This window comes from Streptomyces sp. NPDC104106, assembly GCF_055584345.1.
Genome location: NZ_JBVJMF010000027.1, coordinates 1 through 56,652, shown reverse-complemented (window position 1 = coordinate 56,652; position 56,652 = coordinate 1). Strand labels below are relative to the sequence as shown.

The window sequence follows — 56,652 nt, the reverse complement described above, 5'->3', positions numbered from 1 at the left end:
CTCCCCCGCTACGCCCGGGGCCCCCGCTGCCCCCGCTGCCCCCGCGGCCCTCGCCGTCCAAACCCCCGTGCCCGGCGGTCATGTCACACCACCTCGTCCTCGTGCAGCCGGTCGCGCAGGGCGCGGACCGCCGTGTGCAGCCTGCTCTTGACCGTGCCCTCCGGGATGCCCAGCTCCTCGGCGATGGCCCGCACGGGCAGGTCGGCGAAGAAGCGCAGCACGAGCACCTGGCGCTGGGCGGCGGGCAGGTCGTCCAGGCCCTGGGCCACGGCGAGGGAGAGCACGCTGGTCTCCTCGCCGGAGGGGTGCGCGGGTGCGCGCAGCGCGGCCAGGCGCTCGCCAAGCCGTTCCTGGCGCCGCCTGGCCCGGTGCCAGTCCATGGCGAGGCGGGAGGCGACGACCGCCGCCCACGCCGACACGTCCCGCGGCGCCTCCTGGCCGTTCGCGGTCCGCTCCAGCAGCCGCAGCCGGACCTGCTGTACCCCGTCCGGCAGGTCCGACTGCGGCACCCCGCCGAGCGCGAGCACCGCCCTCACCCGGCGTTCCTGGGCCGCGTCCAGCGGGTCGTCACCGGCACCGCCGTCCGTACCGGCCCCGTACGACACCTGGTCACGGCGCGCCCCTCCGCGCAGCACACGCCACCCCCTCACGCGTTTGCCCTATGACGCCGGAGCAGCGGAAAACGTTCGGCCCGCTCCGTACGTCCCGCGAGGCGTACGTCACACCGCCGTGTGGCGGGGGTCCGCACGGGCAGGGGCGGGACAGCACAGCTTGCGGCGCGGACCCCCTCGTGGGGGAATTCCTCCAGCTCAGCGCGGGGAACGACGCAGGTGTGGAACCGTCGTCCGAGGGAAGCGTGTCCCACTCCTCGGGCACGCCCGGCAAAGAATTGGACAGGCGGACCGGGGTGGGCCGCATGATGGAAATGCCCCGGTCACGCACCTGGTCATGGAAGAGACGGAAACAGAGGAGTCGCTGTGAGGATCGGAATCGTCGGAGCCACCGGTCAGGTCGGCACGGTCATGCGCAGGATCCTCACGGAGCGCGACTTCCCGGTGACGCAGCTGCGCCTGTTCGCCTCGGCCCGCTCGGCGGGCACCGTGCTGGACGGCGTGACCGTGGAGGACGCGGCGACCGCCGACTACACCGGCCTCGACATCGTGCTCTTCTCCGCGGGCGGCGCGACCTCCAGGGCGCTGGCGCCGAAGGTCGCCTCCCAGGGCGCCGTCGTGATCGACAACTCCTCGGCCTGGCGCATGGACCCCGAGGTCCCGCTGGTCGTCTCCGAGGTGAACCCGCACGCGATCGCCGACCGTCCCAAGGGCATCATCGCCAACCCGAACTGCACCACGATGGCCGCGATGCCGGCCCTGAAGGTGCTGCACGAGGAGGCGGACCTCCAGGCCCTCGTCGTCGCCACCTACCAGGCGGTGTCCGGCTCGGGCCTCGCGGGCGTGGCCGAGTTGCACGGCCAGGTGCAGAAGGTCGCCGCCGAGGCCGACAGGCTCACCCACGACGGCCAGGCGGTCGACTTCCCCGAGCCGCAGGTCTACAAGCGCACCATCGCCTTCAACGTGCTGCCCTTCGCGGGCAACCTCGTCGACGACGGTCTGAACGAGACCGACGAGGAGCAGAAGCTGCGCAACGAGTCCCGCAAGATCCTGGAGATCCCGGGGCTGAAGGTCTCCGGCACCTGTGTGCGCGTCCCGGTGTTCTCCGGCCACTCCCTGCAGGTCAACGCCCGCTTCGGCCGCCCGCTCTCCCCGGAGCGCGCGACCGAGCTGCTGGCGAAGGCACCGGGCGTCGCCCTCTCCGACATCCCGACCCCGCTGCAGGCCGCCGGTCAGGACCCGTCGTACGTCGGCCGCGTCCGCCGCGACGAGACGGTGGACAACGGCCTCGCGCTGTTCATCTCCAACGACAACCTCCGCAAGGGCGCCGCGCTGAACGCGGTCCAGATCGCGGAGCTGGTGGCGGCGGAGCTGTCCGCGAAGTAGTCCCGGCTGTACGGCGCAGGGCGGTCGCGTCTCACGCGGCCGCCCTTCCCGTCCCCGTGACCTCACGCCGCCGCCCCGCGCGTGTCCGCGGCCGGTACGGCGGTCGGCCCCGGCCCGTCCGCGAGCCGCCCGCCCGTGAAGGCGCCCAGCGCGATCGCCGTGTTGAGCACCGCGGCGAACAGCGCGGAGGCCGCCTCCGGGGCCCCCTGGCGCCGCGGCGGCCAGCCGGTTCTGCGCGCAGCCGGACACCCCGCCGTAGGCGCAGCCCCAGACCAGGAGCAGCGCCGCCGAGCCGGCCGCCGTGCCCCCGGCCGGCTCCAGAGCGTGACCGTCTCCCGCCGCCATCCGCCGGCGGCGCGGGACCGCGTCGGCCTGTCGGACCTCGCGTCGGTCCCGCTGATCGCCCTGGCCCCGCCGTACTGGCGCACCGCGCGGGCTCCCACTGCGCTGCCGGGCCCGGCGGCCACCACGCTCCAGGAAGCCCTCTGCGCGCAGACGGGGACGGTACGGGAGTTCGCGCGGGCGCTGGCGGGGCGGCGCGAGCGGGCGGGGGCGACTACGAACGCGCGTCCCGCCGCACCTCGTAGAGGAAGCACCCGTACTCCACCGCCCGCACGTGCACCAGCGCCACCTCCGGGTCGGCGAAGGCCTCGGCGAGGGCGGCCGGGAAGTCGTCGCGGACCAGGCGGCCGCCCAGGATGTGGCCCTCGGCGGAGTAGCGGCGCAGGACGCGGTGGGCGTCGGTGTAGGGCAGGGCGGCGGGGTCGGCGGGGCCCGCGCAGGGTTCGGCGTGGAGGAAGACCGGGCCCTGTTCGTCGTAGGCGCCGGGGCGGGCGCCCGTGCGCGCCGCCCAGCGGCGCAGCGGCGCGTACGACACCAGGGCGATGCGCTCCCCCGGCGCGCTGCGGCGCAGGCAGCAGCGCAGCGGGGCGCCGCCCTCCTCGTCGGTGAAGGGGGCCATCGGGCGGCCCGCGTCGTCCGTGACCCGCAGGGCGCGGGCGACCTCCGGCGGGATCGGACGGGCGGTGCGGGTCGTGGCGTGGGCCGTTGTCGTCGTCATGGGACCAGCGTCCGTTTCCGGCGCCGCCGTCACCGGCGGGATCCGGACATCGCGTTCCCCACGGGTCCCATGGAAGGATGGCGGAACCCAGACATAACGAGGAGATGACCGCGTGCCTGGCACAAACCTGACTCGCGAAGAGGCGCAGCAGCGGGCCGAGCTGCTCACCGTTGACTCGTACGAGATCGATCTCGACCTCTCCGGCGCGCAGGAGGGCGGTACCTACCGGTCCGCGACCACGGTGCGCTTCGACGTCGCCCGCGGCGGTGCCGAGTCCTTCATCGACCTGGTGGCGCCCACCGTCCACGAGGTGACCCTGAACGGCGACGCGCTCGACCCCGCCGAGGTCTTCGCGGACTCGCGGATCGCGCTGCCCGGGCTGCTGGAGGGGCGCAACGTCCTGCGGGTCGTCGCCGACTGCGCGTACACCAACACCGGCGAGGGGCTGCACCGGTTCGTCGACCCCGTCGACGAACAGGCCTACCTCTACACCCAGTTCGAGGTGCCGGACGCCCGCCGGGTGTTCGCCTCGTTCGAGCAGCCGGACCTGAAGGCCACCTTCCAGTTCACCGTCACGGCGCCCGAGGGCTGGACGGTGGTGTCGAACTCGCCGACGCCCGAGCCGAAGGACAACGTCTGGACCTTCGAGCCGACCCCGCGCATCTCGACGTACATCACCGCGCTGATCGCCGGCCCGTACCACTCGGTGCACAGCGTGTACGAGAAGGACGGCCAGTCCGTGCCGCTCGGCATCTACTGCCGTCCCTCGCTCGCCGAGTTCCTCGACTCGGACGCCATCTTCGAGGTGACCCGGCAGGGCTTCGACTGGTTCCAGGAGAAGTTCGACTACGCGTACCCCTTCGCGAAGTACGACCAGCTGTTCGTGCCGGAGTTCAACGCGGGCGCGATGGAGAACGCCGGTGCCGTCACCATCCGGGACCAGTACGTCTTCCGCTCCAAGGTGACCGACGCGGCCTACGAGATGCGGGCCGAGACCATCCTGCACGAGCTGGCCCACATGTGGTTCGGCGACCTCGTGACGATGGAGTGGTGGAACGACCTGTGGCTGAACGAGTCGTTCGCCACCTACACCTCCATCGCCTGCCAGGCCGCCGCCCCCGGCTCGCGCTGGCCGCACTCGTGGACCACGTTCGCCAACTCCATGAAGACCTGGGCGTACCGGCAGGACCAGCTGCCCTCCACACACCCGATCATGGCGGACATCCGCGACCTGGACGACGTGCTCGTCAACTTCGACGGCATCACCTACGCCAAGGGCGCGAGCGTGCTGAAGCAGCTCGTCGCGTACGTCGGTGAGGACGAGTTCTTCAAGGGCGTGCAGGCCTACTTCAAGCGCCACGCGTTCGGCAACACGCGCCTGTCCGACCTGCTCGGCGCCCTGGAGGAGACCTCCGGCCGCGATCTGAAGACCTGGTCGAAGAAGTGGCTGGAGACGGCGGGCATCAACATCCTGCGCCCGGAGATCGCCACCGACGCCGACGGTGTCGTCACCTCCTTCGCCGTCCGCCAGGAGGCCCCGGCGCTGCCCGCCGGCGCCAAGGGCGAGCCGGTCCTGCGCCCGCACCGCGTCGCCATCGGCCTCTACGACCTCTCCGACTCCGGCAAGCTGGTGCGCACCGAGCGGATCGAGCTGGACGTCGACGGCGAGCTGACGGCCGTGCCGCAGCTGAACGGCAGGCGCCGCCCGGCGGTCGTGCTGCTCAACGACGACGACCTGTCGTACGCCAAGGTCCGCCTGGACGACGAGTCGCTGAAGACGGTCACCGAGCACCTGGGCGACTTCGAGCAGTCCCTTCCGCGTGCCCTGTGCTGGGCGTCGGCCTGGGACATGACGCGGGACGCCGAACTGGCCGCCCGCGACTACCTCTCCCTGGTCCTGTCGGGCATCGGCAAGGAGTCCGACATCGGTGTGGTGCAGTCGCTGCACCGCCAGGTCAAGCTCGCCATCGACCTGTACGCCGACCCGGCCGGCCGCGAGGCCCTGCTGACCCGCTGGACCGACGCGACGCTGGCGCATCTGCGCGCGGCCGAGCCCGGACGCGACCACCAGCTGGCGTGGGCCCGCGCCTTCGCGGCGACGGCCCGCACCCCGGAGCAGCTGGACCTGCTGGAGGCGCTGCTGGAGGGCACGCAGACCATCGAGGGCCTGGCCGTGGACACCGAGCTGCGCTGGGCGTTCGTGGAGCGGCTGGCGGCGGTCGGCCGCTTCGACGAGGCGGAGATCGCGGCCGAGTACGAGCGGGACAAGACCGCGGCCGGCGAGCGGCACGCGGCCACCGCCCGCGCGGCCCGGCCGACGGAGGAGGCCAAGGCGGAGGCCTGGGCGTCGGTGATCGACTCCGACAAGCTGCCCAACGCCGTGCAGGAGGCCGTGATCGGCGGCTTCGTGCAGACCGACCAGCGCGAGCTGCTGGCGCCGTACGCGGACAGGTACTTCGAGGTCCTCAAGGGCGTCTGGGACTCCCGTTCGCACGAGATGGCCCAGCAGATCGCCATCGGCCTGTACCCGTCGGTCCAGGTCTCCGAGGAGACCCTGGCCAAGACGGACACCTGGCTCTCCGCGGCCGACCCGACCGCGGCCCTGCGCCGCCTCGTCTCCGAGTCCCGCGCGGGCGTGGAGCGCGCCCTGCGGGCCCAGGCGGCGGACGCGGCGGCCGGCGCGTAGGCACCACCACGGTCACGAGGGCGCCCGGACGCCGTACCGGGCGCCCTCGTCCATGCCCGGCCTCCTCAGCCGAGGGCACCGGTGAACCACGAGGTGCGGTACGAGTTCACGCCCGAGTGACGCCGGCGGTGGTGGCCGCGCCCTGAAGGGCCTGCAGTACCCGGCTCACCGCCCGTCCGCTCTCCCCGCCCCTGCGGACCGCCGCCGTCACGTGCCGGACCGGGCCGTCAGGGCCGAGATCGCGCATCACCACGCCGTCACGCCGGCCGGCGGCCATCCTCGGGACCAGGGCCACCCCCATCCCCGCCTCCACCATGGCGAGGATCGCGGTCCAGCCCGCGGCGCAGTGGCCCTGGTGGGGGCTGAAGCCGGCGGCCTCGCAGGCGCGGCGGGTGATGTCCGACCAGGGGCCGCTGCCGCCGAAGATCCAGCTTTCGGCGGCCAGGTCCGGCAGGGACAGGGTCGCCGCGCGGGCGAGGGGGTGGTCGGGGGGCAGGGCGATGTCCAACGGGTCCGCGAGCAGGGGGACCTGGGTGAAGCGGGGGTCGGCCGCGCTCGGGGCCTCGGCCGCCAGGGACAGGGCGAGGTCCACCTCGGCGGCGGCCAGGAGGTCGTACGCCTCGGCCGCCTCCGCCTCCCGTACGCGCACGCTCACCCCGGGGTGCGCCTTGCGCAGGGAGCGTACGGCCGGTACGACGAGCGCGGGGACGGCGGTGGGGAACGCGCCCACCCGCACCTCCCCCGCCTCCCCCTGCCGGTACGCCGCCAACGCGGCCTCCACGCGCTCCAGTTGCTCGAACACCGGCTCCGTCCGCTCCAGCACCAGCCGGGCCGCGTCGGTGAGCCGCACCCGGCGCCCCCGCGCCTCCAGCAGGGGCACCCCCAGCTGCCGGGCGAGGTTGGTCAGCTGCTGCGACACCGCCGAGGGCGTCATGTGCAGCGCCTCGGCCGCCGCGGTCACCGTCTCCCGCTCCCGCAGGGTGCGCAGGATCTGCAGCTTCCGGATGTCCCACTCGACCATGCCGGAAAGCTACACGTCACCACCGCCGTCAGCGGCGCGTGCCCGCGCCCAGGATGACGCCGGCCAGGATCAGGAGCAGCGAGAGCAGTTGGGGCCAGCCGGTCGTCTCGCCGAGGAGCGGCCAGGACAGCAGGGCCACGCAGACCGGCTGGAGGTAGTAGACGATGCCCGCGCGGGTGGCGCCGATCAGGGTGATGGCCTTGTTCCAGGCGAAGAAGGCGAGGGCCGAGGAGGCCACGCCCACGTAGAGGAGCGGCAGGACCGTGCCGGCGGTGGGGGTGAAGCCGCCCTCGACGGCCACGCTCGCCACCTGGACGGGCAGGAGGAGGAGGGTGCCGACGACGAACGTGGTGAACAGGAAGGCGGTACCGCCGAGTTCCGCCGGCCTCCGGCGCAGCAGCGCGCTGTAGCCCGCGAAGCAGCAGGCGGCCGCGATCATCCAGAGGTCGCCGGTGGAGAAGCGGGCGGCGCCGCCCACGAGGAGTGCCACGCCCGCGCAGGCGATCAGCAGTCCCGCCGTGCGCCGCGCGCCGAGCCGTACGCCGCCCAGCCGTTCGAAGAGCGCCATGAGTACCGGCGAGGCCGCCATGATCATGCCCATCGTGGCGGCCGGGGTGGTCAGTCCGGCCTGGTTGACGAGGGTGTTGTAGACGGCCACCCCGAGGAGGGAGGCGAGCAGGACGTACCGGGCGTGGCGGCGCAGCAGCGCCCGCCGGCGCCAGGCCTGGCGGGCGCCGAAGGGAGCCACGGCGAGCAGCGCGATCACCCAGCGCCAGAAGGCGTGCTGGATGGGCGGGACGCTGTCGTGCAGACCTCGGGAGGTGACGAAGCTGCCCGACCAGACGACCGTGGCGAGGGCTGCGCAGGCGAGCCCGAGGAGGGGAGCGGCGGGGCGGGAGGAAGCGGGCGAGCCGGTGGAGGAGGTCGAGGATGACGGGGAGGGGGAGGGGGTGACGGTCCGGGGTAGGACGGCGGTCACGGGAGTCCTTTCGGCGGGAGCGGGAGCGGCTGATCGCTCCCGCTACCGTCGCAAGCAGCCGTCTGTCAGGTCCATCGAATCTTTTCGACCGTTCTTTTCAGAAAACCTGAAAGGTCGCCTGGCGCCCCCAGCCCCGACTCCGCCACCTCCGCCACCTCCGCCGCCTGCGCCGAGCTGGCCCGCCAGCGTCGCCCCGAAGGCCAGCGCCATGCCCGCCACCTGCACCGGCGTCAGCGCCTGCCCGAGCGCCGCCCAGCCGACGACGGCCGCGGTCAGCGGGGACAGCGGGCCGAGGAAGGCGACCTGGGGCGCGCCGAGCCGGCCGATGCCGCGGAACCACAGCCAGTAGGCCACCGCCGTGTTGGCCAGGGCCAGATAGGCGTAGCCGCCCACGGCTCCGGCGTCCAGGGCCGGCGGGGCGCCCTCGGCGAGGAGGGCGACCGGCGCGATGAGCAGGCCGCCCGCGGTGAGCTGCCAGCCGGTGAGGGCGAGCGGGCCGACGCCGTCCGGGCGGCCCCACCGCTTCGTCAGCACCGTACCGACGGCCATCGAGGCGGTGGAGGCCACGGCCGCGAGCACCCCGACCACGTCGAGGGCCCCGGCTCCCTGGAGGACGACCAGGCTGACGCCGAGCGCGGCGACGACGCCGGTGGCGACCGTGCGCCCGGCCGGCCGCCGCCCCAGCAGCAGCGCCGAGAGGCCGACGACGAACAGCGGCTGGACCGAGCCCACGACGGCCGCCATGCCGCCGGGCAGCCGGTACGCCGAGACGAACAGCAACGGGAAGAAGGCACCGATGTTCAGCGCGCCGAGCAGCAGCGACTTCCACCACCAGGCGCCCTTCGGCAGCACGCGGGCCACCGCGAGCAGCACGAGCCCGGCGGGCAGGGCACGCACGAGGGCCGTGAACAGCGGGCGGTCCGGCGGCAGGAACTCGGTGGTCACCGCGTAGGTGGTGCCCCAGGAGACGGGGGCGAGGGCGGTGAGCGCGACGGTGGTCAGGGACCGGTTCACGGCCGGACTCCTTCGGATGCGGCGGGGACGGGGGAGGCGAGGGGGGCGGGGACGGCGGTACAGGACGCCACCGGCGCCGGCCGCGGCCGTACCGCGTCCGCCGGCAGCCGGCGCTCGACGCGGATCAGGAGGGTGGCCGCGAGGGCCGAGGTGGCGATGAGGAGCATCCACGGCGCCCGGCCGTCCAGCGCGAGCAGGGCCGTGAACAGGGAGGGCGCCACCGCCTTCGCCAGCGACCAGGACATCTGGTGCGCGGCCTGGTAGCGCCCGCGCACCGCCTCGGGCGCCGCCGCGACCGCGAGCACCTGGGCGGCCGGGCTGTGGATCAGCTCGCCCAGGGTGTAGACGACGGTCACGGCGATCAGCGCGCCGCCCAGCACCACCGCGGAGCCGGGCCGCAGCGTGCCGAGCACGATCTGCGTGGCGAACGCGGCCGCGAACAGGGCCCCGCCCAGCGCCGCCGCCCGGGTGCGCCGGGCGCCCGTACGCCGCACCCGCGCGCCGACGGAGACCCCGGCCACCGCGCACAGCACGGTGTTGAGGGTGAACGCGGCGCCGGTGAGCGCCGCGGGACCGTGCAGCCACTCCACCACGAACAGCGGGAAGAGCACGGAGAGGGCCGAATAGCTCAGCGCGTTCAGGAAGTTGGCGCCGGTGAGGACCAGGAAGGGACGGTCGGCGAGCACCAGCCGGTACCCCCCGCCCGCCCCGCGCGGCCCCGGGCCCCCGTCCGCCGCGCGCAGCGGCCGCAGCGGGCGCAGCAGCAGCGCCGCGAGCGCGAAGGAGAGGGCGTTGCCCCAGGCCGCGTAGGTGTAGCCGGTGCTGCCCGCGAGGGAGATGACCAGCGTGGCGAGCAGCGCGCCCGCGCCGTTGCCGGCGTTCTGGAGCGCCCGCGTGGCCGCCTGGAGCCGGTCCTGCCCGGTCCCGCGCGCCAGTTCGCCGATCAGCGACTGCTGGGCGGCGGGGAAGGCCCGGTCGGCGGCCGCGGTGACGAGCGCGACGGCCGCGAAGGCGGGCAGGGAGTGGGCGAAGGGGTAGAGGGCGAAGCCGGCGGCCCGGACGCCGTAGAGCAGGTACAGCATCGGCTTCGCGCCGTACCGGTCCACCGCCGTACCGGCGAGCGGCAGTACGGCGATGCCCGCCAGGCCGGTGGCCGTGAGCACGGCGCCGACGACCGGGAAGGACAGCCCGGTCACGGCATGGAAGAAGACCAGCGTGAACGGGACGTACATGCCGGTGCCGACGCCGTTGACCGCGGCGGTGACGGGCAGGGCCCATTCTCCCGGAACGCGCTCGTCCACGGACCTGGTGCGCTTCATCGTGCCGGCCTCCTCAGGACGTCGCTGACCGGAGGTAGCTCGGCCAGGAGTAGCTTGATGAAAAATAGCTTAGCTCTAAGCTACTTTTCCGCAAGAGGCTTTTTACTGATCTACTTTCTTGCGAGCGACCAAGGAGGGCGCGATACTCGGCGCATGAGCGAAGATCCGGAGCAGCGCGGGGATGCCGTCGACGCGATCATCGGCCAGTGGGCGGCCGTCCGCCCCGACCTGGAGACCCGGGCGATGGAGATCTTCGGGCGGATCTACCGCCTCTCCCGCACCATGGGCGACCGCATGGAGAAGGCGTACCAGCCGTACGGCATCTCACGCGGCGAGTTCGACGTGCTGGCGACGCTGCGCCGCTCCGGCGAGCCCTACACCCTCTCCCCGCGCCAGCTGTCGGCCACGCTCATGCTCACCACCGGCGGCATGACCGGCCGCCTCGACAAACTGGAGCGGGCGGGCCTGCTGCGCCGCTCCCCAGACCCCCACGACCGCCGCGGACTGAAGGTGACGCTGACCGACAAGGGGCTGGACGTCATCGACCAGGCGGTCGGCGCCGGCCTCGACGTCCAGACGGCGGCCGTGTCCGCCCTGGACGACGAGCAGGCCGGCCAACTGGCCGACCTGCTCAGGGAGTTGCTGGCAGGGACACAGGAGGCGGCGGAGCACTAGTGTCCCGGCAGGCAACGTTTGCCCGTCAGGGAGCGGCGTCCGGTGCGTGCTGTCGGCGTGCCGGCCGGAAGTCCTCGTACTGGGCGTACGTGGGCTTTCGGCCGGTGCGGCGAGTGGGGGCACCTCCCGCGCAGCGGGGGAGCGTGCCGGGCGTCGCGACGGGGCGAACGTCGCCTGCCCGGGCACCAGCGTCCGGCCGCCCCACCCGCCCGGCCATCGCCCTCGGGCATCCCCGCCCGGCCTCGTCCTTCAGTCCTCGCCCGTCAGCTCACGCTCGGCCTTCGGCCACCGACCGGCTATCGCCCCACGTGCGCCGCGAGCGCCCTCTCGATCGCCGCCGGATCCGCGGCCTCCGCCGCCCAGGCCGCGTGCCCGTCGGGGCGCACCGGCACGGCCGTACGGCGGTCGCTCGCCCGGTGCGCCGCGGTCAGCCGGTCCTCGCGGCCCGGCCGCGCCGCGTACGGCTCCGGGGTGATCAGGACGAAGCGGCCGCCGCGCAGGGCCTCGTAGAGGCGGGCGCCGCGCCGCACAACACGGCGGCCGCACCGCCGAACGGGACAACGGCGGAACGGCGAAACGCCGAGGGCGCCGACCCCACCCGGGTACGCCGAACGTGCGTACCGACGGGAGGTCAGGCGCCCCCGGCGAAGGAGAAGAACCGGTGTCCGGCCGGATCAGGCCTTGGCGCCGGACTTCGTGTCGGTGTTGGAGGACGGCTTGAGGCTCCGGACCTTGGACTTGTCGAGCGCCATCACCAGGCCGGCGATGACGGCGAACAGGGCCAGCGGGATCAGCACGTAGAGGCCCAGCGTCTGGATGACGCTCAGGCCCTTGCCGGGGTCGTCACCGTCGTCGCGGGTCAGCGCGAGCGCGGGGGACGACATGAGCAGCATCATCAGCGTCGTACCGGCGGCCAGGGCGCCGGCGCGCAGGGCGTTCTTCTTGTCCACGATCTCAAGTTAGCGAATCACTCGGACGGATGCGCGCGCGGGGTCCCGTACAACCGGCCGACATGTCACCCACCTGGGTGAACACACCGAGGAGCGCCCGCAGCCGGGGCGACGCCGTCAGCTCCTCCAGCGGCAGCGGGCGGCCGTCGCGGTCCGCGATGGGCAGCCGCCAGTTCGGGTACTGGTCCCAGGTGCCCGGCAGGTTCTGCGGGCGGCGGTCCCCGACGCCGTCCGGGAGCCAGACGCCGATCAGCCGGGCCGGGGTGCGCAGCAGGAAGCGGTGGACGGCGCGGATCTCCTCCTCCTCGTCTGAGCCGGGCGGACCGCCCGCCGGCCGGTGCAGCAGGCCGAGGCTCGCGAGCAGGGCGAGCCACTCGGCGGTGTCCGCGCCGGCCGCGGTGCGCTCCTCGGCCGCCGGACGGGTGAGCAGGCCGAGCCGGTCGCGCAGGCCGACGTGGTCGCCGGTGAGCCGGGCGGCGGTGGGCGGCAGGTCGTGGGTGGTGGCGGTGGCCAGGCAGTCGGCGCGCCAGCGGTCGGGCGGCAGTGGGCGTCCGTCGCCCTCCCAGTCCCGTTCGAACCACAGCACCGACGTGCCGAGCACCCCCCGCCGCTGGAGCGTCCCGCGCACGCCGGGCTCGACGGTGCCCAGGTCCTCGCCGATGACGACGGCCCCGGCGCGGTCGGCCTCCAGGGCGAGGACCGCGAGCATGGCGTCGGCGTCGTACGCCACGTACGTGCCCTCGGTGGGCGCGCTGCCCCGCGGCACCCACCACAGCCGGAACAGGCCCATGACGTGGTCGATGCGCAGGGCGCCGGCGTAGCGGAAGAGGGCGCGCAGCAGGTCGCGGTAGGGGGCGTAGCCGGACCGGGCGAGCCGGTCGGGGCGCCAGGGCGGCAGGCCCCAGTCCTGGCCGCGGGCGTTGAAGGCGTCGGGCGGGGCGCCGACGGACATGCCGGCGGCGAACACGTCCTGCTGCGCCCAGGCGTCGGCGCCGTGCGGGTGCACGCCGACGGCGAGGTCGTGCACGATGCCGACCGGCATCCCGGCCTCTGACGCGGCACGCTGGGCGGCGCGCAGCTGGCCGTCGGCGAGCCAGGCGAGACGGGCGTGGAACTCGACGCGGCCGGCGAGGTCCCTGCGTGCCTGCGCGGTGGCGGGCGAGCGGGGCTCGCGCAGCCCGGCGGGCCAGGCGTGCCAGTCGCAGCCGTGGGTCTCGGCGAGGGCGTACCAGGTGGCGTGGTCGGTGAGGGCCTGGCCGTGGGCGGCGCGGAAGGCGTCGTAGGCGGCCTGCCGGCCGGGGGCGAGGGGCACGGCGAGGACGATGTCCAGGGCCTCGCGCTTCAGCTCCCACACGGCGTCCCGGTCGATGAGGGCGCCCTTGTCGAGGACGGCGGCGCGCAGCCGGGCGGCCCGCTCCCGCAGGGCGCCGAGCCGCTCGCGGTCCTCGGCGCCCTCGACGTACGCGTACTCGGGGACGTCCTCGATGCGCAGGTGCACGGGATCGGGGAAGCGGCGGGAGGACGGGCGGTACGGCGAGGGGTCGGTGGGGGCGCCGGGTACGGCCGAGTGCAGCGGGTTGACCTGGACGAATCCGGCGCCGGTGGTGCGCCCGGCCCAGCCGGCCAGCTCGGCGAGGTCCCCGAGGTCACCCATGCCCCAGGAGCGTTGCGAGAGCAGGGAGTACAGCTGCACGAGCAGCCCGTGGGAACGGCCGGCCGGGGCGGGGAGCCGGTCGGGGGCGACGACGAGGTGCGCGTGCCCGGTGCGTCCGTCGGGCGCGACGGCGCTGAGCCGGTGGACGCCGAGCGGGAGTTCGCCGATTCCCTCCTGCCGGCGGCCCTGTTCGGTCCGTACCGTCACCCGGGTACCGGCGGGCAGTGCGGCGAGGGCGGCCGGGACGGGGTCGCCGGTCCAGCGGACGAGGGTGGGCGGCAGCAGCCGCTCCCGCAGTTCGCGCTCCCGGTCGGCCAGGGCGGCGCGCACGGCGTCGGGACCGGTCGCGTCGACGCCGAGGGCGGCCAGGGCGGCGACCACGGCGGAGGCGGGGACGGCGACCGTGCGGTCCGGGGCGGGGCGGTAGGAGGTGGCGACCCCGTGCAGCTCGGCGAGCCGGGCGAGGGCCTCGTCCGCGCGGTCCTCGGGCGCCGCGGTCATCTACAACCCCGCGCCGAACGCGTCGGATCCACTGGTCAGCGGGGTGGTCTCGGCGAGCGGCGGCTCACTGGTCAGGGGTTCGGCGTCGGGCAGGGGCGGCTCGCTGGTCAGGGGCGCCTGGGCGCAGGCGCGCTCGGCGCTGAAGACGCACAGCGGTGCCTCGTCGGTCGTGGCGGACGGCTCCGCCGGGCGTTTTCCCTCGTGTTTCCACTGGGCCGGGATGGTGAGGTGAGCCGATGCGGGCACGGGGGCCTCCTTCGGGTGGGGGTCGGTCGTCCATGCCGGTGTGTACGGCAGGCCTACCCCGTGTCCGCGTCCGCACTCCCGGCTATCGCCGGAGCACCTGAAAGGAGGGCCGGTGCGGGGGGCGCGGCGCACCCCCGCACCGGGCGCGGAACGACGTGGGCCCGGACCGTCAGGCGGAGATGCCGTCGATCCGGGCCAGGGCGTCGTCCGCCCCGTACGGCTGCAGGTAGGGCAACCAGCGCGGATCCCGATGGCCGGTGCCGATGATGCGCCAGGCCAGTCCGGTCGGCGGGGCCGGCTTGTGGCGCAGGCGCCAGCCCAGTTCGACGAGGTGGCGGTCGGCCTTGACGTGGTTGCAGCGCCGGCAGGACGCCACCACGTTGTCCCAGACGTGCTTGCCCCCGCGGCTGCGCGGGATGACGTGGTCGACGCTGGTTGCGACGCCACCGCAGTACATGCACCGACCCCCGTCGCGCGCGAAGAGCGCCCGGCGGGTGAGAGGAACGGGCCCCCGGTAGGGAACCCGTACGAATCGCTTGAGCCGGACCACGCTGGGTGCGGGGACTGTGACGGTGGCGCTGTGCATATAGGCGCCCGACTCCTCCAAGGCGACTGCCTTGTTCTCCAGGACGAGGACGAGCGCGCGGCGGAGCGGTACGACGCCGAGCGGCTCGTACGACGCGTTGAGGACCAGGACATGCGGCACGGGTGCCTCCTTGGGCGTCGGCGGCGCGTGGCTCGCGCCGGGACGATCTGAGGTCAGTCTCCCCTCATGCCTGGTGAACGCGCCACCATGTCCCGGTAACGGGCTGGGAGTGTTTTCGACCACACCGGATACATCCCCCGGATCACGGCCTGTTCAAGCCAGGGTGAGCCGGGTCTCTCCTGTGGGCCTCCTTGGCGTATTCGCGCGGGGCACACACAATGCCCCGTTAGTGTGGTGGTCCTGTCCGCCCGGTGACCTTTTCGTGACCTTGAAAGTCCGTGGAACCCTTGACCGCCCCGCCGGTGCGGACCGCGCAGCACCTGGAGGTACCTGCCGTGTCGTCCTTGCCCGTCGTCCTGCTGGCCGCCGGTGCGTCGCCGTCCCCCTCCCCGTCGGAGTCGACGGGACCGGCCGTTCCCTCGTTCCAGGACGCGCAGCACAGCGCGACGAACGCGGCGAGCTGGGTCGAGCAGAACTGGTCGACATGGCTCGCGATGGGTCTGCAGATCCTGCTGATCGTGGTGATCGCGGTCGCGCTGCGCTCGGTGGTGCGGCGGGCGATCACGAAGCTGATAGAGCGGATGGCCCGCACCGCGCAGGCCGTGGACGGCACCGCGCTGGGCGGGCTGCTGGTGAACGCCGAGCGGCGGCGCCAGCGGTCGGCGGCGATCGGCTCCGTGCTCCGCTCGGTGGCGAGCTTCCTGATCATGGGCACGGCGGCACTGATGGTGCTGTCGACCTTCAAGATCAACCTGGCGCCGCTGCTGGCCTCGGCCGGTGTGGCCGGTGTGGCGATCGGTTTCGGCGCGCGGAACCTGGTCACGGACTTCCTGTCCGGCGTGTTCATGATCCTTGAGGACCAGTACGGCGTCGGGGACGTGATCGACGCGGGGGTCGCGACCGGTGAGGTCATCGAGGTCGGGCTGCGCGTGACGAAGCTGCGCGGCTCGGACGGTGAGATCTGGTACGTCCGCAACGGCGAGGTCAAGCGGATCGGCAACCTCTCGCAGGGCTGGGCGACGGCGGGCGTCGACGTCACGGTGCGCTCCGGCGAGGACCTGGAGAAGGTCAAGGAGACGCTGGACCAGGTCGCCGACCACATGAGCAAGGAAGAGCCCTGGAACGAGCTGCTGTGGGGCCCGATCGAGGTCCTCGGCCTGGACTCGGTCCTGATCGACTCGATGGTCGTCCGGGTCTCGGCGAAGACGATGCCGGGCAAGGCGCTGACGGTGGAGCGGGAGCTGCGCTGGCGGATCAAGCGGGCGTTCGACGCGGCGCGGATCCGCATCGTGGGCGGTGCCACGTCCGTGGAGGACGCCGAGGACACCCCCGACCCGGCGGCCTCGGTCGCGGCCCCCTCGGTCTTCGCCAACGCGGACTCCGCCCAGGTGAAGGCGACGACACCGATCACCCCGCAGCAGTCGGCCCCGCCCGGGAAGTAGGGGAACGGTTCCGCACGCTCCTTCGCGTGAGCAGGCGGGGCATTGCGGCGCGGAGGGCGCGCGGGGTGCCCCATCGACCCGCTCGCCCTCGTCGGCGAAGTCACCCGCACCGACCACGAAGCCGGCACCACCCCTCCGCCACCGGCCGACCAGCTCCCCGCCCCGCCCCCGAGGTAACGACTCCGTTTCCTCGGGGGCGTTGTGTATTGACGCCCCCTTCGTCCTGGGCTTACGTTCCTCCCACCCCAATAGGAAAGTTTCCTAACAGTGATCTCCCGGTCGTCGGCGATCAAGGCTGGACGTCCGGCCAGGTCACTGAGAAGCTGGACGGCTGGAGAGGCAGGTGTGGACCCCATGGCAGGAACAGCCGGTACGCCGGGCACCCCGCGCGTCCTGCGCGCCATGAACGACCGCGCCGCCCTGGACCTGCTGCTGGAGCACGGGCCGCTCTCGCGCACCCGGATCGGCAAGCTCACCGGGCTCTCCAAACCCACCGCCTCCCAGCTGCTGGCCCGGCTGGAGGCGGCCGGGCTGGTCCGGGTCACCGGCACCAGCGAGGGCCGCCCGGGCCCCGGCGCCCAGCTGTACGCGGTCAACCCCGCCGCCGCGTACGCCGCCGGCCTCGACGTCACCCCGGAGCGCATCCGCGCCGCCGTCGCCGACGTCACCGGCCGCACCGTCGGCGAGTACGAACTGCCCACCCCCGGGCGGCACCCCGCGCACCCCGTCGTCCAGCAGGTCACCGACGCGCTCGACGGGGCGGTGAAGGCGGCCGGGCTCGCGCGCTCCGACGTGCACCGGCTGGTCATCGGCACCCCCGGCGCCTTCGACCCCACCACCGGCCGGCTGCGCTACGCCTCCCACCTGCCGGGCTGGCACTCCCCCGCCCTGCTCGACGAACTCGCCGCCGCCCTGCCGATGCCGGTGGAGTACGAGAACGACGTCAACCTCGTCGCCCTCGCCGAACAGCGGCTCGGCGCCGCCAAGGGCCACCGGGACTTCGTGCTGCTGTGGAACCAGGAGGGGCTGGGTGCCGCCCTGGTCCTCGGCGGGCGGCTGCACCGGGGCTGGACCGGCGGCGCCGGCGAGGTCGGCTTCCTGCCCGTGCCGGGCACGCCGCTGGTACGCCAGGTGACCAGGGCCAACAGCGGCGGCTACCAGGAACTGGCCGGCTCGCAGGCCGTACCCGCGCTGGCCCGGGAACTCGGCATCGACGACGTGCCGTCGGGCCCGTACGCCGAGGTCGCCGCCGAACTCGTCGCCCGCGCCGCCGACCACGCCCGCGGCCCCTACCGGGAGCTGCTGCGGACCTACGCGACCCGGCTGGCCACCGGTCTCGCCTCGCTCGTCTCCGTCCTCGACCCCGAACTCGTCGTCCTCAGCGGCTCCGCCCTGACGGCCGGCGGCGAGGGCCTGCGCGCCCTCGTCCAGGCCGAGCTGGAGGAGCTGGCGGCGGCCCGGCCCCGGCTGGTCGTCGGCGACGTCCGCGAACACCCCGTCCTGCGCGGCGCGTTGGAGTCCGCGCTCGGCACCACCCGCGACGAGGTCTTCGACACCTCGCGCTGAGCCCAGCCCCGCCCTTCCCCTTTCCCCGTCCCTGGGAGACCTCGCCATGCCCGAAGTCATGCCCGCCACACCCTCCGCCGCCCGAAAAGCGGCTTTTGCCCTGACCGTCTCCCTGGCCCTGCTCACCACCGCCTGTACGGGCCAGTCAGGCTCCGGCGCCACGGACGACGCCTCGAAGGACACGACGATCAACTTCTGGCACGCCTGGAGCGCGCAGAACGAGGTGCAGGCCGTCAGGACGCTGATCGCCGGCTTCGAGAAGGCGCACCCCAACATCCACGTGAACGTCGTCGGCGACATGACCGACGACAAGATCAACCAGGCGCTGCGGTCGGGCGGCGACAAGGCCCCCGACGTCATCTCCTCCTTCACCACCAACAACGTGGGCAGGTTCTGCTCCTCGGGCGCGCTGGTGGATCTCAACCCGTTCTTCAGGAAGTCCGGGATCGACCCCGAGAAGACCTTCCCGAAGACGATGAACGAGTACACCCAGTTCCATGGCGACCGCTGCACGGTGCCGCTGCTCGGTGACGCGTACGGGCTCTACTACAACAAGACGGAGTTCAAGAGGGCCGGTATCGCCGGCCCGCCGAGGACCTGGTCCGAATTCGAGGCCGACGCGAAGAAACTGACCATTCCCCAGGGCGACGGCTACAAGCAGCTCGGATTCATGCCGGATTACCACGGCTGGGAGACCACCACCGAGCACTATCTCGCACAGTTCTCGCCGACGTACTTCACCAAGGACGGCACGTCGAACCTCGCCGGGGACCCGGCCTTCCAGAAGGGGTTCGAACTCCAGAAGCGGCTCGTGGAAGAACTCGGCGGATTCCGGAAGCTGGAGAGGTTCCGTGCGACGCTCGGTGACGAGTGGGGCCCCAAGCACCCCTTCCACACCGGCCAGGTCGCCATGCAGCTCGACGGCGAGTGGCGCCTCGGCATGGCCCTCGCGACCAAGCCGGCGTTCGACATCGGCGTCGCCCCGCTGCCCGTGCCCGACGACCGGGCCGCGCAGTACGGCAAGGGCTACATCACCGGCACCATCGCCGGCATCGCCGCCTCCAGCCACAAGCAGAACGCGGCGTGGGAATTCGTCAAGTACATCACCACGAACACGGACGCGGTGGTCGGATTCTCCAACGACCTGCACAACGTGCCCTCCACGCTCGCCGCCCTGAAGTCGCCGAAACTGAGGTACGACCCCCGCTTCAGGACATTCCTCGACATCGCCGCGAACCCGGACTCCACCACCACTCCCGCCTCGGTCAACGGGGGCGTGTACCTGGTGACGATCCAACAGCTCGGCTACGACTACGAAAGCGGCAAGGTCGCCGATCTGAGGTCCGGCCTGAAGAAGGCGGCCGCGCAGATCGACACGGACATCGCGCAGGCGAAGTAGCCGATGAGCACGCTCACCCTCGCCTCGAAGCGCCGCAGGGCGGCGCTGCGTACGGCCGCCTTCATGTCGCCCTGGCTGATCGGCTTCGCCGTCTTCTTCGCGTACCCGCTGGTCTCGACGGTCTACTTCTCCTTCATGCACTACGACGGCTTCCGGCCGCCGACGTGGAGCGGGGGCAGGAACTGGACCTACGTCTTCGAGCATTACCCCCTCTTCTGGCCCGCCCTGCGCAACACGCTGTGGCTGGTGGTGGTGATGGTGACGCTCCGGGTGGTCTTCGGGCTCGGCGTGGGCCTGCTGATCACGAAGATCAAGACGGGCACCGGCGTCTTCCGCACCCTGTTCTACCTGCCGTACCTCGCCCCGCCGGTGGCCGCGACCATGGCCTTCGCGTTCCTGCTCAACCCCGGTACCGGCCCGGTCAACTCGATCCTGGAGAAGACGGGCGTCCCCGCGCCGGGCTGGTTCAACGACCCCGCCTGGTCCAAGCCGGCGCTGACCCTGCTGGCGCTGTGGGGCATCGGCGACCTGATGGTCATCTTCATGGCCGCGCTGCTCGACGTACCGGCGGAGCAGTACGAGGCGGCCGAGCTGGACGGCGCCTCGGCCTGGCAGCGCTTCCGGTACGTCACGCTGCCGAACATCTCCCCGATCGTGATGTTCGCCGTGGTCACCGGCGTGATCCAGACCATGCAGTACTACACCCAGCCGCTGATCGCGGGAAAGGTCGCCTCGGGCGTGATCCAGGGCGCCGGCACCCAGTTCGAGCCCGGCTACCCCGACAAGTCCACCCTCACCCTCCCCCAGCTCGTCTACAACCTCGGCTTCCAGCGCTTCGACTACGGCTCCGCCTGCGTCGTCGCCCTCGTCCTCTTCGTCCTGTCGATGGCGTTCACCGCGATGCTGATGCGGCGCCGGGGCGGCCTGATCCAGGCAGGTGACTGACCATGACCCAGGTACTGGACCATCCCGTGAAGCTCGCCCCGCCCGTGTCGGGGGCCGAGCGCACCGCCCGCCGCAGGGCCCTGCTGGAGTGGATCGCGGTGCACTCCCTCGGCCTCGCCGCGGCGCTTTTCTTCACGCTGCCGTTCGTGTTCGTGTTCCTGACCTCGCTGATGAGCGACAGCCAGGCCCTGAGCCGGGACCTGATCCCGCACACCTGGCAGTGGGGCAACTACCGGAAGGTCTTCGACACCCCCGGCTTCCTGACCTGGTGGAAGAACACGCTGCTCTACGCCGGTCTCGGCACCGCCCTGACCGTCGTGTCCTCCCTGCCGGTGGCGTACGCGCTCGCCAAGTTCCGCTTCCGGGGCCGCAACCTGGCGCTCATGCTGGTGATCTCGATGATGATGCTGCCCCCGCAGGTGGTCATCATCCCGATGTACCTGTTCTGGGCGAAGCAGCTCGATCTGGCCGGGACCCTGTGGCCGTTGGTCGTCCCGATGGCGTTCGGCGACGCGTTCTCCGTCTTCCTGCTGCGCCAGTTCCTGATGACGATCCCGAACGAGTACCTGGACGCGGCGAGGGTCGACGGCTGCGGCGACCTGCGGACCCTGCTGCGGGTCGTCCTGCCGATGGCGAAGCCGGGCGTCGCCGCCGTCGCCCTGTTCCAGTTCTTCTACGCCTGGAACGACTACTTCGGCCCGCAGATCTACGCGTCCGAGAACCCCGGCGCCTGGACCCTGTCCTACGGTCTGGAGTCCTTCAAGGGCGCCCACCACACCGACTGGAACCTCACCATGGCCGCGACCGTGCTGGTCATGGCCCCCGTGATCCTCGTGTTCTTCTTCGCCCAGAAGGCGTTCGTCGAAGGCGTCACCCTCACCGGAGTAAAGGGTTGAACTGGCTATGAAACTCACCGTGGTCGGCGGCGGCTCGACCTACACCCCCGAACTGGTCGACGGCTTCGCCCGCCTGCGCGACACCCTGCCCGTCGAGGAACTGGTGCTGGTGGACCCGGCGGCCGAGCGCCTGGACCTGGTCGGCGGCCTGGCCCGCCGGATCTTCGCCCGGCAGGGACACACCGGCCGGATCGTCACCACCGGCGACCTGGACGCGGGCGTCGACGGCGCCGACGCCGTCCTGCTCCAGCTGCGCGTCGGCGGCCAGGCGGCCCGCGAGCAGGACGAGACCTGGCCGCTGGAGTGCGGCTGCGTGGGCCAGGAGACGACCGGCGCGGGCGGGCTGGCCAAGGCGCTGCGCACGGTCCCGGTGGTGCTGGACATCGCCGACCGGGTCCGCCGCGCCAACCCGCGCGCCTGGATCATCGACTTCACCAACCCGGTCGGCATCGTCACCCGCGCCCTGCTCCAGGCCGGGCACCGGGCGGTCGGGCTGTGCAACGTGGCGATCGGCTTCCAGCGCGCGTTCGCCGCCCTGCTGGGCACGGCCCCGGCCGACATCCACCTGGGGCACGTCGGCCTGAACCACCTCACCTGGGAGACCGCCGTACGCCTCGGTGGCCCCGAGGGCGAGAACGTCCTGCCCGAGCTGCTCGCCGAGCACGGCGACGCCATCGCCGCCGACGTCCGCCTGCCCCGCCCCCTGCTGGACCGCCTCGGCGTGGTCCCCTCCTACTACCTGCGCTACTACTACGCCCACGACGAGGTCGTGCGCGAGCTGCGCACGAAGCCGTCGCGGGCGGCGGAAGTGGCGGCGATGGAGCGGGAGTTGCTGGGGATGTACGGCGACCCCGCACTGGCCGAGAAGCCGGCGCTGCTCGCCAAGCGGGGCGGTGCCTTCTACTCGGAGGCGGCCGTGGACCTGGCGGCGGCGCTGCTGGGCGCCGGAGGCAGCCCCTACCAGGTGGTGAACACCGTCAACAAGGGCACACTGCCCTTCCTCCCCGACGACGCGGTGATCGAGGTCCAGGCGGCGGTCGGCCCGAACGGCCCGGCCCCGCTGGCGGTGCCCGGCCTGGACCCGCTCGTCGCGGGGCTGGTCGCGAACGTGACGGCGTACGAGGACCTGGCCCTGGAGGCGGCGCTGCGCGGCGGGCGCGACCGCGTCTTCCGCGCGCTCCTCGCCCACCCCCTGATCGGCCAGCACGCGTACGCCGACCGCCTCACCGACCAGCTGATCGCACACAACCGGGAGCACCTCGCGTGGGCCTGACGCCGACCGTCCTCGCCATCGACGCGGGCAACAGCAAGACCGACGTGGCCGTGGTCGGCTCCGCCGGGCAGGTCCTGGCCACGGCCCGCGGCGGCGGCTTCCGCCCGCCCGTGGTCGGGGTGCCGGCGGCGCTGGACGCGCTGGCCGACCCGGTCGGGCGCGCCTTGGCCGACGCGGGCGTGCCGTCCGCCGCGCACGTCTCGGCCTGCCTCGCCAACGCCGATCTCCCCGTGGAGGAGGAGCGGTTGGCGGCGGCGCTCACGGCGCGCGGGTGGGGCGCGGCGGTGGAGGTCCGCAACGACACCTTCGCGATCCTGCGCGCGGGCGTGGCCGAGCCGCGGGGCGTGGCGGTGGTGTGCGGCGCGGGCATCAACTGCGTCGGCATGCGCCCCGACGGCCGTACCGCCCGCTTCCCGGCCATCGGCCGGATCTCCGGTGACTGGGGCGGGGGCTGGGGCCTGGCGGAGGAGGCCCTGTGGCACGCGGCCCGCGCCGAGGACGGCCGGGGCGGGCCGACGGCCCTGGCCCGCACGCTGCCCGGCCACTTCGGGCTGCCGACGATGTACGCGCTCATCGAGGCCCTGCACCTGGACCGCGTCGCCCACGACCGCCGGCACGAACTCACCCCGGTGCTGTTCGCGACGGCCACCGACGGCGACCCGGTGGCCCGCGCGATCGTCGCCCGGCTCGCCGAGGAGGTCACGGTCATGGCGACGGTCGCCCTGACCCGCCTGGACCTCCTCGGCGAGCAGACCCCCGTACTGCTCGGGGGCAGCGTCCTGACGGCCGGTCACGCCCTGCTGGACGACGCCGTCCGCGACCTGCTCGCCGCCCGCGCCCCCAAGGCGGAGGTGCGCGTGGTCACGGCGAGCCCGGTCCTGGGCGCGGCGCTGCTGGGCCTGGACCGGCTGGGGGCGGACGCCCGGGCGCGGGAGAGGGCACGGGCGTACTGGGAGTCCTGACCCGCCGTACCCGCCGGAACCGAGCAGCTGCACAGGGCGTATTCATGGAGGGCGCGCCCCGCGCTCTTGTGGGGCACACTGCGATCCGATCAAGATCCAGTGAAGGCCGGTGCGGATGCCGGTGCGTGCCGCGATACTGGGCGGCGACGAAGGACCCTGGGGGAGGTCGAGTGACACACCCGCCGAGAAGCAGCACGGCGCCACCGCCGGCGGGCCCCGGCATGCCCGCCGCTCCCGGCATCCCCCCGCAGCCCGGCCGCCCGGCGTCCGCGCCCGCCACGCCCGCCCGCAGGACCGCGTTCGCCGAGAGCGTCGAGCGGCTGCGGGCCGCGGCCACCACCGAGCCCGGCCGGCTGCGGATCATCGGGGCCGTACTGGCGCTGCTGGTCGTGGCGTTCGGGGCGGGCGCCGCCTGGCAGGCCGACACGCGCTCGGCCGCCGCCGACGACGTCCTGCACCGCAGCCAGCCGCTCAGCTCGGGCGCGGCCGACATCTACCGGTCGCTGGCCGACGCCAACACCGCCGCCTCCAGCGGCTTCCTGGCGGGCGGTCAGGAGACGCCCCAGTCCCGGACGCGGTACGAGAACGACATCGGCACGGCCGCCGCCGGCCTGGTGACCGCCGCGGCGAACGCCCAGCCCGGCTCGGCCTCCGAGGCCACGATCGCCCGGCTGAACCGGCTGCTGCCCGAGTACAAGGGGCTCGTGGAGCGGGCCCGGACCTACAACCGGCAGGGCTATCCGGTCGGCGGCGCGTACCTGCGCTACGCCAACGAGAAGATGCAGCAGGAGATGCTCCCGGCGGCCCAGGCCCTCTACACCACCGAGAACCGCCGGCTCGACGCCGACTACGGTGACGCCACGCCGTACCCCTGGCTCGCCATCGGGCTCGGCGTGCTCGCGCTGGCGGCGCTCGGCTGGGCCCAGCACCGCACCTTCCGGCGCACCAACCGCGTCCTCAACCACGGCCTGGTCGCCGCCTCCGCCGCCACCGCGGTGGCCCTGCTGTGGCTGGTCGTGGGGCACGCGGTGGCCCGCGCCGAGCTGAACGGCTCGTACGACCACGGCGTCCGCTCGCTGACCGAACTGCACGACGCCCGGATCGCCTCCCTGAGCGCGCGCGGCAACGAGAACCTCGGCCTGGTCGCGCGCGGCGCCGAGACCGTCACCGTGAACGGACGGCAGGACGACGCCTACTACCACGACTTCGACAAGGACATGTCCAAGCTCGGTGAGGGCCTGGCCCAGGCCGCGAAGCTCGCCGACGACCAGGGCGGCAGCGCCCCGGTGAAGACGGCCGAGAGCAACATGGCGGTGTGGAAGCAGCGGCACGACGCCGTGCGCGCCGACGACGAGAACGGCAACTACCAGCAGGCGCTGGACAAGGTCATCGGCGCCAAGGGCTCCACCGGCGAGTGCTTCGACGCCGTCGACACCTCGCTCGCCCGGGCCATCGGCCACGAGCAGGACGAGTTCCAGCGGGCCGCCGCCGACGGCCGCGACGCCCTGACCGGGCTGCCGGTCGGCGCGGCCGTGCTCGCGGTGCTCGGCGCGGCCGGCGCGGTGGCCGGCATCGGGCGCAGACTCTCGGAGTACCGGTGACAGGGGGCAGGACGATGTACGCGAGCCGTCTGCGGGCCTCCCTGCGGGGCTGGGGCGGGGTGGGCGCGATGGCGGTGCTGTGCGTGCTGGCACTGGCCTTCGTCCTGCTGCTGCCGTGCACCCAGCGGGCGCCCCAGCAGCATCCGGGGCGCGGCGGCCAGAGCGTCGCCGACGGCGTCCAGGCCAAGGCGGGCACCTGCAAGGACGACGAGGCACAGGACCAGACGCTGGCGCCCTCCGGCGCGGACGGGCCCACGATCGACGCGATCAAGGCCCGGACCGGAGAGCGGCGCAAGCTGATCGTCGGCGTCGACCAGAACAGCTACCGCTGGGGCTACCGCAACCCCAACACCGAGGGCGCGGCGCTGGAGGGCTTCGACATCGACCTGGTGCACCGCATCGCGCAGGACATCCTCGGTGACCCGGACGCGGTGCAGTTCAAGGCGATCCCGACCAACCAGCGCATCGCCGCGATCCAGGACGGCCGGGTGGACATGGTGGTGCGGACCATGACGATCACCTGCGACCGGCTCTCCCAGGTCGCCTTCTCCGCGCCCTACTTCAAGACCGGCCAGCAGGTCCTCGCGCCCAAGTCCTCCCCCATCACCGGCTACAACGCCACGCTGGCGCACAAGAAGGTGTGCACGGCGGCCGGTTCGACCGCCTACACCAAGCTGGACGCCGACCGGAAGGACGGCACCCTGCCCTCCTCCACCGACATCTCCGCCACCGTCCCGAACCAGCTGGACTGCCTGGTCCGGCTGCAACTCGGCGAGGTGGACGCGGTGGTGACCGACGGCGCGCTCGCCGCCAGCCAGGCCGCGCAGGACCCGACGGTGGAACTCAAGGGCGCGCCGTTCACGACCGAGTACTACGGCGTGGCGATGAAGAAGGACGCGGACGATCTGGTGCGCCGGGTCAACCGCGTGCTCGTGGACTACCGCGCGAGCGGCTGGCAGAAGTCGTACGACACCTGGCTGTCGGCGACACTGGGAAAGGACCCCACGGCGTCGACGCCGCCCGCGCCGCGCTACCTGCGCGGCAGTTGAACCCGTATCCGTCCCCCGCATCCTTGGAAACCGACAGCAGCGAGAGGTGATCGATGGGCGTCACGGACCCCGCCGGGCCGGTGATGGACCGGGACGAGGTGGACCGTGCGCTGGCGCGGCTCGGCCAGGAGCACGAGGCGATCGAGACCTCGCTGCTGGCCCTGCAGGACCACGCGGGCCGCAGACTCCTCGAAGGCGCCGAACTGACCGGGGTCACCCGCGAACGCTGGCAGGCCGCCGAGGCCCGGATCGCCCGGCTGTGGACGTACTTCGACGCCTACGCGGACGCGCTGCGCACCGCCCGCGAGATCCGCGCCCGGCGCCGCTGGGCGGGCCGCGATGACCTCGCGGAGCTGACGCGGCTCCTGCGCGGCGAGCCGGTCACCGTGGCCGGGGACGGCAGGCTGATCGAGACCTTCTCGCTGGCCGCCCTGGTGGACCGGATGAACGAGCTGTACGCGACGAGCCTGGACCTGGTCGTCGCCGCCGACGCGGTGTGGTCGGCGCTGCCCGCCCGGATCGATTTACTCGCCGCCGAGCTGCAGCGCACCCGCAAGCTCGCGCACTCCGTCGGCGTGCGCCCCGGCGAACACCCGGCCGGCGACGACCTGGAGCGGATCACGCGCACGCTGACGAAGCTGCGCGAGGACGTCGTCTGCGACCCGCTGGCGTTCTGGGTGCCGGCCGAGGGCAGCTCGGCGCCCGGCGGCGGACGCCCGGACACCACGGTGTACGACCGTGAGGCGCGCGCCCTGGAGGATGTCCGCCGGGAGATCGACGCCGTGCTGACCGTCCGGCAGGACGCCGAGCAGCGGCTGATCCGGCTGCGGGACGTGCTCTCGCGCGCCGACCGCACCCTCGCCGAGGCCCGCACGGCGCGCGGCGAGGTGCTGGCGAAGATCGCCGCGACCGAGGTGCCGGTGGTCAGCGGCCCGCCGACCGCGCTGCAGGAGCAGCTGGCGACGGCCGCCGAGTACCGCAGGCAGGCGCAGTGGCACCGGCTCTCCCCGCTGCTGGAGTCGCTGGAGGAGAAGGCCGAGGACGAACTGCTGCGCGCCCGCGAGTCGTTGACGGCGGTCACCGCGCCGCTCGCGGTCCGCGCCGAGCTGCGCGGGCGGCTCGACGCCTACAAGGCGAAGGTGGCCCGGCACGGGCTGGCCGAGGACCCGTTCCTGGTCGAGCGGTACGACGCGGCCCGCCGGATGCTGTGGAGTGCGCCCTGCGATCTGCGGGTGGCCGAACAGGCCGTGCTGCGCTACCAGCAGCTGGCGGCCGAGCTGCTGGGCGGCGCGGGGGCGCCGCAGGACCTTGGGGGGGAGCGGTCATGAGCCAGGCGGGGCAGAGCTGTCAGCGGCCGGGCTGCGCGGGGTCGTACGAGGACGTCGGCGGCGGCGAGCTGTACTGCGACACCTGCGGCCTCGCGCCGGTCGTCTCGGCCTCCGGCCTGGTCGGCTCGCCGCCCACCGGGATCACCAGGGGCGCGGTGGACAGCGGCGGTTCGCGCGGCTCCCGGTCGTCCTCGCAGTCCTCGAAGTCGCGCCGCTCGGTGTCCGGACGGCTGTCGCGCTCCTCCTCGGGCCGGTCGACCAGCCGCTCGGTGTCGGTGCGCAGCTCCGGCTCCTCGTCGGGGACGCCGACGCGCGGGCGCCTCGGCGCCGGGCTGGTGAGCGTGCCGCAGGTGCCGCGCCCGGACCCGCGCGCGATGGTGCTGGACCGCCCGGAGGTGCCCGAGCGCAAGCGGTTCTGCTCGCGCGCGGACTGCGGGGCACCGGTCGGCCGGGCCCGCGGCGACCGGCCGGGCCGCACGGAGGGCTTCTGCACCAAGTGCGGCCACCCGTACTCCTTCGTGCCGAAGCTGAAGGCCGGGGACGTCGTGCACGGCCAGTACGAGGTCGTCGGCTGCCTCGCGCACGGCGGGCTCGGCTGGATCTACCTCGCCGTGGACCGGGCCGTGTCCGACCGCTGGGTGGTCCTCAAGGGCCTGCTGGACACCGGCGACCAGGACGCGATGGCGGCGGCGATCTCCGAGCGGCGCTTCCTCGCGGAGATCGAGCACGCCAACATCGTGCGGATCTACAACTTCGTCGAGCACCTCGACCAGCGCACCGGCTCCCTCGACGGCTACATCGTCATGGAGTACGTCGGCGGCAAGTCCCTGAAGGAGATCGCCAACGCCCGCCGCACCCCGGAGGGCCGCCGGGACCCGCTGCCGGTGGAGCAGGCCTGCGCCTACGGCATCGAGGCCCTCGAAGCCCTCGGCCACCTGCACAGCCGCAACCTGCTGTACTGCGACTTCAAGGTCGACAACGCGATCCAGACCGAGGACCAGCTCAAGCTGATCGACATGGGCGCGGTGCGCCGCATGGACGACGACGAGTCGGCGATCTACGGCACGGTCGGCTACCAGGCGCCGGAGGTGGCCGAGGCCGGCCCGTCGGTGGCGTCCGACCTCTACACGGTGGGCCGCACCCTCGCCGTCCTCACCTTCGACTTCCAGGGCTACACGAACGTGTACGCCGACTCCCTGCCCGATCCGGACACCATCGAGGTCTTCCGCCGCTACGAGTCCTTCTACCGCCTCCTGGTCCGCGCCACCGACCCGGACCCGGCCCGCCGCTTCGGCTCCGCGCAGGAGATGGCCGAGCAGCTCACCGGCGTCCTGCGCGAGGTCGTCTCGCTCCAGACCGGCCAGGCCCGGCCCGCGCTGTCGACGCTGTTCGGGCCCGAGGTGAAGGTCACCGACCGGGAGCTGTTCCCGCGCCTGGATGCGGACGTGTCGCGGCTCGGGGCGCGGGCGGTACGCAAGCCCGCCGCCGTACCGCCGCCGTCCCCGGCCGCCCTCGTCAAGCCCGTCGACGCCCCGGCCACCGCGCTCGCCCTGCCGGTGCCGCTGGTCGATCCCGGCGACCCCGATGCCGGTTTCCTGGCGGGCCTGCTGACCTCGGCCCCGGCCGAGCTGATCGCCGCCCTCGACGCGGCGCCGGCGCGGACGGTGGAGACCCGGCTGCGCCGGATCCGGGCGCTGCTGGAGAGCGGGGAGCGGCAGAGCGCGCTGATGGGGCTGGCCGCGCTGGAGGAGGAACAGCCGGACGACTGGCGGGTGGTGTGGTACCGGGGGCTGGCCGCGCTGGTCACCGGCCGCTTCGAGGACGCCGCGCTCGCCTTCGACGCGATCTACGACGCGTTCCCCGGCGAGCCCGCGCCCAAGCTGGCGCTCGGCCTGTGCGCGGAGGTGCTGGGCCAGCTCGACAACGCGGCCGAGTACTACCACCTGGTGTGGGCGACCGACCCGGGTTTCGTCAGCGCCGCGTTCGGGCTCGCCCGGGTGCGGCTCGCGGCCGGGGACCGGCACGGGGCCGTGCGCACCCTGGAGTCGGTGCCGGAGTCCTCCATCCACTTCACGGCCGCTCGCGTCGCCGCCGTCCGGGCCCGGCTCAGACACCGTACGGCGAGCCCGGGCGACCTACCGTTCCTGGACGACCTGACCGCCGCCGCCGGGCAGGTCGAGGCGCTCGACGCGTACGGGCTGGACCCGGCCCGGCGCGAGCAGTTGGCGGCGGAAGTCCTCGGCTGTGCGCTGGACTGGATACTCTCCGGAGGCCAGGGCACCCTGCCTGCCGCCGGCGGGCGGGTGCTGCTGGGCAGCGGTCTGGACGAGCGGGGCCTCCGCTTCGGCCTGGAGCGCGCCTACCGCACGCTGGCCCGGCTGGCGCCCGGCGGCGAGGAGAGGATCGAACTGGTGGAACGGGCCAACCGTTACCGCCCCCGGACGTGGGTGTAGTTGATGTCGCAGATGCCCCAGCAGGCCGCACTGGCGAGGTGCCCGAGCTGCGCGGAGCCCGTGGAGCCGGGTGACCACTTCTGCGGAGCGTGCGGATACGACCTCTCCGTCGTACCGGCGCCGCCGCAGGACCCGCCGACCCTGACCATGACCGGCACCCCCGGAACCACCGGAGGCGAGGGGGACGACGCGACCGGCCCGGGCGGTACGGACGCCCGCGGCGGTGTGGCCTGGCCCGTGCCCGAGCCGGACGGCGCCGGCGTCCCGCCCCGGGTGCATCTGCCGACCGACCTGCCCGGCACCGACTCGGGCGGCAAGCCGCTGCCCGAGCACGGCGGCCCGGAGGCGCGGGCCGGCTCCGGGGTGCGCTTCGACCGGCCCACGGAGCCCGAGGAGTACGCGTTGCAGGCACCCGATCCGCGTGTGGCCGCCGAGGCCGTCGAGGCGACCGAGACCGCCGGGACCGCCGCGCCCCAGGAGCCCGCGCGGATGTGCGTGGCCTGCCTGGCGGGCCGGGTGGACGACGACGGCTACTGCGAGAACTGCGGGCACGCCCAGCCGCGCGAACGCGACCACGTGGAGCGGGAGTCGGGCCCGGTCGCCGCCGTCAGCGACCGGGGCTTGCGCCACCACCGCAACGAGGACGCCTTCTCGGTGGGCCACACCGCGCTGCCCGACGGCACCCCGGCCGTCGTCGCGATCGTCTGCGACGGCGTCTCCTCGGCCACCCGGCCCGACGACGCCTCGCTGGCCGCCGCCGAGTGCGCCGGGGACTGCCTGCTGGCCGCCCTGCCGCGCGGCACGCATCCGCAGGCGGCCATGCACGAGGCGATCGTCGCCGCCGCGCGGGCCGTCGACGCGCTCGCCGGGGAGCCGGCCACGGCCCGCGAGCACGCCCCGCACCAGAACGCGCCGGCCTGCACGATCGTCGGCGCGGTGGTCACCTCCGGGCTGCTGGTGGTCGGCTGGGTCGGCGACAGCCGCGCCTACTGGGTGCCGGACGACCGCACGGCACCGCCCGCCCGGCTCACCGAGGACGACTCCTGGGCCGCGCAGATGGTCGCCGCCGGACTGATGAGCGAGGCGCAGGCGTACGCCGACGAGCGCGCCCACGCGATCACCGGCTGGCTCGGTGCGGACGCCTACGAACTGGAGCCGCACACCGCGTCGTTCAAGCCGGACCGGTCCGGTGTCGTCATCGTGTGCACCGACGGCCTGTGGAACTACGCCGAGACGGCCGGGGAGATGGCCGAGGCGGTACCGCAGGACGCGGCCGAACGCCCGCTCCACAGCGCCCGGGTGCTGGTCGGCCACGCCCTGGACGGTGGCGGCCACGACAACGTAACAGTGGCCGTCGTGCCGTTCCCGGCCCCGCGGCAGGGGGCAGGATCGGCCTGAGGCCCGCGGGCCGGAGGGGACCGGCCCGTTCACCGCCATCGCCCTGCGTGAGCAGGGTCTTCAAGGGGGATTTGAGTACGTATGGCCAATTTCTCGAAGTCGAACGTGCCGCAGTTCTCCATGGACGTCTACCAGAACGAGTACCTGCCGGAGGGCGGCCGCGAGGTCAACGCGATCGTCACGGTCACGGCGACCGGCGGGGGCACGCTCGGCAACGCCGGGACCGTTGGGCATCCGCAGGGGCACGGCCCGTCCGCCGCCGTCGCGGTCATGGTCGACTGCTCGGGTTCGATGGACTACCCGCCGACCAAGATGCGCGGCGCGCGCGACGCCACGGCCGCCGCGATCGACGCCCTGCGCGACGGCACGCACTTCGCGGTGATCGGCGGCACGCATGTCGCGCAGGAGGTCTATCCCGGCGGCGGCCGGCTCGCGGTGGCCGACCGCACCACCCGCGAGCAGGCCAAGCAGGCGCTGCGCGCACTGAGCGCGGGCGGCGGCACGGCGATCGGCACCTGGCTGCGGCTCGCCGACCGGCTGCTGAACTCGGCGGACGTCGCCATCCGGCACGGCATCCTGCTCACCGACGGCCGCAACGAGCACGAGTCGCCGCAGGACCTGCGCGCGACGCTCGACGCGTGCGCCGGGCGGTTCACCTGTGACGCGCGGGGCGTGGGCACCGACTGGGAAGTGAAGGAAGTCACAGGCATCGCCTCCGCGCTCCTCGGCACCGCCGACATCGTCGCCGACCCGGCGGGCCTCGCCGCCGACTTCACGCGGATGATGGAGACGGCGATGGGCAAGGAGGTCGCGGACGTCGCGCTGCGGGTGTGGACGCCGGTGGGCACGGCCATCCGGTTCGTGAAGCAAGTCGCGCCCACCGTCGAGGACTTGACCGACCGGCGCACCGAGGCCGGACCGCGCGCCGGGGACTATCCGACCGGCTCCTGGGGCGACGAGTCCCGCGACTACCATCTGTGCGTGGAGGTGCCGCCCGCCGGTCTCGGCCAGGAGATGCTCGCCGCGCGGGTCTCGCTGGTGGTGCCGAACGCGGACGGATCCGCACAGAACCTCGGTGCGCAGGGTCTCGTACGGGCGGTCTGGACGGACGACATGACGGCCTCCACCTCCATCAATCCCCAAGTCGCCCACTACACCGGGCAGGCCGAACTGGCACAAGCCATCCAGCACGGCCTCGACCTTCGCAAAGCGGGCGATTTCGATGGAGCAACGGCCAAACTGGGGCGCGCTGTTCAGCTCGCCAGTGCCTCCGGAAACGCGGATACTGCGAAACTGCTTGCGAAGGTGGTGGACGTGGTCGACGCCGCGACAGGTACTGTGCGGTTGAAGACGAAGGTCGCGGAGGCGGACGAGATGACTCTGGAGACCCGGTCCACAAAGACTGTTCGTGTAAAGAAGTGACCCTGGAAACGTAGAGAAGGGGAAGCACCGACATGCCGACCTGCCCGAACGGACACCAGTCGGGTTCCGACGACTGGTGCGAGGTCTGCGGTCACCGCATGGCCGGTGCCGTGCCTCCGCCGCCTCCCCCGCCGCCCCCGGCCCCCGGCGGCTACGGCTTCCCGCCGCCCGCCGGCCCGGGCGGTCCCGGTGCCCAGGCGGGCGGCGGACGCGCGCCGGCCGCGTCGGCCCCCGAGCCGGAGCTGTGCCCGCAGTGCCGCACGCCCCGCGAGGGCGGCGCACCGTTCTGCGAGGAGTGCCGGTGGAACTTCCTCACGAACACCGCAACGTCGTACACCCCGGCCGCCCCGCGCCCGCCGCAGCCCGTCTTCCAGCCGCCGAGCGCGACGTACGGCGGCGGTGACGGATACGAGTACCACGGCTCGCGGCCCTCGCAGGTGAACCGGCCCGCCGAGCCCATTCCGTCGTTCGGCGGTGAGCCGTCGGGCCCGACGCCGTTCGGCGACCGCGCGCCGTCCGGCCCGCCGACGTCTCCGGGCCCGTCCGGGTTCGGCGGCGGTCCGGACCAGGGACAGGGCCCGGGACAAGCACAGCAGGGGCAGGGACCTGGTGGCCCCGGCCCCGGAGGTCCTTCCGGCCCGGGCGGCTTCAGTGGCGCTCAGGCGCCGGGGCAGGGCACGGCACAGGGTCCCGGCGGCGTGCCCGGATTCGGCGGCCGGCCGGGGCAGGGTCCGGGCCAGGGTCCTGGCGGTCCGGCGGGTCCGCAGTCGTTCGGCGGCGGGCCCTTTGGACCCGGTGCCGGTGGCCCCACTCCGCCCGGCGGACCGCAGGGCGGCCCCGGTGCACCCGGCGCCTCGGGCTTCGGCGCCGCCCCCGCGCGGCCGGTGCCCTCGCCGCCCGCTCCGGCGCCGCCCGCCGGTCCCGGCGGCGGCCCCTCGTTCGGCGGCGGTGACGACGACTGGGTGATCCCCCCGCCGTCGTCCGGCGGCCCGGCGCAGGGTCCGGTACCCGGTGGCCCCGGCGGCGGGTACGGCTACCCGCAGCCCGGCTACCACAGTCCCGCACCCGGCACCGGTTTCCCGCCCGCGTCCGCCGGCCCGGCGACCTGGACGGCGACCATCGGTCCGGACCGCGAGTACTTCATGGCGATGATGCAGCGCTCCGGCCCCGAGGCCGCGGGGCTCAACCTGCCCGCGTACTCGCCCGAGCAGCAGCGCACCCTCAGCGGCAACCAGGTCACCATCGGCCGCCGCCGGCACTCCACCGGCGACACCCCCGACATCGACCTCGCGGTGCCGCCGGAGGACCCGGGTGTCTCGCACCAGCACGCGGTGCTGGTGCAGCAGCCGGACGGCAGCTGGGCGGTCGTCGACCAGAACTCGACGAACGGCACCACGGTCAACATGTCCGAGGAGCCGATCCAGCCGTTCGTGCCGGTCCCGTTGCAGGACGGCGACCGGGTGCACGTGGGCGCCTGGACGACGATCACCGTCCGCCGCGGCTGAGCCCGGCCGCCGGTCGCGGCTCACGACAGCGGCCAGCCGTACGGCCCTTCCGGGTCGTCCAGCCACGCCCAGGCGTGCTCGGCGCCGACCGTGACGCCGTAGCGTTCGCGTCCGGGCATGCCCTCGCGTTCCCATAGCGCGCAGGCCTCGCCCGGGTCGAGGGTGTGCCGGGTCAGGGCGAGCAGGAAGCGGAAGGTCTCCTGCTCGCGGACCCGGACCGGCACGCCGGCGAGCGACGTCCCGCGCGGCTCCGCCCTGCCCTCGCCGCGCAGCGGTACGAAGTAGGCGGCCGACGGCAGGAAGCGGCCCTCGGCGTGTTCCCGGTCGCGGACCGTGAGGGCCAGCAGCCCGGTGGCCAGCGGGGTCAGGACGCGGGCGCCGGGGCGGCACTGGGCCAGCCAGGCGCGCGGGATCGCGGGCAGCGCGCAGGTGGCGATGATCCGGTCGAAGGGGGCGCGTTCGGGCACCCCGCGCGCGCCGTCGCCGGTGACGACGACCGGACGGTGGCCGGCGGCCTGAAGGTGCCGGCGGGCCGACTCGGTGATCTCCGGTTCCAGGTCGATCGTGGTGACGAGGTCGTCGTCGCCGAGCCGGTGGGCGAGCAGGGCCGCGTTGTAGCCGGTGCCGGCGCCCACCTCCAGCACCCGGTTCCCGTCCTCGACGCGCAGCGCGACCAGCATCCGGGCCATGAGGGAGGGCTGGCTGCTGGAGGAGACCAGCTCGCCGTCGCGCAGCCGGGTGGCGAGCGGGGTGTCTGCGTAGACCCCGCGCAGCCACTGCTCGCGGGCCCGCGGATCGGGGCTCTCGCCCCAGCGGCGCTCGTAGCCGCGGGGCCCCGCGACGTAGTAGTACGGCACGAAAAGGTGCCGGGGCACGGCGGCGAACGCCTCCCGCCACACCGGGTCCCCGGCGAAGGCGCCGTCGGCGTCCAGCTCGCGCACCAGCGCGGCCGTCGCGTCGGCGGCCGTCGCGTCGGTCTCGGGGTCGTAGGCGCCCATGGCTCCACAGTAGGGGCCGTGGCGCCCGTGGAGTCCTCGCCTCGTGGGGTCCTAAGCCTCGAGTCCTGGGTCACCCGGTCTGAGACGATGGACGGGTGAATGAGATTCGGCGCGGCACGCTGCAGGAGCAGACCTTCTACGAGCAGGTCGGCGGGGAGGAGACCTTCCGTCGGCTCGTCCACCGTTTCTACCAGGGGGTCGCCGAGGATCCGTTCCTGCGGGCGATGTACCCCGAGGAGGACCTGGGCCCCGCCGAGGAGCGGCTGACCCTGTTCCTGATGCAGTACTGGGGCGGTCCCACGACGTACAGCCAGAACCGCGGCCACCCCCGGCTGCGCATGCGGCACGTGCCGTTCCGGGTGGACCGGGCGGCGCACGACGCGTGGCTGCGGCACATGCGGGTGGCCGTCGACGAGCTGGGACTGTCCGAGGAGCACGAGCGGACGTTGTGGAACTACCTGACGTACGCCGCCCAGTCGATGATCAACACCCCGGAGTGAACGGGTTCCGCGGGTTCAGCGGACGCTGACGCCGAGCGAGCCGAGCCCGGCGCGGCGGACGGCGACGGAACCGTAGGGGGTGCGCAGCCGCAGCCAGGCACCGGACGAGAACAGCCCGGTGTCGGCGGACTCGGTCCCCGGCCGCAGGAAGCCCAGGGAGTGCGCGGCGTGCACGGCCCGCACCGGGAGCCCGGTACGGCCGATCTCCCGGGACCAGATGTCCCGCCCGATCCCGTCCAGCGCGGCGCGGGTACGGCCCTCGGGGGCCAGTTCCTCGGTACGGGAGCGGAATTCGCCGACCGCGGCGGCGACGGTCGCCCGCAGCGCGTCCGGGGCGGGCAGCCCCGGCACGGGCCGCCAGCCGCCGCGCGGCGGCAGCACCCCGGCCCACGGCGGACCGGTGAGGGCGGCCGGTACGGCGGCGGTGGCCGCCCGCTCGTCCACGGACTCCAGCAGTTGTCCGGCGGAGACGGTCACGTCGAGCGTGACGTCGAGCCCGTCCTCGTACGGCTTGGCCAGCCGCACCGCGCGCACGGCCAGCACCTCGAAGGACGGGGGCCGGCCGAAGACGGCGAGCGCGGTGCCGGCCGCCTGGAGGCGCACCGCCGCTCCACGGTCGTAGTGGAGCAGCCGGGAGAGGAAGGCGGCGAGGTCGGCCGCCTCCGTCTCGTCCGCGAGGTGCAGCACGGTCATGCCGCGACGGCCTCCCCGGAGTCGCCGGCGTCGTCCGTGTCGCCCGCGTCGTCCGTGTACTTCTTCAGGAACGCGCGCTCCTCCGGGGTGATCCGGCGGGGCACCTGGTTCTCGAAGTCGAACGGGACGACGACGGTCCTGGCCGTCACGTAGACCGCGTCCGCGTCCTTCACCTCGTAGGTGACGGTGAAGGACGCGGCCCGGATGTCCGTGACCCACAGCTCGATGTCCACCGGCGTGGGCCGGTGGACGAGCTGGCGCCGGTAGTCGATCTCATGGCGCGCCACCACGGACCCGTCCTTCGACTCCTTGCCCCGGCGGGACATGAAGTCGATGCGGGCCTCCTCCAGGTAGCGGAGGAAGATCGCGTTGTTGACATGTCCGTAGGCGTCCATGTCCGACCAGCGCAGCGGGCAGCGGTAGAGGTGCCGCAAGATCGATCAGCCCCGGGTCAGCTTCTTGTAGGTGGCGCGGTGCGGACGCGCGGCGTCCGGGCCGAGCCGCTCGATCTTGTTCTTCTCGTACGACTCGAAGTTGCCCTCGAACCAGAACCACTTCGAGTCGCCCTCGTACGCGAGGATGTGGGTGGCGACACGGTCGAGGAACCAGCGGTCGTGGGAGACGACCACGGCGCACCCGGGGAACTCCAGCAGGGCGTTCTCCAGGGAGGACAGGGTCTCCACGTCGAGGTCGTTGGTGGGCTCGTCGAGGAGCAGCAGGTTGCCGCCCTGCTTCAGGGTCAGCGCGAGGTTCAGCCGGTTGCGCTCACCGCCGGAGAGGACACCGGCCGGCTTCTGCTGGTCCGGGCCCTTGAAACCGAAGGCGGAGACGTACGCCCGGCTCGGCATCTCGACCTGGCCGACGTTGATGTAGTCGAGCCCGTCGGAGACGACCTCCCACAGCGTCTTCTTCGGGTCGATGTTCTCGCGGCTCTGGTCGACGTACGAGATCTTGACGGTCTCGCCGACCTTGATGTCACCGGAGTCCGGCGTCTCCAGCCCCTGGATCATCTTGAACAGGGTGGTCTTGCCGGCACCGTTGGGGCCGATGACACCGACGATGCCGTTGCGGGGCAGCGTGAAGCTGAGCCCGTCGACGAGCACCTTCTCCCCGAAGGCCTTGGTGAGCTTGTCGATCTCGACGACGACGTTGCCGAGCCGCGGCCCCGGCGGGATCTGGATCTCCTCGAAGTCCAGCTTCCGCATCTTGTCGGCCTCGGCGGCCATCTCCTCGTACCGCGCGAGACGGGCCTTGGACTTGGCCTGCCGCCCCTTGGCGTTCGACCGCACCCACTCCAGCTCTTCCTTGAGCCGCTTCTGCCGCTTGGCGTCCTTCTGGCCCTCGACCTTCAGGCGGGCGGCCTTGGTCTCCAGGTACTTGGAGTAGTTGCCCTCGTAGCCGTGCAGCCGGCCGCGGTCGACCTCGCAGATCCAGCCGGCGACGTTGTCGAGGAAGTACCGGTCGTGGGTGACGGCGACGACGGTGCCGGGGTACTTGGCGAGGTGCTGCTCCAGCCAGTTCACCGACTCGGCGTCGAGGTGGTTGGTGGGCTCGTCGAGGAGCAGCAGGTCGGGCTGCTCCAGCAGCAGCTTGCAGAGCGCGACGCGGCGCTTCTCACCGCCGGAGAGGTTGGTGACGGGCCAGTCGCCGGGCGGGCACCCGAGCGCGTCCATGGCCTGCTCCAGCTGGGCGTCCAGATCCCACGCGTTGGCGTGGTCCAGCTCCTCCTGCAGCTTGCCCATCTCGTCGAGCAGCGCGTCGGAGTAGTCGGTCGCCATCAGCTCGGCGATCTCGTTGAACCGGTCGAGCTTGCCCTTGATCTCGGCGACACCCTCCTGGACGTTCTCCAGGACGGTCTTCTCCTCGGTCAGCGGCGGCTCCTGGAGCAGGATGCCGACCGTGTAGCCCGGCGACAGGAAGGCGTCGCCGTTGGAGGGCTGCTCCAGCCCGGCCATGATCTTCAGCACGGTCGACTTACCGGCACCGTTCGGACCGACGACGCCGATCTTCGCCCCCGGCAGGAAGTTCAGGGTGACGTCGTCGAGGATCACCTTGTCGCCGTGCGCTTTGCGCGCCTTGCGCATGGTGTAAATGAACTCAGCCAAGAGAAACCGTCCGGCAACTTGAAATCTGGCAGTGGGCAGATACACCCCATCTTGCCGTACGGCCACCCCTGGGCGGAAACCCGTTAGGCGCGGCGGCGCTGACCTGGGGGTTCTCCACTGACGGCTGCGGCGCGTCCGTCCCTGTCGGTCCCCGCCTGTCTGCCTCGGGCGCCCTCACACGGCCCAGGAACGGCCGGAAGCGAGCGCTCCCCACGGGCAGAGCCGCGACCGTCGCCGTGGGCCACGCCCACCCATCCATCACCGGATCATGACGCCGTGGCGAACCGTAGCGACTAGAGGCCGCCCATCCGGTCCACCGCGTCCTTGGCTTCCTTCAGGTCGGCGCCGGTCATCTCGCGGTACGCCTTGATCGCCGCGACCCGCTCGCCCTCGCGCACCAGCGCCTCGACCCGCTCCCGCTGAGCGCGCTGTTCGTCCGACTCCTCCAGCCCCAACCGCTCGGCGATCAGGGCGAGTCGGCCCTCGATGCGCACCAGTCGCTTGTCCATGCCGGAGAGTCGGCTCTGGACGCTCCAGATCCCCGCGAAGAGGCCCAGTACGAGGAGGAGCTCCGTGATGTCCATGACACAGGATCCTAGGCCGACCCGGGAGGCGGACGGCACTTCGGCGACGGGCGACACTCGGGCGGCCAGCCTGCGCCTCGGGCGGTCCGGTGCAGCCGGCGCCGCCCTCCGCCGTCTCCGCGGGCGCCAGGACTCCGTCAGCGCTTGAAGGAGTCCTTGGTCCTCTCCTTCTCGCCCCGCATCGTGCCTCGCGCTTCGAGGGCGGCACCCTTTGCCGCGAGGGCTTCTTTGTGCACCGCGTGGGCCACCCTCCGCACAGTTTTCCCCACCATCTGTTCGGCCTTCGCCTTGACTTTCTCTCCGGTACTCATCTCACCGCCTCCGCCGTCACCGGCCGGGTGCCCTTGAGACAGAGGGAAAAACGCCGAGTGAACGAGCGGGCTGGGGAAGAGAAGCGCCCGGCGTCTGCTCCTGCTGGTCCGGGGTCACCGCGCCGCCCTCGACTGGGTGGTACTCATCGGCGATCTCTCTGACGCACGCGGGTGCCATGCAGCGCTTCGCCGGCACCTCGGCTCGTGAGCCGGCCGGCGGTGTTCGGTCGACGACAGCCGGTCGGCAGTGGTCAGGAGGCGTCCGTCTGTTCTCGTCTGCGCAGGATCACGAGGACCGCGCCGCCGATGACGACCAGGCCGATGGCCGCGCCGGCGATCAGGGGGGTGATGGCTGAGCCGCCCGTCGCGGCGAGGTCGGTGCCGGGGGCCGTGGAGCCGCCCACCGTGGCGGGGCGGGGGTCGTTGTGGGGCTTGGCCTGCTCGGTCGTGATCGCGCCCTGGGTCCTGCAGTCGAGGACGCCGGTGAAGCGGTGGCTGAAGCCGTGCGGGCCGGTGATCGTGAAGTCGTAGGCCTGGTCCTCCTGGAGCGGGACCGACACCGTGCGGGTTGCGCCCGCGGGGATGGTGTGCCCGGCACCCATCAGCTCGAAGGTGAAGGGCTTGTCCCCGTTGTTGGACGCGATGATGTCGACGGCGCCCTTGGCGCAGTCCTTGTGTGCCGAGATCGCCGGTATGGCGCCGTGGGCCGCCCAGGTGGCGCTCGTGGTCGCGGAGACCGTGGACTCGCTGGAGCCGGCCAGGATCTGGGTCTGGCTGCGGCTGTCGGAGGTGAAGGCCCGGCCCACGGGCACGGTGGTCGAGGCCTGGACGGTCAGCTGGGCGGTGCCGTCCGCCGAGTCCTCGGGGACGTGGAAGTACAGCCGGCTGCCGTCCTTCGCGGTCGCCACCGCCTTGCCGGTCTTGTCGGTGATCCGCACCCCGCTCATGGCCGCGTCGGCCGGCGGGCTGACGGCGGCACCGGCCGCGTTGGTGTGCACCGTCACCGGCCCCAGCAGCTTGCCGGGCCGGCCGGAGACCGCGGGCGGGTCCAGGGTGAGCGAGGCCTGGGGCTCGGCGAGGTCGCCGGCGCTCTTCTCCAGGTAGGCGGCGAGCTTCTCGGCCTGCGGGTCGACGGCGTCGACCTTCGCGCCGTCGGAGTAGCGCCAGATCGCCACCTGGGTGCCGGCCGCCGCGTCCTGCTCGGTGAGGTTGCCGGCGCCGGCCTTCCTGGCCAGCGCGGCGAGGTCGTTGACCTGGGGGTAGGAGTTCTGCAGGATCCAGCGGATCCTGCCCGCGTTCTTGTTGGCGCCCAGCGAGGTGCTGCTCCAGGGGGTCTCCTGGTAAGGGGCGCCGCGCTGGGTGGGGGTGTGCAGATCGACGCAGTACGTCTGCAGGGTGCCGCCGCCGTCGACGGACATCTCGAACAGGCCCGCCTGCACCCGCTGGTCGCCGCCGGCCTCGTGGATCACGGCCTCGCCGTACATCTTGAGGCCGTTGATCGTGGCCGTCGCCCCGCCCTGGGTCTGCGGCGTCCCCTGGGCCACGGCCGTACCGGCCCCGGAGAGCACACCGGCCGCCACGACGCCGGACACCGTCGCGGCGCCGGCCAGGCGGGCCGCGAGGCCGGACCGGTGGAATCCAGAGAAGGCAGCAAGCACAGAATTCCCCTTCGAGCAGGACCCGTTGGACGTGGGGGACGGTCCCACCAGCAGAATCGGCAGCCCCGGAGGGCATGCCCGGCATCCTATGGATCACTTGGCGCCTGTCCCGCCGGTCGGATGTTCCGATAGCCGATCCGATCCGCAATCGTTATCGCCGGGACCGTCCATGAGCTGGGCATATCGACAAATCAACCGGTTCGTACGGGGTGTTCGGAGACCGGACGGCGCCCGCTCACACGGCCGGAGGCCGTCGAGGAGTGGCGGGCGGACATCGAGGAGTGGCCCGGCGGACGTCGAGAAGCGTCCGGGGAAGACCGCTGACGTCACGTCACCAGAGCTGCTTCCTCGGATGGTTGCGGCCGAGACCGAGAACCCTGACCGGTTCCGGTGTCCTCCTCAGCCCCTGTCCCGGCATGTGTACCGGCATCCGCGGGGTGCGGTGTCTCCCAGTTCGGCTCCGGCCTCGGCGCCGCCGGCTGGGTCTCCGGTTTGGCCGCGCGTACGAAGGCCGCCGTACCCCGCGCGAGGTCGTGTCCGATCGCCACGGCGTCGATGTCGGCCGAGGCCCATTGCTGCTGGTTGTCGCGCGTCTCCGTGCGCACCTTCAGCCGGCCCTGCACGACGACGGGTTGGCCCACCTCCACCGACGCGACCACGTTGACCGCGAGCTGGCGGTTGGCCCAGACCGTGAAGAAGTTGGTGTGCCCGTCGGTCCAGGCGTTCTTCTCCCGGTCCCAGTAGCGGGCGGTCACCGCCATCCGGAACCGGGTCGCCGGACCCGTCGCCGTCTCCCGGTACACCGGCTGGGTCGCCACGTTGCCCACGACGCAGACGATGGTCTCGTTCATGTCCTCGCTCCCCTCCCCCGCCCGGCCTCCCGGGCCGGCGGGCGGCAGCCGTACGGGCCCGTCCCGTACGGCATGTGTCCGGCGACCGCGACCGGCGCTGCCGTCCGCGATTCGCCGCGACCCCAGACTGCCGCCGCCGGGCCGAGCCCGCCGAGCACTGTGGACGACCACCCCGTCTGTGGAAAACCCCGCCACCCACACGGGTGACACACCCACGCAGCCGTAACCACCCGGCACCCGCACCCGCAACCCCCGGCCCCTGACCCCGGCCCTCTACGTCACCCGCCCCGTCCCCCCGCTCCCCGCTTCCCCGGCCGCTTCCTGCTTCCCGCCCCCTCACCCCACCCCCGCTCCGGTTCGCACCACCCGCCCGTACTGCTCACGTACCTCCCGGTACCGCAGCAGCTCCGCCGCCACCGGGTCGAGCACCCGGGCCCGTCCGCAGCTCGCGGCCGCCTCGCGCAGGCGGCGTTCCGCGTCCTGGCCGTAGCGCCGCGCCGGGCCTCTCGCGGCCATCCGGCAGCCCCACTCCACGAGCGGTCCGCCGATGATCCCGCACGCCATCAACAGCACCGGAACGCCCAGGTTGGGCGCCATGACACCGGCGATCTGGCCCACCAGCCACAGCCCGCCCACGACCTGCAACAGCGTCATCGCCGCCTGCGCCAGGACCGCCGCCGGCCACCAGCCCGGCCGCGGTGGGCGCCCCGGCGGCAGGCCGGCCCGCTCGGTGAGTTCGTCCAGCGCCTCCGACAACCCCTGCGCCCCTCGTACGGCCGCCTCGCGCACCGCCTGTGCCCAGGGGGTCGGCAGTCCGGCCGAGGCACGGTCGGACACCGTGCGGACCGCCTGTTCCACGCGCTGGCGGGCCGTCGCCTCCTCGTCCGTCTGGACCCGCACGGGGTGGCGGCCGGTGGTGGACTCGCCACGGCGCTGGTACCAGCGCCACAGCCGCAGCCAGGGCGTGCCGCACGCCCGGTTGGCGTTGCGCAGCCAGGCGCGCTCGGCGGCCTCGCCCGCCGCGGTGGCACCCACCGCGTCCGCGAGCCGCGCGGCGAACTCCTCGCGCGCGTCCTCGGTGAGGCCGGCGCGGTGCCCGGTGGCGTAGACGGGCCGCAGGCCGGTCGCGACGGCGTCCACGTCGGCCGCGACCCGGCGGGCCGCCGCACCGCGCTCGGCCACGAACTGGCTGAGCGATTCGCGCAGGTCACCGACGCCCTCGCCGGTGAGCGCGGACAGCGCGAGCACGGTGGCGCCGGGTTCGCCGTGCTCGCCGAGCGCGATACCGTCCTCGTCCAGCAGCCGCCGCAGGTCGTCGAGGACCTGGTCGGCGGCGTCGCCGGGGAGGCGGTCGACCTGGTTGAGGACGATGAACATGACCTCGGCGTGGCCCGCCATGGGCCGCAGATAGCGCTCGTGCAGCATCGCGTCGGCGTACTTCTCCGGGTCGACCACCCAGATCACCGCGTCGACCAGCTTCAGGATCCGGTCCACCTGCTTGCGATGCTCCACGGCGGCGGAGTCGTGGTCGGGCAGGTCGACCAGGACCAGCCCGCGCAACTGCGCCTCGCCCTCCGGGCTCTGCACGGGGCGGCGGCGCAGCCGGCCGGGGATGCCCAGCCGGTCGATGAGACTCGCGGCACCGTCGCTCCAACTGCACGCGATGGGTGCGGCCGTGGTCGGACGCCGTACGCCGGTCTCCGAGATGGCCACTCCGGCAAGGGCGTTGAACAGCTGCGACTTGCCGCTGCCGGTCGCGCCCGCGATGGCGACGACGGTGTGCCGGCCGGACAGTTTGCGGCGGGCGGCCGCCTCGTCCAGGACCCGGCCCGCCTCGGCGAGGGTACGGCTGTCCAATCGGGCCCGGGACAGTCCGACCAGCTCGCGCAGCGCGTCCAGCCGGGAGCGCAGGGGGCCGTCGTACGCCAGCGGGGCGGGGATCTGGCTGCCCGGGCTGCGGCTGGTGTTCTCCAGCACGGAGGCGCGTTCGACGGCGAGCGCGGCCGCGGTGGCCTCGGTGACCCGCCGGGCGATCAACCCGTCGTCCCACGACTCGCCGGACTCGCCGGACTCGGCGGACCCGGCCGACTCCTCCGACGCCGGGGACAGCGCCGGCACCGACGACTGCTCCCGCCTGCCTCGCTCCACCCGATCGGCCGGCCCCTGCCGGCCCGCCCGGCCCGCCGTCTCGCCCCCTTCCACCCGGTCCACCCGGTCCACCCGGTCGGCGTGCTCGCGCCGGTCCGTCTGCTCATGGACGGTGCCCGTGCCGGGCTCGCGAGGGGCGAGGACGGCGGGGGTACGGGGGTGCGGAGGAGGGGACGTGGGCAGTGACGGGGACGGGGGCGGGGGCGGGGGCGGGGGTGAGAGCGGGAGCAGGAGCTGGTGCTGATACGGGTGCTGGTGCGGTGGGTCGCCGGCCGTCCCGTCCGGGTTCTTCTCCGGGTCCGGGCGCTGCGGTGCGTCCAGGCAGACTCCCGCGCCGTTCCCCTCGCCCTGGCCCTTGTCGCCCGCACCGCCGGGGGCGCCGCCCCAGTGGGCACCGGCCTCGCGGGAGCGGGCTTCGAAGCCACGGGCTTGGAAGCCACGAGCTTCGAGGGCGCCGGCGTCGTAGGAGCCGCGGCTGTCGGCAAGGGCACAGGAACCGGCACCGGCCCGGTCGGCCGCTGCCGCGTCCTTGCCGCGCTCCACACGCGCGTGGCCCTCGTATTCCGCTCCTTCCCCTCCTCCCGCGCACTCCGTACGCCCCGCACGCTCTGCGGGCCCCGCCTGCTCCATGCCCCTGTGCTCCATGCGCCCGGTGTGGTCGATGTGATCCGTGTGGTCCTGGTCAGTGACGGCGGTCACCGGTCACCTCTCCTTCAGCAGTGCGGACAGCGCGGCGATGAGTTCTGCCTGGGGTTCGGGCTGGACGTCCAGGGCGTCGAGGGGTGCGAGGCGGCGTTCACGTTCGGCGTGCAGGACGCGCTCCACGTGGTCATGGAGCAGCCGCCCGGCCCGGTCGCGCAGCCGTAGCGCGCCATGGGCGCCGAGCCGCTCGGCGAGCCCCTCGCCCGCGGAGCGCGCCCGGCGCCCGCCCAGCAGCGCGGTGGCGACCAGCGCGGCCACGGCCTCCGCGTCGGGGGCGACGGAACGGTCCAGCTCGCGCGTCTCCTCCTCGGCGTACTCCTCCAGCTCCCGCCGCCAGCGCCGTACGGCGAGGCCGATGCGGTGCTCGGTGCTCTCCACGGTGGACTCGCCGGCGGCCAGGGCCGGGTCGGCGCCGGCGGGCTCGCGACGCCAGGCCTCGTCGACACGCTCGTCCGCGGCCGTGACGGAACACAGCAGCAGGGCGACCAGGCTCTCCACGAGCGCGTCGAGGAGTTCCCCCGCGGTGCAGTCCAGGGGGAAGGCCCGCCAGCGCTTGAGGGCGTCCCCGGCGAGTACGGCACCGGACTGCAGCCGGCCACGCACGCGCGCGTGCTCACTGTCGTAGGCGGTGTCCACGGCGGCGGTGAGCCGGAGCGCGGCGGCGTACTGGGCGGCGGCCGCGCCGGCCAGCTCGGGCATGCGGGACTTGAGCGAGTTCAGCAGGCCGTGGGCGGTACGGGCCATGACGCGCTGGCGGGCGGCGGGGTCGTGGGCGTGGTGGACCAGCCAGTTCTTCAGCGGCGCGACGGCGGTGGCGGGCAGCAGGCCCGCCCCCCAGGCCGACTCGGGCAGCTCGGGCACGGTGAAACGGGGTACGTCGCCGAGGCCGGCCTTGGTGAGCAGGGCGCCGTACTGCCGGGATACCTCAGAGACGACCTGGTGGGGCACCCGGTCCAGGACGGTCACGAGGGCGGCGTCGTACTCCTTGGCGGTGCGCAGCAGGTGCCAGGGGACGGCGTCGGCGTAGCGCGCGGCGGTGGTCACCATGATCCAGATGTCGGCGGCGCAGATCAGCTCGGCGGCGAGAGCACGGTTGTCCGCTACCAGGGAGTCGATGTCGGGGGCGTCGAGGAGGGCGAGTCCGCTCGGGAGGGTCTCGGCGGTCTCGATGCGCAGCACGCGCGCGGGGTCGTCGCCGGCGAGCAGGAGGTCGTCCGCCGGGTCCTGCTGGGGCGCCCACACACGCGCGAGGCCGGGCAGGACGCGCATGCGGCTGAACCAGTGCTGGTCCTCCGGATGGCAGACAAGCACCGGCGTCCGGGTCGTCGGCCGCAGCACGCCCGCCTCACTGACCCGGCGACCGACGAGGGAATTGACGAGTGTCGACTTTCCGGCGCCGGTGGACCCCCCGACGACTGCCAGCAGCGGCGCCTCTGGTTCCCGCAGGCGGGGTACCAGGTAGTCGTCGAGCTGGGCGAGCAGTTCGTCGCGGTTGGCACGCGCGCGTGGGGCCCCGGCCAGGGGCAGCGGAAAGCGTGCGGCGGCGACACGGTCGCGCAGTGCGGAGAGTGTGTCGAGCAGCTGAGGCCGTACGTCCAAGGTCACCACATGCGAAGAATGCCCAATTTTAGGGGAATTCTGAAGCATATAGACATGTCTGCGCGCCGACGGAACAGAACAGACAGAAGGGATGACCGGGACACGGGCACAGTCCAGGCATAACGAGTGCACAACACCCGGTGCGTCGGACGCCAAAAGCGATGCACGATTCGTACCTGCCTGCGATTATCAGGACCGCTTCACCGAACCTCCACATCGAGCCACGGAGGCGAAGCGACAGGGTCGAGGAACAGGGAGCTTTATCCTTGGTCCCGCGACCAGGCCCCCGTAGCTCAGTGGATAGAGCAGGCGCCTTCTAAGCGCTTGGCCGCAGGTTCGAGTCCTGCCGGGGGCGCCCAGCCTCAGCCCTCCCATCGGGAGGGCTTTTTGCTGGTCAGAGGCGGTTTCACGCGCCACAGGTCAGCCCCGGACACCCCCTTGGTGATCAAGGGCGCGGCCCGGGGCTGTCCGGCTGTCACCGGGTTTTCGCGGGTGGCCGTGTCGAATACGTGTCGAAGTTCTCGACCCCAGGAAGATCAGCCAACACCTGGCACCTCCGCCTCAGGGAGGTCTCCCGCAGCTTCAAGCCGCCGCTTGAGGTCTGGCAGCTGCCCGTCGACGCAGCGGGCGTAGGTCGCCAGGAGCACGGCGACGCTGTTTCCGGCCCACTCGGCCACCTGGGCGGGCGGGATGCCGTCGTTGAGCCACTTGGTCAGGCGCGTGTTCCGGTTGTCGTAGACGCGCCGCCCGGTGGGCGAGTCGAAGACGTGCGGGGGCAATACGGCCTTACGCGCGCTGCGCCACGCCCGGCGGATGACGGATCCGGCGAGGATGCCACCGGACTCGCCCTGGAAGAGCAGATCACCTGGCTTGAGCTGTTCGTCGGCGATGTGCTGCCGGAGGATGCGCGTGAGGGCCGGATGGCCCGGCACCGTGCGTGTCTCGCCCTCAGCGCGGCCTTTCAGATCGCGTTGCTCGTGGATCTGCCCCGTGTCGGTCCACTGCTTCCCGACCTCAGGGGTCGCCGTGTGGATCAGCAGCTCGCACCACTGGTCGTTGGCGTCGGGCTCGGGGAGGGTCACGTCATCCACGCGCATGGCTACGGCTTCCTCGGGCCGGGGGCCGCAGTAGTACAGCGTGGCGAAGAAGGCGTGGAGCCGCTTGCCGCCGCGCGGCCGGTGCCGGATCCAGTCGAGGATCGCCGCCGCCTGCTCGGGGTTCAGCAAAGACCGCTTGTCGACGGCATTCGTGGTCTTCGTGGCCGCCGTCGAATCCTTGCCCTTGGGAAGTGGGTTGGTCCGCAGGATGCGCCGTCGGATCGCGTACTTCATGGCGACGTTGAGGATCCGGCGGTTGCGCTTACGGGACCAGGCCGCCGCTTGCTTGCCGTCGAGGCGGGTGTCGATGGCTTGCAGGACCTGGTCGACCTTCTCGGGGTCCTCCCAGGCGGAGACGGGCAGGGAATTCCGCTCGACCCACTTGAGGATGGCCACCACGTCTCGGGGCGCGTCCGGGCGTCGGTTGGTGTTGAACGCCCATTCGCGAAGGGCCGTCCGCACGGCCGCAGGTGCGAACTGGGTGGGCTTGGCCCGCAGCAGGGCGATGGTGGTCGAGGTCAGGGTTTTGGCGATGTTCTTGCGGCTGTTGCCGCCGAGTTGAGGCCAGCGGGCATCCACGTACTCGACGGCGAACTTGTACCAGCTCATGGCAGCCGACTTGGAGCGATGGGACACCGGGAGGCCGGTGGCGACGACGAAGGCCTCGCCCTTGCCTGTGGCCCGGATGAGTTCGGAGCGGAAGCCTTCGGCGAGCGCAACGGTGTTGAAGGGCTCACGCCAGCGCTTGCCCGCCACCGTCCAACGCACGGTGTACGTGGTCTTCCGGGCGCCCTTGTAGGTGAGGATCTTGTAGATCTTCACGTCGTACGTCGTCTCCATCAGGCGGCGTCCTCGCAGTCGTCGAGCCAGTGATCGAGGTCGCTCCGCCGGATCCGGAGGTCGCCGTTCGGGAGCTTGATGCAGCGCGGCGCGCGGCGCTTGGCCCTCCAGTCGTAGAAGGTCGAGCGGGAGATGGCCAGTTCCTCGCAGACCTCCGGGAGGGTGAGCATGGTGCGTCGTGACCGGATGGCCGTGGTCATTCTGTGCTCCCTTCGCTCAGGAGGGCGTCGCGGGCGGTCTCGCGGTTGGTCTGGAGGTCACGGGCGATGGTCGCGGCGAGGGCGGCTTCGCCCGGCGTGTGGCCGTGGCCGGCGTACTGCCAGTCCGCCAGGACAAGGACGGTGTCCGGCTCGCGGTCGTCGAGGCCGAGGACGGATGCCTCCTGGGCTGCGCGGTAGTCGGCGAACAGCGGCATCGTTGCCTCTCGTGGTCCAAGCCGCCGCCAGGGAACACCTCTCACCACTCGGCGAACGCCCCCAGTTCCGCAGCTGACCGAGGCCCCTGGCGACCGCTGGGATTGCGAACGGCTAATCGGATGACGGGCCTTGAGCCCTGCCATTAGGGAGACGCGCAACCCCGCCATGGCGACGACCACCACACCACCGCCACCCACCCAGGGACACCACCATGACCAGCGTGTTCTGCGGCATCGACTGGGCCACCGACCACCACGACATCGCACTGCTCGACGAGGCCGGCACCCTTCTCGCGAAGCTCCGCATCGACGACACCCCGGAAGGCCTCAGCCAGCTCCTGGACCTGCTGGCCCAGCACGGGGACAGCCCAGAGCACCCGATCCCGGTCGCCATCGAGACCTCTCACGGACTTCTGGTCGCCTGCTTACGCGCCACGGGCCGACCCATCTACGTGATCAACCCGCTCACCGCCGCCCGCTACGCACTCAGCCGCAAGAAGTCCGACCACCTCGACGCCAAGGTTCTGGCCCACATCCTGCGCACCGACCCCGCAGAACACCGACCCCTGCCCGCGGACAGCCACCTCGCCCAGGCCATCACCGTCCTGGCCCGAGCCCACCAGGACGCCGTCTGGGACCGCGTTCAGATCGGCAACCGGCTGCGCTCCCACCTGCGCGAGTACTTCCCCGGCTTCCTCACCGTCTTCCGCCACTTCCGCGAAGGCCTCGCCTCACCCGTCACCCGCACCCTGCTCGCCGCGGCCCCCACCCCCACCCAAGCCGCCCGGCTCACCCGCCCGCAGCTGCGAGCGATCCTGAAGAAAGCCGGCCGTCAGCGGGAGATCACCGGCGAGGTCGAACGCCTTCACGCACTCCTGCGCGAACCACAGATGCACCAGCCACCCGTCATCGAGCAGGCCATGGGCACCAAAGCCCTCGCTCTGCTGCGTCAGTTCAACGCGGCCTGCGACAGCGCCGACGACCTGGAAGCCGCCACCACCACCGCCTTCGCTACCCACCAGGACGCGGAGATCATCACCAGTTTCCCCGGCCTCGGCGCACTGACCGGCGCCCGCGTCCTGGCCGAACTCGGCGACGACCACACCCGCTTCACCAGCCCACGCGCCCTGAAGGCCTACGCCGGATCCGCCCCCACCACCCGGTCCTCCGGACACAAGACCACCGTCCTGGCCAGGCACATCAAGAACCAGCGCCTGGCCTCGGCCGGCTACATCTGGGCCTTCGCCGCCCTCACCGCATCCCCCGGAGCACGAGCCCACTACGACCGCCGCCGGGCAGCCGAAGACCGACACGTCGCAGCCCAACGCAACCTTTCAACCGCCTACTGGGCTGCCTGCACCACTGCCTCACCCACCGCATCCCCTGCGACGAGCAGACCGCCTTCCCCAGCACCGCTTGACTGATCAACCGCATCGGATGTCTGTCTCCGCCCCGCTCCAGCCCGGCCGGCGCCCGTGCCGCGCACACAGCAACGAGCCAAGAACCACGAGCCAGATGCCGCGCGGGACCGGCCACGGTCAGAGCGGTGCCTCCGGCGGGGGATCGGCCGACACCGGGATGGAGGGGGCGCCGTTCCCGGCTGCGGGTCCGTAGGGGCGTGCGCGGGGTGCTCCCATCCCGTCCACCGCCGACCCAGGCAGAGCCGAGCAGACGCGGCCCATGGCGTCCAGGTCGTTCGTACAGTGGCGCGCTCCACCTGGACGCCATGGACCACGCCCGCTCCACGGTGTGTGGGTCGACGGCGTACGGGATGGGAGCCGGGGTGCGTGGTGGCTTGAGGGCCACTTCAGAACACAGGCGGCGTCACACTGAAGTTCTCGCCACCGTAAAGGGATTCGTAGAAGATCTCGATCACAAGGCGTCGGGTGATGAGATCCCAGAACCAGTCATGCTGGTCATCGCTGAACTCGTCCAGGGACAGCAACCAGGTGGACTGCCCCGGCAGCATCAGGGAACCAGAGCGCATGGAGTGCGCTTTGGGGCGCGTCGGAAGCGAGTCCAATAAGAGTTGCTGCGTTTGGTAATTCCACTCCCCAAGGATCTCCCCGTCCAACCGCACCACCGATCTTGTCACCACGGCCGGACCAAGACCCCCATTGACGACGTTGAGCCCCGCTTCGGTGCCTTTGTAGTGCTTGACACGACGCATCTGAAGCGCGGGCCTCACTGACTGACGACTGTGGCGCCTACTGTCCCTGGCTTGCGTGTAGCTGACCCAAAGAGAGCCGAGCGCTATGACTGTCGCTGCACCTGCGATGACTGTGTCTGGGCCCATACGCCCGCCCCCATGCCACCTCGTGGATAGTCATAGATTCTTCCCCACTTGACCACCGTTCCAGTCCCGCACCGCGAGGGCGGTTGACGTGCAGAAGGCCTGCGTCTCGAAAGCACCACACGGCGGCCACACGCCCGCAAGCCCCAGCGGGTGTGGGCCTGCCGGCGTTCCAGACCGGGCGAGCAACGACCGCGCCCACGGCCCTAGAGAGTGAGAGACGGACTTGTCAAGCACCCCCCGTGGCGACAGACATCAACGCCTGACACCAACAGGCGCGGACAACGGCGGTCGGCGCCGATCGCCAGCGGGCGATCTTCCTGGACTCACGATCGGTTGGTCGACGTCGGGGAGTGGCATGATCGACCTGATAAGGATGAGGCCACGGGTTCGCATCCTGTTAGCCCCAACGCACGAAGACCCTCGGTCCGGATGGATCGGGGGTCTTTGACATTTATGACTGGCGCCAACCGATGAAGGCCAGACTCGGTGCGTTGCTGCTCGTGATGATCACGCGAGGTGTGGTCATATTTACGCATCTTCGGTGGGTCAGTAGGGGTGCCCTGGAGCCCCCGAGATACCACCGACCGTAGTGACGTTTTTCCGCGACCTTCCGGCCAACCGGACGGAGATATCCGGCCGAACAACCAGGAGTTCCGCTTAATGTGCCACTGTCATGCGCAACGGGACAGACATGACATCCTCGACCACCGCGACCTCCCAGCAGGGAGGCACGCAATGGGTGCAAACCGGTCCGATCGACTTCAACCAATCCATCACCAACGCCGACACGGAGATCCTCCAGGTTCCGGGACTCACGATTCCTTTCCCCGGTGTCTGGCAGATTTCCTACAACGCCCGCGCGTCGATCTACCCCTCTGCAGGGGCACTGTGGGCCAGCACCTCAGTGCGCAAGAACGGCGTACTCATCCCCGGCAGTGAAGCACTGGCCGGCATCCAGGGCTCGAATCTGGGAATCCAGACCACCTCAGGACAGACGGTCCTGGCCAGCTTCGCCGCCGGGGACGTTGTGACGCTTTACGCGCGCAGCATCGGAGGGAGCGGCTCCGCCAGCATCATCAGCAACAACGACGGACGCACCACCGTGATGGCGCACTGGGTGAGCCCGACCTGAGCGCCGGTGCGCGCCGCTGACGCAGGCGGCCTGCCGCGCGCCCGGTAGATCGCTGCTGGCGGGTTACTCCACAGCCCAGCAACGACGACCGCCGGGGCAGTCCGATTGCTGCGTCACCCCCGTGGCGCAGCAACCTGCTGTCCAGCATTGCAGAAGACCCTCGAACTCCCTCGCGGATGGAGTACAGATGGCCGTCTTTCAGCTTGGCGAAGTTCCCACAGGCTTCGTGTTCAACGAGAGTGGCGGGCTCATCCACTACAGGTACGGGCTCCTCCTTGCCATCCCCCAGCCCAACCAGGTCGGCACCCCAGCACCGTGGGGGGACGCCTACTTCAGCGTAGGGTCCAGCTGGGCGGATGTGCGTCTGAAGGTACAGATGCACGACGGTACGACCTGGCTCCCAGCCGTGGACTGGGACGTCAACCAGGGAAATGGCCGCCGTGCCGAGAGGCTTCCCCAGGGGATTCAGAAGATCCACGTCGGGCGGGTGAAGAAGAGCAGCACCGACGTGGTGGATGACAACCCGGTCGGCTGGCTCCTCGAATACGTGTAACCGTCCCGAGCCTGGCAAGGTGCCCCAGCCGGTCTCACGCCGGTTCGGGGCCACCTGCCCTCTACCCGCGGTACAGCAGCGAAGTACAGCAACCACGGCAACCGGCCCTGTCCAGCGGTGTCCTTGTAGGGCCGTAGACCGACCGCAATGACCTCCAGTGACCGATCCATATAGAGCTACGGATCAGAAGGTGATGCCCTCGGTGCCGTACACGCCCAGGGCATCACCACTGGTCTTCACGCGAGTCGCAACCACGGCCCCGTGGTGTCGGACTTCGGGATCCAGAGCAGCGGTTGACTCGTACGGCAGTAGTCGTCCGCTTCGTCCTCCCAGGGGAAGCGTCCGGCTTTGTCGGGCCAGAACAGCTGCGTGACGGGCAGCGGAGGGGCTTGGTAGAAGTCGATGCCGGCACCGAAGAAGTCCTGATTCCAGCTGGGGTGAACAGGGCGGACCACGACGTCGTATCCGTTGAGGACATCGTCTCTGTGCTGGTCCGGCTCCAGCGGACGGCCACCACGGATCCCAGCTCCAGCCGCATTCACGAGGGGCATCCCAACGTCCGTCCGCAGGCCGAAGACACAGACCTCGGGACTGCGCAGTGTGTGCCACAGCCCGATGGAGTATGCCCAGTCGGCGGGTGCGCCGTCGCCTGCGCCAACGCCCATGACGTGCCAACCGAAGTCGGTAACACTCTGGGCTATCCGGCTGTCTCGTTCTTCCCAGGCCGGGCCATCTGCTGGCGGTTCGCAGAGGAGGCAGAAGCAGGGGGAATCGTCCATCGGAGGAGGGTAGATCAGCGTGGAGTCCGGGCCGTCTGTGGGCCGTCCGAGGCCGCTCGACACTGGCCAAGGACGACCAACGACGACCACCAGGAGCACGAGCCCACCACTCCTGACCAGCAAAAACCCAGCTCACCAAGATCCACGGCAAGACCCAGGGCAAGAAGACGTCTCAGTTGCGTCGCCTGGCGGATCCGGCAGGCTGTGCCAAGCGTGACTGCATCCGCCAGCGCAGTGCAGCATCCGCCTGCGGGTGTCGGCGATGCTGAAGAGGGCGACGAGCAGGCGGAAGGACTTGGCGAGTTCGTAGGCCGGGAGTGCTTCCATTCCGAAACGCCACTTCGCGAGCATCACCGCCGGCGTGTGAGTAGGGCGGATGCCGGAACGCGCAATGCTCTCCGGCACGTCCTCTTCGCGGGCGCGGGCCTGCCCGCAGAACAGCACCAGTGCGTGCAGGACTTTGCGTTGGTCACCCTCTGAGAGGCCCTCGAACCACTCGACGCCCTCGTGCACAGGTCTGAGGCCCTGTGCGAGTTCGTTCAGAATCATCTCGTGTGCGTACAACACAGCCTTCCACCCCCACGGTTCAGACCGACGGTACGCGTACGGCCACCCGTGGGTAGCACGGTTTCCCGCGCCCTGATGGCACAGCCATCTGACGCGGGCGGCAGGCTCCCCGTCGAACCCGCGCAGCGCCTTCGAAGTGGTCCGCGTCCCGAGTGAGTGTCTAACTGCGTGACAACGCAGGCGAACAGCGGCGGACAACCGCAGACGCCTACGGACTGTTGCACCAGGTGAGAGCCAGATCAGCTCAAGGCAGCACCCCCACCCAAGTTGCTTCGGGACGAAGCGGTCGCTCCGTTAGGGTGCGCTGCATGACCCATGAAGTTCGGCGGCTTCGTCCTCGTCGATCGGAAGGACGATGGCCGGCGGACCTGCCGGGCGCTGTGGAGGTGTACCGGTCGACATGTCTTGTGGGGCTGGGCCGACCGTCCGGAGGAGCCGTTGGAGACCTGCCCAATGCCCGAGCTGTTCGGCTGACATCCAACGCTGACATCAACGGCCCCGGACAGCGGCGGCACACAGCAGCCACGTACGGCACCAGTTCATGAGGCGAGCCGCGACCAGGCCGAGGGGAGATCGAACTCCTCATGCGGTGGTCAGGTCCCCATGGAGCGGGAACCTGACCAGCCCATTCACCTCAGCCCCAAGGGATCTACGGAGCCGCGTGCGACTTCAACCCGTCGCTCGTGAAGACTGGCTCGTCGTCTGGGAGGGCCCGTGCTGTCCGTATGGGCCCTCCTCCCAGGGTTGCGGTATGCGCTGATGCTGGCCAAACCCTGGGGGTAGGCCGTCCCTTGGACGGGCAGGCTGCACCCAGGCCGAGGAGACCGGCGCCCGTACGGGCCGAAGCAGAGGAGCAGGCACAGTGTCGACCACTACTCCGACCCCGGACCCGTTACAGGCCGGCGAAGCCGGCCCGCACGTCGACACAGCAATTGCTCTCCTGCGTGGTGAGGTGGTCCGCAGCGACAGCAAGGCAGCGCTGCTATTGGCCTTGACCGGTGCGGCGCTCGCCGCACTTGCCTCCCTGGGCGCCGGCGGGCACATTCCGTCCCCTGCCCTGGCGGTTGGCGCGGTCGGTGTGGTTGCGCTGCTGGCCGCCACCGTGGTCCTGCTGCTTGCCGTACGCCCTCAGTTGGGCGGTACGGGATGGCCGCAGTGGTCGAATCTCACCGCCGAAGAGCTCCTACGACAGCTGGCTGCTGGCCAGCAACTGACGTTGGTGAAGGTGCTCGCGGCCTCGGCCCGGACCAAATACGCTCGGATTCGCCTCGCGGTCGACCTCGTGCTGTCTGGGCTAGGGTTCCTGGCTGTGGCGGCCGTGATCACTGCCGTTGCCGCTTGATCGCTATTTGCATCGAGGCCAGACCTACGGCGGCCGGGAATGGAAGACCAGGCCGCTGGTCCGTGCTGCGGGCGGAGGCAGTTGGTCGCGGGCCTGCGCCAGCATCGAGCCGCCTGCGCCCAGAGGACAGCCTGTCGCTGGCATCCACGTCATCCACTGCTCGGCGGCCCCGCACGGTAGCGGCACTGGCCGACCTGACCGCCCCACGTTGGCGCGCCCGCATCTTCCTAGCGCTTGGTCTCGCACTCAGCTGAGCCGCTTCGGGACGAAGAGAGTCGTGCCAGACGCGTGCCAGATCCAGCGGGGAACCACGGGGAACACCGGGTATCGAGGAAAGGCCAGCCAACCGCAGCGTCGCAGGTCAGAAGGGGGACTGCCTCTGAGTCACCCAAGCTTCCCAAGATGAGGGCTCCCGCCGTTGTCACGGGCTGGCCGTTGCGCCCGCCGTCGTAGCTGACTGTCGTCGGCTGAGGTACAGACGCGCCCCGTCGCCCGGCCGGCCACAGGCCCAGAGGGGTCGTCCGCTGACGATCGGGGCTGCCTGCCGCTGTCCGCCACTGGTCCCGCTGCGGCTGGCAGACGCAGAGCGCACAACCGCCGGTGTATGCGGAAGCCGCAGTGCAGCAGCCCCAGCCCGGCATCGCGGACTTGTAGCTGAGTTGATGCATTCACTCAGGGTGCGCACGGTGTTGGGCGGGAATGACCCGATGCGATAGTCAACGGCTTGCGCAAGCGTCAGAATTGGAGAGCCTTCAGATGGCTGACAGGGTCAGTGGCGTGGTCCGGTGGTACAACCAAGCCCGGGGCATGGGGTACATCGACGGGGACGACGACCGTGAGGTGCGGGTAGATCGCGCCGCCATCGAGGACGCGACCTTTGTCGTCGAGGGCTTGCGCGTGACGTACGTGCCCGTGGAGGACGAAAATGGATGGCACGCGGAACACGTGAACATTGCAAGGCGCTCGCCAACTCAGCACGAGTAACCTGCACGTCCGAAAGCACCGAGGTGGTGGTGTCGGCGCCCGTCCCGGTCGCCGACCCGTCGGACAGGCTCTGGGAGGGCCTTCCCCAAGTGAGTGTCTAACTGCGTGACGACGCAGACGGACTGCGGCGGACAAGCGCGGACGCCCGCACATCATCACACCAGGCGAGAGGCACTCCGGCCTGAAGACGGACCCCCATCCAAGTTGCTTCGGGAGGAAGAGGTCGCTGTGCCACAGCCGTGCCAGATGCAGGGGTCAGCCACGGTCAACAAGGGTCACTGGCAGCCATATCCGTGCCTGCTCACTCGGTCAGAGAAACGCCAGGTCATCAGTGGGACGCCCCACCCTCTCTCCTAAGACCGTGTCCTATGTGGTGAGGCGGATCAATCGCTTGTAGCAGCACAGGGTGGCGGCGAGGCCCAGAAAGGCGAGGTAGTTGCGAGGATCGCGT

General features: G+C 72.1%; 47 protein-coding genes, 1 tRNA gene and 2 pseudogenes. 23 read left to right on the top strand and 27 right to left on the bottom strand.

Features of this window, described 5'->3' with window-relative positions:
• Positions 1-83 precede the first annotated feature (83 nt).
• Positions 84-635 (bottom strand): RNA polymerase sigma factor, encoded by a 552-nt coding sequence (locus ACZ60X_RS39465; protein WP_469609806.1) that lies wholly within the window; start codon positions 633-635, stop codon positions 84-86.
• 342 nt (positions 636-977) lie between these two features.
• Between ACZ60X_RS39465 and ACZ60X_RS39460 the strand changes: the two genes are divergently transcribed.
• Positions 978-1,997, top strand: coding sequence for an aspartate-semialdehyde dehydrogenase (locus ACZ60X_RS39460; RefSeq protein WP_469609646.1), 1,020 nt, complete (start codon positions 978-980; stop codon positions 1,995-1,997).
• A 556-nt stretch (positions 1,998-2,553) separates the two neighbouring features.
• Here the strand turns inward: ACZ60X_RS39460 and ACZ60X_RS39455 are convergent.
• Positions 2,554-3,057 carry a DUF1203 domain-containing protein gene (locus ACZ60X_RS39455; protein WP_469609643.1) on the bottom strand — a complete coding sequence of 168 codons (504 nt, stop codon included), beginning with the start codon at positions 3,055-3,057 and terminating at the stop codon, positions 2,554-2,556.
• 112 nt (positions 3,058-3,169) lie between these two features.
• Between ACZ60X_RS39455 and pepN the strand changes: the two genes are divergently transcribed.
• Positions 3,170-5,743, top strand: coding sequence for an aminopeptidase N (gene pepN / locus ACZ60X_RS39450; RefSeq protein WP_469609640.1), 2,574 nt, complete (start codon positions 3,170-3,172; stop codon positions 5,741-5,743).
• 106 nt (positions 5,744-5,849) lie between these two features.
• On the opposite strand, the gene ACZ60X_RS39445 is transcribed toward pepN, so the two are convergent.
• From ACZ60X_RS39445 to ACZ60X_RS39430, 4 genes are read right to left on the bottom strand one after another with little or no spacing between them, the layout of a single operon-like run.
• Complete coding sequence (locus ACZ60X_RS39445) at positions 5,850-6,764, bottom strand: LysR family transcriptional regulator (protein WP_469609637.1); 915 nt, start codon at positions 6,762-6,764, stop codon at positions 5,850-5,852.
• A 28-nt stretch (positions 6,765-6,792) separates the two neighbouring features.
• Entirely contained in the window at positions 6,793-7,743 is a 951-nt protein-coding gene (locus ACZ60X_RS39440; RefSeq protein WP_469609634.1) for a DMT family transporter, read from the bottom strand.
• A gap of 42 nt (positions 7,744-7,785) precedes the next feature.
• A complete protein-coding gene (locus ACZ60X_RS39435) occupies positions 7,786-8,757 on the bottom strand; it encodes an EamA family transporter (protein ID WP_469609631.1) in 972 nt (323 codons plus the stop codon).
• Positions 8,754-10,076 carry an MFS transporter gene (locus ACZ60X_RS39430; protein ID WP_469609627.1) on the bottom strand — a complete coding sequence of 441 codons (1,323 nt, stop codon included), beginning with the start codon at positions 10,074-10,076 and terminating at the stop codon, positions 8,754-8,756. Before ACZ60X_RS39430 ends, ACZ60X_RS39435 begins: the two co-directional genes overlap by 4 nt.
• A 153-nt stretch (positions 10,077-10,229) precedes the next feature.
• Here ACZ60X_RS39430 and ACZ60X_RS39425 point away from each other — a divergent pair, with 153 nt between their 5' ends.
• Positions 10,230-10,751 (top strand): MarR family winged helix-turn-helix transcriptional regulator, encoded by a 522-nt coding sequence (locus tag ACZ60X_RS39425; RefSeq protein WP_469609624.1) that lies wholly within the window; start codon positions 10,230-10,232, stop codon positions 10,749-10,751.
• 296 nt (positions 10,752-11,047) lie between these two features.
• On the opposite strand, the gene ACZ60X_RS39420 is transcribed toward ACZ60X_RS39425, so the two are convergent.
• The 5 genes from ACZ60X_RS39420 to ACZ60X_RS39400 all read right to left on the bottom strand — a co-directional run bounded on the left by ACZ60X_RS39420 (position 11,048) and on the right by ACZ60X_RS39400 (position 14,808).
• On the bottom strand, positions 11,048-11,281 hold the full coding sequence (locus ACZ60X_RS39420; RefSeq protein ID WP_469609621.1) for an aromatic-ring hydroxylase C-terminal domain-containing protein: 234 nt from the start codon (positions 11,279-11,281) through the stop codon (positions 11,048-11,050).
• 144 nt (positions 11,282-11,425) lie between these two features.
• Positions 11,426-11,701, bottom strand: a complete 276-nt coding sequence (locus ACZ60X_RS39415; protein WP_469609618.1) for a hypothetical protein — start codon at positions 11,699-11,701, stop codon at positions 11,426-11,428.
• Positions 11,702-11,705: 4 nt separating this feature from the next.
• Complete coding sequence (gene malQ / locus ACZ60X_RS39410) at positions 11,706-13,856, bottom strand: 4-alpha-glucanotransferase (protein ID WP_469609614.1); 2,151 nt, start codon at positions 13,854-13,856, stop codon at positions 11,706-11,708.
• The gene (locus tag ACZ60X_RS39405) at positions 13,857-14,102 is read right to left on the bottom strand and encodes a hypothetical protein (protein WP_469609612.1); all 246 of its coding nucleotides are present in this window, start codon (positions 14,100-14,102) and stop codon (positions 13,857-13,859) included.
• Positions 14,103-14,271: 169 nt separating this feature from the next.
• Positions 14,272-14,808 (bottom strand): HNH endonuclease, encoded by a 537-nt coding sequence (locus tag ACZ60X_RS39400; protein ID WP_450672165.1) that lies wholly within the window; start codon positions 14,806-14,808, stop codon positions 14,272-14,274.
• 335 nt (positions 14,809-15,143) lie between these two features.
• Between ACZ60X_RS39400 and ACZ60X_RS39395 the strand changes: the two genes are divergently transcribed.
• The 14 genes from ACZ60X_RS39395 to ACZ60X_RS39330 all read left to right on the top strand — a co-directional run bounded on the left by ACZ60X_RS39395 (position 15,144) and on the right by ACZ60X_RS39330 (position 34,047).
• Positions 15,144-16,250: a mechanosensitive ion channel family protein gene (locus tag ACZ60X_RS39395; protein ID WP_469609608.1), complete on the top strand. Its 1,107-nt coding sequence runs from the start codon at positions 15,144-15,146 to the stop codon at positions 16,248-16,250.
• 354 nt (positions 16,251-16,604) lie between these two features.
• Entirely contained in the window at positions 16,605-17,816 is a 1,212-nt protein-coding gene (locus ACZ60X_RS39390; protein ID WP_469609605.1) for an ROK family transcriptional regulator, read from the top strand.
• Between the two features lie 46 nt (positions 17,817-17,862).
• Positions 17,863-19,215 carry an ABC transporter substrate-binding protein gene (locus ACZ60X_RS39385; protein WP_469609602.1) on the top strand — a complete coding sequence of 451 codons (1,353 nt, stop codon included), beginning with the start codon at positions 17,863-17,865 and terminating at the stop codon, positions 19,213-19,215.
• 3 nt (positions 19,216-19,218) lie between these two features.
• Positions 19,219-20,160: a carbohydrate ABC transporter permease gene (locus ACZ60X_RS39380; protein WP_469609599.1), complete on the top strand. Its 942-nt coding sequence runs from the start codon at positions 19,219-19,221 to the stop codon at positions 20,158-20,160.
• Positions 20,161-20,162: 2 nt separating this feature from the next.
• Positions 20,163-21,056 carry a carbohydrate ABC transporter permease gene (locus ACZ60X_RS39375; RefSeq protein ID WP_469609596.1) on the top strand — a complete coding sequence of 298 codons (894 nt, stop codon included), beginning with the start codon at positions 20,163-20,165 and terminating at the stop codon, positions 21,054-21,056.
• Positions 21,057-21,063: 7 nt separating this feature from the next.
• Positions 21,064-22,329 (top strand): 6-phospho-beta-glucosidase, encoded by a 1,266-nt coding sequence (locus tag ACZ60X_RS39370; RefSeq protein WP_469609593.1) that lies wholly within the window; start codon positions 21,064-21,066, stop codon positions 22,327-22,329.
• The gene (locus tag ACZ60X_RS39365; protein WP_469609590.1) at positions 22,320-23,291 is read left to right on the top strand and encodes an N-acetylglucosamine kinase; all 972 of its coding nucleotides are present in this window, start codon (positions 22,320-22,322) and stop codon (positions 23,289-23,291) included. The genes ACZ60X_RS39370 and ACZ60X_RS39365 overlap by 10 nt, the downstream gene beginning before the upstream one ends.
• A gap of 221 nt (positions 23,292-23,512) precedes the next feature.
• Positions 23,513-24,892, top strand: a complete 1,380-nt coding sequence (locus ACZ60X_RS39360; RefSeq protein WP_469609587.1) for a hypothetical protein — start codon at positions 23,513-23,515, stop codon at positions 24,890-24,892.
• 14 nt (positions 24,893-24,906) lie between these two features.
• Complete coding sequence (locus tag ACZ60X_RS39355) at positions 24,907-25,941, top strand: glutamate ABC transporter substrate-binding protein (RefSeq protein ID WP_469609584.1); 1,035 nt, start codon at positions 24,907-24,909, stop codon at positions 25,939-25,941.
• A gap of 53 nt (positions 25,942-25,994) precedes the next feature.
• The gene (locus ACZ60X_RS39350; protein WP_469609580.1) at positions 25,995-27,269 is read left to right on the top strand and encodes a coiled-coil domain-containing protein; all 1,275 of its coding nucleotides are present in this window, start codon (positions 25,995-25,997) and stop codon (positions 27,267-27,269) included.
• Positions 27,266-29,722 (top strand): serine/threonine-protein kinase, encoded by a 2,457-nt coding sequence (locus ACZ60X_RS39345; RefSeq protein WP_469609576.1) that lies wholly within the window; start codon positions 27,266-27,268, stop codon positions 29,720-29,722. The genes ACZ60X_RS39350 and ACZ60X_RS39345 overlap by 4 nt, the downstream gene beginning before the upstream one ends.
• A 3-nt stretch (positions 29,723-29,725) precedes the next feature.
• Complete coding sequence (locus ACZ60X_RS39340) at positions 29,726-31,120, top strand: PP2C family serine/threonine-protein phosphatase (RefSeq protein ID WP_469609573.1); 1,395 nt, start codon at positions 29,726-29,728, stop codon at positions 31,118-31,120.
• A gap of 81 nt (positions 31,121-31,201) precedes the next feature.
• Positions 31,202-32,542, top strand: coding sequence for a vWA domain-containing protein (locus ACZ60X_RS39335; RefSeq protein WP_469609570.1), 1,341 nt, complete (start codon positions 31,202-31,204; stop codon positions 32,540-32,542).
• 32 nt (positions 32,543-32,574) lie between these two features.
• Positions 32,575-34,047 carry an FHA domain-containing protein gene (locus ACZ60X_RS39330; protein WP_469609567.1) on the top strand — a complete coding sequence of 491 codons (1,473 nt, stop codon included), beginning with the start codon at positions 32,575-32,577 and terminating at the stop codon, positions 34,045-34,047.
• Between the two features lie 20 nt (positions 34,048-34,067).
• On the opposite strand, the gene ACZ60X_RS39325 is transcribed toward ACZ60X_RS39330, so the two are convergent.
• Entirely contained in the window at positions 34,068-35,045 is a 978-nt protein-coding gene (locus ACZ60X_RS39325) for a methyltransferase domain-containing protein (RefSeq protein ID WP_469609564.1), read from the bottom strand.
• Positions 35,046-35,140: 95 nt separating this feature from the next.
• Here ACZ60X_RS39325 and ACZ60X_RS39320 point away from each other — a divergent pair, with 95 nt between their 5' ends.
• Positions 35,141-35,545, top strand: a complete 405-nt coding sequence (locus ACZ60X_RS39320; protein ID WP_469609561.1) for a globin — start codon at positions 35,141-35,143, stop codon at positions 35,543-35,545.
• A 15-nt stretch (positions 35,546-35,560) separates the two neighbouring features.
• On the opposite strand, the gene ACZ60X_RS39315 is transcribed toward ACZ60X_RS39320, so the two are convergent.
• From ACZ60X_RS39315 to ACZ60X_RS39275, 9 genes are all read right to left on the bottom strand, one after another.
• Positions 35,561-36,238 carry a DUF8185 domain-containing protein gene (locus ACZ60X_RS39315; RefSeq protein WP_469609559.1) on the bottom strand — a complete coding sequence of 226 codons (678 nt, stop codon included), beginning with the start codon at positions 36,236-36,238 and terminating at the stop codon, positions 35,561-35,563.
• Positions 36,235-36,672: an acyl-CoA thioesterase gene (locus ACZ60X_RS39310; RefSeq protein ID WP_469609556.1), complete on the bottom strand. Its 438-nt coding sequence runs from the start codon at positions 36,670-36,672 to the stop codon at positions 36,235-36,237. The genes ACZ60X_RS39315 and ACZ60X_RS39310 overlap by 4 nt, the downstream gene beginning before the upstream one ends.
• 6 nt (positions 36,673-36,678) lie before the next feature.
• A complete protein-coding gene (ettA, locus tag ACZ60X_RS39305) occupies positions 36,679-38,343 on the bottom strand; it encodes an energy-dependent translational throttle protein EttA (RefSeq protein WP_469609551.1) in 1,665 nt (554 codons plus the stop codon).
• Between the two features lie 293 nt (positions 38,344-38,636).
• Complete coding sequence (locus ACZ60X_RS39300) at positions 38,637-38,927, bottom strand: ribosomal protein L7/L12 (RefSeq protein ID WP_469609548.1); 291 nt, start codon at positions 38,925-38,927, stop codon at positions 38,637-38,639.
• A gap of 137 nt (positions 38,928-39,064) precedes the next feature.
• Complete coding sequence (locus ACZ60X_RS39295) at positions 39,065-39,238, bottom strand: hypothetical protein (RefSeq protein WP_469609545.1); 174 nt, start codon at positions 39,236-39,238, stop codon at positions 39,065-39,067.
• 251 nt (positions 39,239-39,489) lie between these two features.
• Complete coding sequence (locus tag ACZ60X_RS39290) at positions 39,490-40,896, bottom strand: Cys-Gln thioester bond-forming surface protein (protein WP_469609541.1); 1,407 nt, start codon at positions 40,894-40,896, stop codon at positions 39,490-39,492.
• 326 nt (positions 40,897-41,222) lie between these two features.
• Entirely contained in the window at positions 41,223-41,747 is a 525-nt protein-coding gene (locus ACZ60X_RS39285) for a single-stranded DNA-binding protein (RefSeq protein ID WP_469609538.1), read from the bottom strand.
• A 336-nt stretch (positions 41,748-42,083) separates the two neighbouring features.
• The gene (locus tag ACZ60X_RS39280) at positions 42,084-43,856 is read right to left on the bottom strand and encodes a YfjP family GTPase (RefSeq protein ID WP_469609803.1); all 1,773 of its coding nucleotides are present in this window, start codon (positions 43,854-43,856) and stop codon (positions 42,084-42,086) included.
• Positions 43,857-44,597: 741 nt separating this feature from the next.
• Positions 44,598-46,205, bottom strand: coding sequence for a dynamin family protein (locus ACZ60X_RS39275; protein ID WP_469609536.1), 1,608 nt, complete (start codon positions 46,203-46,205; stop codon positions 44,598-44,600).
• Between the two features lie 273 nt (positions 46,206-46,478).
• On the opposite strand from ACZ60X_RS39275, the gene ACZ60X_RS39270 reads away from it, so the two are divergent.
• A tRNA-Arg gene (locus ACZ60X_RS39270) sits at positions 46,479-46,551 on the top strand.
• 181 nt (positions 46,552-46,732) lie between these two features.
• Here the strand turns inward: ACZ60X_RS39270 and ACZ60X_RS39265 are convergent.
• From ACZ60X_RS39265 to ACZ60X_RS39255, 3 genes and pseudogenes are all read right to left on the bottom strand, one after another.
• Positions 46,733-48,133, bottom strand: a complete 1,401-nt coding sequence (locus ACZ60X_RS39265; RefSeq protein WP_469609533.1) for a tyrosine-type recombinase/integrase — start codon at positions 48,131-48,133, stop codon at positions 46,733-46,735.
• On the bottom strand, positions 48,133-48,333 hold the full coding sequence (locus ACZ60X_RS39260) for a helix-turn-helix transcriptional regulator (RefSeq protein ID WP_469609528.1): 201 nt from the start codon (positions 48,331-48,333) through the stop codon (positions 48,133-48,135). The genes ACZ60X_RS39265 and ACZ60X_RS39260 overlap by 1 nt, the downstream gene beginning before the upstream one ends.
• Positions 48,330-48,536 (bottom strand): annotated as a pseudogene (locus tag ACZ60X_RS39255) (replication initiation protein); the annotation flags it as partial. The pseudogene ACZ60X_RS39255 and the gene ACZ60X_RS39260, both read right to left, overlap by 4 nt.
• Positions 48,537-48,760: 224 nt before the next feature.
• Between ACZ60X_RS39255 and ACZ60X_RS39250 the strand changes: the two are divergent.
• A pseudogene (locus tag ACZ60X_RS39250) lies at positions 48,761-49,968 on the top strand (IS110 family RNA-guided transposase).
• A gap of 387 nt (positions 49,969-50,355) precedes the next feature.
• Here the strand turns inward: ACZ60X_RS39250 and ACZ60X_RS39245 are convergent.
• A complete protein-coding gene (locus ACZ60X_RS39245) occupies positions 50,356-50,718 on the bottom strand; it encodes a hypothetical protein (RefSeq protein ID WP_469609525.1) in 363 nt (120 codons plus the stop codon).
• A 799-nt stretch (positions 50,719-51,517) separates the two neighbouring features.
• Between ACZ60X_RS39245 and ACZ60X_RS39240 the strand changes: the two genes are divergently transcribed.
• Both ACZ60X_RS39240 and ACZ60X_RS39235 read left to right on the top strand, forming a co-directional pair.
• Entirely contained in the window at positions 51,518-51,976 is a 459-nt protein-coding gene (locus tag ACZ60X_RS39240; protein ID WP_469609522.1) for a hypothetical protein, read from the top strand.
• Between the two features lie 187 nt (positions 51,977-52,163).
• Positions 52,164-52,529, top strand: a complete 366-nt coding sequence (locus tag ACZ60X_RS39235) for a hypothetical protein (RefSeq protein ID WP_469609519.1) — start codon at positions 52,164-52,166, stop codon at positions 52,527-52,529.
• 236 nt (positions 52,530-52,765) lie between these two features.
• Here ACZ60X_RS39235 and ACZ60X_RS39230 read toward each other — a convergent pair whose 3' ends face one another.
• On the bottom strand, positions 52,766-53,308 hold the full coding sequence (locus ACZ60X_RS39230; RefSeq protein WP_469609516.1) for a DUF4262 domain-containing protein: 543 nt from the start codon (positions 53,306-53,308) through the stop codon (positions 52,766-52,768).
• A 132-nt stretch (positions 53,309-53,440) separates the two neighbouring features.
• Positions 53,441-53,857: a DUF5958 family protein gene (locus tag ACZ60X_RS39225; RefSeq protein ID WP_469609513.1), complete on the bottom strand. Its 417-nt coding sequence runs from the start codon at positions 53,855-53,857 to the stop codon at positions 53,441-53,443.
• An 880-nt stretch (positions 53,858-54,737) separates the two neighbouring features.
• On the opposite strand from ACZ60X_RS39225, the gene ACZ60X_RS39220 reads away from it, so the two are divergent.
• Positions 54,738-55,217 (top strand): Pycsar system effector family protein, encoded by a 480-nt coding sequence (locus ACZ60X_RS39220; protein WP_469609510.1) that lies wholly within the window; start codon positions 54,738-54,740, stop codon positions 55,215-55,217.
• Positions 55,218-56,652 lie beyond the last annotated feature (1,435 nt).

Bases quoted from the DNA above. Each gene is read 5' to 3' on its own strand.
- ACZ60X_RS39335 (WP_469609570.1), top strand. From the start codon at position 31,202: ATGGCCAATTTCTCGAAGTCGAACGTGCCGCAGTTCTCCATGGACGTC.
- ACZ60X_RS39330 (WP_469609567.1), top strand. From the start codon at position 32,575: ATGCCGACCTGCCCGAACGGACACCAGTCGGGTTCCGACGACTGGTGC.
- ACZ60X_RS39225 (WP_469609513.1), bottom strand. From the start codon at position 53,857: ATGATTCTGAACGAACTCGCACAGGGCCTCAGACCTGTGCACGAGGGC.
- ACZ60X_RS39370 (WP_469609593.1), top strand. From the start codon at position 21,064: ATGAAACTCACCGTGGTCGGCGGCGGCTCGACCTACACCCCCGAACTG.
- ACZ60X_RS39390 (WP_469609605.1), top strand. From the start codon at position 16,605: ATGGCAGGAACAGCCGGTACGCCGGGCACCCCGCGCGTCCTGCGCGCC.
- ACZ60X_RS39315 (WP_469609559.1), bottom strand. From the start codon at position 36,238: ATGACCGTGCTGCACCTCGCGGACGAGACGGAGGCGGCCGACCTCGCC.
- ACZ60X_RS39260 (WP_469609528.1), bottom strand. From the start codon at position 48,333: ATGACCACGGCCATCCGGTCACGACGCACCATGCTCACCCTCCCGGAG.
- ACZ60X_RS39265 (WP_469609533.1), bottom strand. From the start codon at position 48,133: ATGGAGACGACGTACGACGTGAAGATCTACAAGATCCTCACCTACAAG.
- ACZ60X_RS39340 (WP_469609573.1), top strand. From the start codon at position 29,726: ATGTCGCAGATGCCCCAGCAGGCCGCACTGGCGAGGTGCCCGAGCTGC.
- ACZ60X_RS39240 (WP_469609522.1), top strand. From the start codon at position 51,518: ATGCGCAACGGGACAGACATGACATCCTCGACCACCGCGACCTCCCAG.
- ACZ60X_RS39385 (WP_469609602.1), top strand. From the start codon at position 17,863: ATGCCCGAAGTCATGCCCGCCACACCCTCCGCCGCCCGAAAAGCGGCT.
- ACZ60X_RS39375 (WP_469609596.1), top strand. From the start codon at position 20,163: ATGACCCAGGTACTGGACCATCCCGTGAAGCTCGCCCCGCCCGTGTCG.
- ACZ60X_RS39285 (WP_469609538.1), bottom strand. From the start codon at position 41,747: ATGAACGAGACCATCGTCTGCGTCGTGGGCAACGTGGCGACCCAGCCG.
- ACZ60X_RS39300 (WP_469609548.1), bottom strand. From the start codon at position 38,927: ATGGACATCACGGAGCTCCTCCTCGTACTGGGCCTCTTCGCGGGGATC.
- ACZ60X_RS39325 (WP_469609564.1), bottom strand. From the start codon at position 35,045: ATGGGCGCCTACGACCCCGAGACCGACGCGACGGCCGCCGACGCGACG.
- ACZ60X_RS39445 (WP_469609637.1), bottom strand. From the start codon at position 6,764: ATGGTCGAGTGGGACATCCGGAAGCTGCAGATCCTGCGCACCCTGCGG.
- ACZ60X_RS39425 (WP_469609624.1), top strand. From the start codon at position 10,230: ATGAGCGAAGATCCGGAGCAGCGCGGGGATGCCGTCGACGCGATCATC.
- ACZ60X_RS39295 (WP_469609545.1), bottom strand. From the start codon at position 39,238: ATGAGTACCGGAGAGAAAGTCAAGGCGAAGGCCGAACAGATGGTGGGG.
- ACZ60X_RS39350 (WP_469609580.1), top strand. From the start codon at position 25,995: ATGGGCGTCACGGACCCCGCCGGGCCGGTGATGGACCGGGACGAGGTG.
- ACZ60X_RS39230 (WP_469609516.1), bottom strand. From the start codon at position 53,308: ATGGACGATTCCCCCTGCTTCTGCCTCCTCTGCGAACCGCCAGCAGAT.
- ACZ60X_RS39355 (WP_469609584.1), top strand. From the start codon at position 24,907: ATGTACGCGAGCCGTCTGCGGGCCTCCCTGCGGGGCTGGGGCGGGGTG.
- ACZ60X_RS39235 (WP_469609519.1), top strand. From the start codon at position 52,164: ATGGCCGTCTTTCAGCTTGGCGAAGTTCCCACAGGCTTCGTGTTCAAC.
- ACZ60X_RS39345 (WP_469609576.1), top strand. From the start codon at position 27,266: ATGAGCCAGGCGGGGCAGAGCTGTCAGCGGCCGGGCTGCGCGGGGTCG.
- ACZ60X_RS39455 (WP_469609643.1), bottom strand. From the start codon at position 3,057: ATGACGACGACAACGGCCCACGCCACGACCCGCACCGCCCGTCCGATC.
- malQ (WP_469609614.1), bottom strand. From the start codon at position 13,856: ATGACCGCGGCGCCCGAGGACCGCGCGGACGAGGCCCTCGCCCGGCTC.
- ACZ60X_RS39380 (WP_469609599.1), top strand. From the start codon at position 19,219: ATGAGCACGCTCACCCTCGCCTCGAAGCGCCGCAGGGCGGCGCTGCGT.
- ACZ60X_RS39245 (WP_469609525.1), bottom strand. From the start codon at position 50,718: ATGCGTCGTGTCAAGCACTACAAAGGCACCGAAGCGGGGCTCAACGTC.
- ACZ60X_RS39360 (WP_469609587.1), top strand. From the start codon at position 23,513: ATGCCCGCCGCTCCCGGCATCCCCCCGCAGCCCGGCCGCCCGGCGTCC.
- ACZ60X_RS39430 (WP_469609627.1), bottom strand. From the start codon at position 10,076: ATGAAGCGCACCAGGTCCGTGGACGAGCGCGTTCCGGGAGAATGGGCC.